This window comes from Dokdonia sp. LLG6352-1 (assembly GCF_045055815.1).
GTDB lineage: Bacteria > Bacteroidota > Bacteroidia > Flavobacteriales > Flavobacteriaceae > Dokdonia > Dokdonia donghaensis.
The window spans coordinates 1,535,757-1,593,427 of the sequence record NZ_CP159329.1 but is presented as its reverse complement, the minus strand read 5'-3'; the positions used below and the strand labels follow the sequence as shown (position 1 = coordinate 1,593,427).

General features: G+C 38.6%; 49 protein-coding genes and 1 tRNA gene (1 of these 50 only partly in view). 24 read left to right on the top strand and 26 right to left on the bottom strand.

Features of this window, described 5'->3' with window-relative positions:
* Nucleotides 1-69: the start of a winged helix-turn-helix transcriptional regulator gene (locus ABVM49_RS07110; protein ID WP_405203623.1), read on the bottom strand. The gene continues 258 nt to the left of window position 1, outside the view; only the first 69 of its 327 coding nucleotides appear in the window; it begins with the start codon at nt 67-69; its stop codon lies beyond the left edge, outside the window.
* A gap of 105 nt (nt 70-174) precedes the next feature.
* Between ABVM49_RS07110 and ABVM49_RS07105 the strand changes: the two genes are divergently transcribed.
* Complete coding sequence (locus tag ABVM49_RS07105; protein ID WP_405203621.1) at nt 175-774, top strand: nitroreductase family protein; 600 nt, start codon at nt 175-177, stop codon at nt 772-774.
* A gap of 74 nt (nt 775-848) precedes the next feature.
* Here the strand turns inward: ABVM49_RS07105 and ABVM49_RS07100 are convergent, their stop codons facing one another.
* The 3 genes from ABVM49_RS07100 to ABVM49_RS07090 all read right to left on the bottom strand — a co-directional run bounded on the left by ABVM49_RS07100 (nt 849) and on the right by ABVM49_RS07090 (nt 3,064).
* Complete coding sequence (locus tag ABVM49_RS07100) at nt 849-1,613, bottom strand: head GIN domain-containing protein (protein ID WP_405203620.1); 765 nt, start codon at nt 1,611-1,613, stop codon at nt 849-851.
* A 4-nt stretch (nt 1,614-1,617) separates the two neighbouring features.
* Complete coding sequence (locus tag ABVM49_RS07095; RefSeq protein ID WP_405203619.1) at nt 1,618-2,715, bottom strand: acyloxyacyl hydrolase; 1,098 nt, start codon at nt 2,713-2,715, stop codon at nt 1,618-1,620.
* Between the two features lie 193 nt (nt 2,716-2,908).
* Nucleotides 2,909-3,064, bottom strand: coding sequence for a YqaE/Pmp3 family membrane protein (locus tag ABVM49_RS07090; RefSeq protein WP_021778150.1), 156 nt, complete (start codon nt 3,062-3,064; stop codon nt 2,909-2,911).
* Between the two features lie 159 nt (nt 3,065-3,223).
* On the opposite strand from ABVM49_RS07090, the gene ABVM49_RS07085 reads away from it, so the two are divergent.
* A complete protein-coding gene (locus ABVM49_RS07085; protein ID WP_035325543.1) occupies nt 3,224-3,658 on the top strand; it encodes a hemerythrin domain-containing protein in 435 nt (144 codons plus the stop codon).
* On the opposite strand, the gene ABVM49_RS07080 is transcribed toward ABVM49_RS07085, so the two are convergent.
* The 5 genes from ABVM49_RS07080 to ABVM49_RS07060 form a co-directional block, all read right to left on the bottom strand.
* Entirely contained in the window at nt 3,659-4,915 is a 1,257-nt protein-coding gene (locus tag ABVM49_RS07080) for an outer membrane protein assembly factor (RefSeq protein ID WP_405203617.1), read from the bottom strand.
* A gap of 54 nt (nt 4,916-4,969) precedes the next feature.
* Entirely contained in the window at nt 4,970-6,229 is a 1,260-nt protein-coding gene (locus ABVM49_RS07075; RefSeq protein ID WP_405203616.1) for a POTRA domain-containing protein, read from the bottom strand.
* A 65-nt stretch (nt 6,230-6,294) separates the two neighbouring features.
* Nucleotides 6,295-7,305: a glycoside hydrolase family 113 gene (locus tag ABVM49_RS07070; protein ID WP_405203614.1), complete on the bottom strand. Its 1,011-nt coding sequence runs from the start codon at nt 7,303-7,305 to the stop codon at nt 6,295-6,297.
* 133 nt (nt 7,306-7,438) lie between these two features.
* Complete coding sequence (locus tag ABVM49_RS07065) at nt 7,439-8,341, bottom strand: hypothetical protein (protein ID WP_405203612.1); 903 nt, start codon at nt 8,339-8,341, stop codon at nt 7,439-7,441.
* A 187-nt stretch (nt 8,342-8,528) separates the two neighbouring features.
* Complete coding sequence (locus ABVM49_RS07060) at nt 8,529-9,239, bottom strand: DUF547 domain-containing protein (protein WP_405203611.1); 711 nt, start codon at nt 9,237-9,239, stop codon at nt 8,529-8,531.
* A 300-nt stretch (nt 9,240-9,539) separates the two neighbouring features.
* Here ABVM49_RS07060 and ABVM49_RS07055 point away from each other — a divergent pair, with 300 nt between their 5' ends.
* The 4 genes from ABVM49_RS07055 to ABVM49_RS07040 all read left to right on the top strand — a co-directional run bounded on the left by ABVM49_RS07055 (nt 9,540) and on the right by ABVM49_RS07040 (nt 15,236).
* Nucleotides 9,540-10,880 carry an NAD(P)/FAD-dependent oxidoreductase gene (locus ABVM49_RS07055; RefSeq protein WP_405203610.1) on the top strand — a complete coding sequence of 447 codons (1,341 nt, stop codon included), beginning with the start codon at nt 9,540-9,542 and terminating at the stop codon, nt 10,878-10,880.
* A 21-nt stretch (nt 10,881-10,901) separates the two neighbouring features.
* Nucleotides 10,902-12,533, top strand: a complete 1,632-nt coding sequence (locus ABVM49_RS07050) for a 4Fe-4S binding protein (RefSeq protein ID WP_405203608.1) — start codon at nt 10,902-10,904, stop codon at nt 12,531-12,533.
* Nucleotides 12,534-12,766: 233 nt separating this feature from the next.
* Complete coding sequence (locus tag ABVM49_RS07045) at nt 12,767-14,596, top strand: cystathionine beta-synthase (protein WP_405203607.1); 1,830 nt, start codon at nt 12,767-12,769, stop codon at nt 14,594-14,596.
* Between the two features lie 163 nt (nt 14,597-14,759).
* Nucleotides 14,760-15,236, top strand: a complete 477-nt coding sequence (locus tag ABVM49_RS07040; RefSeq protein ID WP_375253070.1) for a DinB family protein — start codon at nt 14,760-14,762, stop codon at nt 15,234-15,236.
* Nucleotides 15,237-15,290: 54 nt separating this feature from the next.
* Here ABVM49_RS07040 and accC read toward each other — a convergent pair whose 3' ends face one another.
* The 6 genes from accC to pdxA form a co-directional block, all read right to left on the bottom strand.
* Complete coding sequence (gene accC, locus ABVM49_RS07035) at nt 15,291-16,640, bottom strand: acetyl-CoA carboxylase biotin carboxylase subunit (protein ID WP_405203605.1); 1,350 nt, start codon at nt 16,638-16,640, stop codon at nt 15,291-15,293.
* 106 nt (nt 16,641-16,746) lie between these two features.
* Nucleotides 16,747-17,238: an acetyl-CoA carboxylase biotin carboxyl carrier protein gene (gene accB / locus ABVM49_RS07030; protein WP_405203604.1), complete on the bottom strand. Its 492-nt coding sequence runs from the start codon at nt 17,236-17,238 to the stop codon at nt 16,747-16,749.
* A gap of 27 nt (nt 17,239-17,265) precedes the next feature.
* Nucleotides 17,266-18,264, bottom strand: coding sequence for a beta-ketoacyl-ACP synthase III (locus tag ABVM49_RS07025; protein ID WP_021778138.1), 999 nt, complete (start codon nt 18,262-18,264; stop codon nt 17,266-17,268).
* A 161-nt stretch (nt 18,265-18,425) separates the two neighbouring features.
* Nucleotides 18,426-18,623: a 50S ribosomal protein L32 gene (gene rpmF, locus ABVM49_RS07020; protein WP_013750156.1), complete on the bottom strand. Its 198-nt coding sequence runs from the start codon at nt 18,621-18,623 to the stop codon at nt 18,426-18,428.
* A 9-nt stretch (nt 18,624-18,632) separates the two neighbouring features.
* Entirely contained in the window at nt 18,633-19,172 is a 540-nt protein-coding gene (locus ABVM49_RS07015; RefSeq protein ID WP_405203603.1) for a YceD family protein, read from the bottom strand.
* Between the two features lie 116 nt (nt 19,173-19,288).
* Nucleotides 19,289-20,371 carry a 4-hydroxythreonine-4-phosphate dehydrogenase PdxA gene (gene pdxA, locus ABVM49_RS07010; protein ID WP_405203602.1) on the bottom strand — a complete coding sequence of 361 codons (1,083 nt, stop codon included), beginning with the start codon at nt 20,369-20,371 and terminating at the stop codon, nt 19,289-19,291.
* Between the two features lie 59 nt (nt 20,372-20,430).
* Here pdxA and ABVM49_RS07005 point away from each other — a divergent pair, with 59 nt between their 5' ends.
* Nucleotides 20,431-21,018, top strand: coding sequence for a riboflavin synthase (locus ABVM49_RS07005; protein ID WP_405203601.1), 588 nt, complete (start codon nt 20,431-20,433; stop codon nt 21,016-21,018).
* Here the strand turns inward: ABVM49_RS07005 and ABVM49_RS07000 are convergent.
* The 3 genes from ABVM49_RS07000 to mce all read right to left on the bottom strand — a co-directional run bounded on the left by ABVM49_RS07000 (nt 21,002) and on the right by mce (nt 22,224).
* The gene (locus ABVM49_RS07000; RefSeq protein WP_152594948.1) at nt 21,002-21,226 is read right to left on the bottom strand and encodes a hypothetical protein; all 225 of its coding nucleotides are present in this window, start codon (nt 21,224-21,226) and stop codon (nt 21,002-21,004) included. The two genes, ABVM49_RS07005 and ABVM49_RS07000, sit on opposite strands and share 17 nt — an antisense overlap.
* A 432-nt stretch (nt 21,227-21,658) precedes the next feature.
* A tRNA-Ile gene (locus ABVM49_RS06995) sits at nt 21,659-21,732 on the bottom strand.
* An 87-nt stretch (nt 21,733-21,819) separates the two neighbouring features.
* The gene (mce, locus tag ABVM49_RS06990; RefSeq protein ID WP_405203600.1) at nt 21,820-22,224 is read right to left on the bottom strand and encodes a methylmalonyl-CoA epimerase; all 405 of its coding nucleotides are present in this window, start codon (nt 22,222-22,224) and stop codon (nt 21,820-21,822) included.
* 133 nt (nt 22,225-22,357) lie between these two features.
* On the opposite strand from mce, the gene rbfA reads away from it, so the two are divergent.
* Together rbfA and ABVM49_RS06980 are read left to right on the top strand one after the other, a co-directional pair.
* A complete protein-coding gene (gene rbfA, locus ABVM49_RS06985) occupies nt 22,358-22,750 on the top strand; it encodes a 30S ribosome-binding factor RbfA (RefSeq protein WP_021778132.1) in 393 nt (130 codons plus the stop codon).
* A complete protein-coding gene (locus tag ABVM49_RS06980) occupies nt 22,751-23,956 on the top strand; it encodes an FtsX-like permease family protein (RefSeq protein WP_405203599.1) in 1,206 nt (401 codons plus the stop codon).
* Here the strand turns inward: ABVM49_RS06980 and dusB are convergent.
* The 3 genes from dusB to ABVM49_RS06965 all read right to left on the bottom strand — a co-directional run bounded on the left by dusB (nt 23,953) and on the right by ABVM49_RS06965 (nt 28,557).
* Complete coding sequence (gene dusB / locus ABVM49_RS06975; protein ID WP_035328796.1) at nt 23,953-24,945, bottom strand: tRNA dihydrouridine synthase DusB; 993 nt, start codon at nt 24,943-24,945, stop codon at nt 23,953-23,955. The two genes, ABVM49_RS06980 and dusB, sit on opposite strands and share 4 nt — an antisense overlap.
* Before the next feature lie 86 nt (nt 24,946-25,031).
* Nucleotides 25,032-26,177, bottom strand: coding sequence for an acyltransferase family protein (locus tag ABVM49_RS06970; protein WP_405203597.1), 1,146 nt, complete (start codon nt 26,175-26,177; stop codon nt 25,032-25,034).
* A gap of 7 nt (nt 26,178-26,184) precedes the next feature.
* The gene (locus ABVM49_RS06965; protein ID WP_405203596.1) at nt 26,185-28,557 is read right to left on the bottom strand and encodes an outer membrane beta-barrel protein; all 2,373 of its coding nucleotides are present in this window, start codon (nt 28,555-28,557) and stop codon (nt 26,185-26,187) included.
* 174 nt (nt 28,558-28,731) lie between these two features.
* Between ABVM49_RS06965 and lepA the strand changes: the two genes are divergently transcribed.
* Complete coding sequence (lepA, locus tag ABVM49_RS06960) at nt 28,732-30,528, top strand: translation elongation factor 4 (protein ID WP_038597376.1); 1,797 nt, start codon at nt 28,732-28,734, stop codon at nt 30,526-30,528.
* A 54-nt stretch (nt 30,529-30,582) separates the two neighbouring features.
* On the opposite strand, the gene ABVM49_RS06955 is transcribed toward lepA, so the two are convergent.
* Together ABVM49_RS06955 and ABVM49_RS06950 are read right to left on the bottom strand one after the other, a co-directional pair.
* On the bottom strand, nt 30,583-31,494 hold the full coding sequence (locus tag ABVM49_RS06955; RefSeq protein ID WP_405203595.1) for an ABC transporter substrate-binding protein: 912 nt from the start codon (nt 31,492-31,494) through the stop codon (nt 30,583-30,585).
* Nucleotides 31,491-32,192: a copper homeostasis protein CutC gene (locus ABVM49_RS06950; protein ID WP_405203594.1), complete on the bottom strand. Its 702-nt coding sequence runs from the start codon at nt 32,190-32,192 to the stop codon at nt 31,491-31,493. The genes ABVM49_RS06955 and ABVM49_RS06950 overlap by 4 nt, the downstream gene beginning before the upstream one ends.
* Before the next feature lie 102 nt (nt 32,193-32,294).
* On the opposite strand from ABVM49_RS06950, the gene ABVM49_RS06945 reads away from it, so the two are divergent.
* The 4 genes from ABVM49_RS06945 to polA all read left to right on the top strand — a co-directional run bounded on the left by ABVM49_RS06945 (nt 32,295) and on the right by polA (nt 40,440).
* Complete coding sequence (locus ABVM49_RS06945; RefSeq protein WP_405203593.1) at nt 32,295-35,243, top strand: GH92 family glycosyl hydrolase; 2,949 nt, start codon at nt 32,295-32,297, stop codon at nt 35,241-35,243.
* A gap of 2 nt (nt 35,244-35,245) precedes the next feature.
* Nucleotides 35,246-36,046: a sulfurtransferase gene (locus tag ABVM49_RS06940; RefSeq protein ID WP_405203592.1), complete on the top strand. Its 801-nt coding sequence runs from the start codon at nt 35,246-35,248 to the stop codon at nt 36,044-36,046.
* Between the two features lie 41 nt (nt 36,047-36,087).
* On the top strand, nt 36,088-37,101 hold the full coding sequence (locus ABVM49_RS06935) for an isoaspartyl peptidase/L-asparaginase family protein (RefSeq protein WP_405203591.1): 1,014 nt from the start codon (nt 36,088-36,090) through the stop codon (nt 37,099-37,101).
* 489 nt (nt 37,102-37,590) lie between these two features.
* Nucleotides 37,591-40,440 carry a DNA polymerase I gene (gene polA / locus ABVM49_RS06930; RefSeq protein ID WP_405203590.1) on the top strand — a complete coding sequence of 950 codons (2,850 nt, stop codon included), beginning with the start codon at nt 37,591-37,593 and terminating at the stop codon, nt 40,438-40,440.
* Nucleotides 40,441-40,525: 85 nt separating this feature from the next.
* On the opposite strand, the gene ABVM49_RS06925 is transcribed toward polA, so the two are convergent.
* Complete coding sequence (locus tag ABVM49_RS06925; protein WP_375252881.1) at nt 40,526-41,026, bottom strand: hypothetical protein; 501 nt, start codon at nt 41,024-41,026, stop codon at nt 40,526-40,528.
* A 179-nt stretch (nt 41,027-41,205) separates the two neighbouring features.
* Complete coding sequence (locus ABVM49_RS06920) at nt 41,206-43,899, bottom strand: DUF5916 domain-containing protein (protein WP_405203589.1); 2,694 nt, start codon at nt 43,897-43,899, stop codon at nt 41,206-41,208.
* Nucleotides 43,900-44,193: 294 nt separating this feature from the next.
* Between ABVM49_RS06920 and rplM the strand changes: the two genes are divergently transcribed.
* From rplM to tsf, 4 genes are all read left to right on the top strand, one after another.
* Nucleotides 44,194-44,649 (top strand): 50S ribosomal protein L13, encoded by a 456-nt coding sequence (gene rplM / locus ABVM49_RS06915; RefSeq protein ID WP_021778118.1) that lies wholly within the window; start codon nt 44,194-44,196, stop codon nt 44,647-44,649.
* Nucleotides 44,650-45,036, top strand: a complete 387-nt coding sequence (rpsI, locus tag ABVM49_RS06910; protein WP_021778117.1) for a 30S ribosomal protein S9 — start codon at nt 44,650-44,652, stop codon at nt 45,034-45,036.
* Between the two features lie 209 nt (nt 45,037-45,245).
* Nucleotides 45,246-46,046 (top strand): 30S ribosomal protein S2, encoded by an 801-nt coding sequence (gene rpsB / locus ABVM49_RS06905; RefSeq protein ID WP_021778116.1) that lies wholly within the window; start codon nt 45,246-45,248, stop codon nt 46,044-46,046.
* 90 nt (nt 46,047-46,136) lie between these two features.
* Nucleotides 46,137-47,102 (top strand): translation elongation factor Ts, encoded by a 966-nt coding sequence (gene tsf, locus ABVM49_RS06900; RefSeq protein ID WP_405203588.1) that lies wholly within the window; start codon nt 46,137-46,139, stop codon nt 47,100-47,102.
* 76 nt (nt 47,103-47,178) lie between these two features.
* Here the strand turns inward: tsf and ABVM49_RS06895 are convergent, their stop codons facing one another.
* Nucleotides 47,179-47,877, bottom strand: coding sequence for a spondin domain-containing protein (locus ABVM49_RS06895; RefSeq protein ID WP_405203587.1), 699 nt, complete (start codon nt 47,875-47,877; stop codon nt 47,179-47,181).
* Between the two features lie 214 nt (nt 47,878-48,091).
* Here ABVM49_RS06895 and pyrH point away from each other — a divergent pair, with 214 nt between their 5' ends.
* The 6 genes from pyrH (at nt 48,092) to asnS (ending at nt 56,389) form a co-directional block, all read left to right on the top strand.
* Nucleotides 48,092-48,799, top strand: coding sequence for a UMP kinase (gene pyrH / locus ABVM49_RS06890; RefSeq protein ID WP_021778113.1), 708 nt, complete (start codon nt 48,092-48,094; stop codon nt 48,797-48,799).
* Nucleotides 48,800-48,854: 55 nt separating this feature from the next.
* Nucleotides 48,855-49,412: a ribosome recycling factor gene (gene frr, locus ABVM49_RS06885; protein ID WP_021778112.1), complete on the top strand. Its 558-nt coding sequence runs from the start codon at nt 48,855-48,857 to the stop codon at nt 49,410-49,412.
* Between the two features lie 79 nt (nt 49,413-49,491).
* Nucleotides 49,492-51,612 (top strand): DUF5686 family protein, encoded by a 2,121-nt coding sequence (locus tag ABVM49_RS06880; RefSeq protein WP_405203586.1) that lies wholly within the window; start codon nt 49,492-49,494, stop codon nt 51,610-51,612.
* Nucleotides 51,613-51,763: 151 nt separating this feature from the next.
* Nucleotides 51,764-54,181, top strand: a complete 2,418-nt coding sequence (locus ABVM49_RS06875; RefSeq protein WP_405203585.1) for an RND family transporter — start codon at nt 51,764-51,766, stop codon at nt 54,179-54,181.
* Nucleotides 54,182-54,257: 76 nt separating this feature from the next.
* On the top strand, nt 54,258-54,803 hold the full coding sequence (locus ABVM49_RS06870) for a pyridoxamine 5'-phosphate oxidase family protein (RefSeq protein WP_405203584.1): 546 nt from the start codon (nt 54,258-54,260) through the stop codon (nt 54,801-54,803).
* Between the two features lie 143 nt (nt 54,804-54,946).
* Nucleotides 54,947-56,389, top strand: a complete 1,443-nt coding sequence (gene asnS, locus ABVM49_RS06865; RefSeq protein WP_405203583.1) for an asparagine--tRNA ligase — start codon at nt 54,947-54,949, stop codon at nt 56,387-56,389.
* The last annotated feature ends 1,282 nt before the right edge of the window (nt 56,390-57,671 follow it).

Sequence of the window (57,671 nt, the reverse complement as noted above, 5' to 3'; positions counted from 1 at the left end):
CTTACCTCCTATCACTCCCATCGTAAGACTTGTACAGCAAGGGTATTCTTTTCCTTTAAATGTGTGCATCTCGGTGTGTTAAATTAAACCTATACTTTTTGACCGTTCTTGCAAAGGTATACAACTATATATACTTTTGCTACTATACTTAATATAGTAAAAAAAATAAATGTTATGAGTTTTATAAATGCAATGCAAGAGCGCTACACTACAAAGGTGTATGACCATACAAAAAAAATAGATCCTAAGCACATAGAGGAGCTTAAAGAAAGTTTACGCCTAAGTCCTTCTTCTATAAACAGCCAGCCTTGGAAATTTACTTTTGTTTCTGATCAAGACACAAAGGAGAAGCTCTCTAAAGTATCTTGGATAAATACTGAGAAAGTAACAAAGAGTGATACTGTAGTTGTTTTTAGTAGAGTAGATGATTTATCACTTTTTGAAGAGCAAATAAAGAGAGAATTACCACAAGGAATGGTAGATTATTATAATGAGAACTTAAAACCGCTACCTAAAGAACAGATTACTGCTTGGTTTGATAAGCAAGTATACCTCTCTGTAGGTGTATTACTAAGTGCTTGTGCGGTTATGGGCATAGATGCTACCCCTATGGAAGGAATAGAGCCTGCAAATTATGACAAGATTATAGGAAACGACGGCTATGCAACCCTAGTTGCCGTAGCTATAGGATATAGAGATGAAGAGGATTTTAACCAACCTAGTAAAAATCCAAAATCAAGAATCGCATTAGATAAAGTAGTAGAAACTATATAGTCTGAAATACTTCGATTTTATTATACAAAGCGCTCCATACTGGGGCGCTTTTTTTTTCGCTTTAAGCGAAAGAATTATTCATCAATAATAACTTCACCCGTAAAGAAGCTTTCTACCTCAACAACTGGTGGTGTGTTTTTTAAAATCAAATTACCCGTACTACGTAATTCTCCCACTATAGATAATTGTGGTGCTAGTATCACATCATTAGTCCCCCTGTGGAAGATGGAGACATTTTGAACATCAAGATCTTCTAAGGGTAATCTACTATCACCATCTAGTAAGTTTATGGTAAGATTTGTCACACTTCCGTTTATGAAGAAATTAGACAATCCGTTGCATTGTAATAGCACATTTTCTGCATCTAGTGAGAGATTAAAGTCTCCGTCTTTATGATAAAAGTCTTCTTCTATAAGATCATCACTTACTAACCTTAGAGTGTTCCAGGTCAAGACACCCTCTGCCTCTACGGTTTGCCCACTACTATTGCGTATTTGTTTTAAATCGGGATGACTCACATAAACCTTTGATGTATCATAATCACGTATAATATTACAAGAAGCTGTGTTCCTGATTTTGAGTGTGTTGTCCTCTACAAGAATTTCAAAATCTTCAAGTAAGTTTTCTCCAGTTTCTAACCTTACAGAAATATCTGGAGCGTCTGTCACTATGAGTTGGGCACGCTCAAAGATGGTAATACTATCAAAATCTGTAAGATCATACTCTTGTGTAATGATATCTCCTGTGGTTTTTAGACACGTAAGTGTGTCTTCTGTATCACAAGAAATGATGCTTACAATGATTACTATTATACTAGCTATATAAATGGAGTGTCTCATCTTATTAAAATCTATATCCTATACCAAACTCTACTGCCTCTGCTTTTGCACCGTGTGCCTTTACGACCATACTCCCTGCAAGGTGTTTTCCAAAGGTTCTTTTTAAACCTAACCTATTGTAAAATCTTCCTTCAAATTCATATGGATAATACACATAATATCCCAATTGGGATACAAAAGAAAGCTCATTAAAGTGCAGCTCGTGACCCACAAAAATCCCAAATCGCTTCCAGTCTTCCTCACCCGTGACATCACCATCTGGATATGCAATAGACTCATAACGTATGAGCTCTTTTAAAAAATTTGCAAAAAATGCGTCAACTCCCGCCGTGAAGCTAGATTTGTGATTAATACGCTTATCTACAAAGGCAGTAATGGTAACAAAACCATAGCGTGGTGAGTTGTTTATATCGCTTTGGTTTGCTCCACCGCGCAGTGTTAAGTTAAAATGTATAGGTTCTTTATAAGGTGTTTTTTCTCCCATAGGTATATACTCGGGAAACTCGGCCGCTTTTGGGAAGTAATTTAATCCTGCAGTAAACGCCCACGTATTTGTAGAATTATTTGGCGCCTTAAGATTTGCATTACTATAGTGTATAATAGTTACCCCTGCTTGAAAGCCTATATTTTTAAAAATATTATTTTTCTTATAACTTAACTTAAGCATCGTGCTACTCAAGACTGTAGTACCGTATGCATTATTTATAAAATTAGTCTCCCTGTCATAGGGTTTTGTAGCAATCGCGAGACCCTGCCCTATTCTAAACTGTAAGCGCCTCTTCCAGTAATAAAAGTTATAATGCGCATACGCACTATATAGTTCTCCCAGATACTCATTTTTCATATCTTGGTATACAAAGGTGTACCCCACATCTGGAAAGTTGTAACGACGCTCCCAGGGTTCAAAACCGTAAGTCTTTCTGTTATATGCCAGCATCACTCCCGTGGGGTGTTCTGTAATAAGGTGAGAAATATCTGGATTATGTTCTAAAATCGTTCCGCCAAAAAGGTCTGCCTCTACATCAAAGGGTCTTACTTTATCTTCTTGTGCAGTAGTGCAAATGCCATAGAGTAATACAAATACAAAAGTAATGATGCGCATAGATGAAGATTGTAATGATTTTTTAAACCTACGAAAAAATGTCTGCTATAGTTTGTCTAAAACCTACTATTTTTAAAAGGTTTTTTTACGCTTTCGCGAAAGCGTACCTATATCTATTAAACTCCTACAAATCTTTATAAAATAAAAAAGCCCGGTACTTATGTAGCGGGCGCTTGTAATATATGTGTTGCTCTTATTTGCTGTTTACGTAAAAGGCGTGAATCACTCCGGGAAGCCAGCCTAATAGTGTAAGTAAGATGTTTATGAGAAGGTCTTTTCCGGCTCCTTTTTCTAACGCAACTGCTAGTGGCGGAAATAGAATGCTGAGTATAATTGTAATTAATGACATTGGTTACTTTTTTTGGTTATTGTTTATACAAAGCTATAGATGAGACCATCTGTAAATTGCTAATTTTAAATTAATTGTATTGATTTTAACAAAAATCATAGCTTTTTTTTAAAAATTTACAGTGTCTTAAAATAACTAACCAATTAATCTTTTAGTACTATGAATATTTTTGAAGCAATTAGAAACGACCACGATATCCAGCGCGACTTATGCGATAGACTTACCTCAACCTCTGGTAAAAGCAGTGACAGAAAACAGCTCTGGAAAGCACTAAAAGAAGAATTAGAAATACACGCAGACGCAGAGGAAAGACATTTTTACAGCCCGCTTATACATAATGATATGATGCAGGAGCACGCTAGACACGGTATAGCAGAGCATCACGAGATGGATGAACTTATAGAAAAAATAGATGATACAGATATGGATTCTCCTGCCTGGCTTACTTATGCAAAACAGTTATGTGAAAAAGTCGAACATCATCTCGAAGACGAGGAGCATACCTTTTTTCAGCTAGCAGGTAAAGTACTCTCAGAAAATCAAAAGACAGATCTTGCTACTGCGTACCAAGATGCAATGAAAGAACGTAGATAATCAAAAATACTGACCTATACCAAAGACGATTCCGCTGGTGGCATCTTGTGTTATACCATATCCATAGTCTACCCTAAAGGTTGCATTAAATATCTTTTTATGTATAAAACGTAGACCTAAACCGGGGTAGACACGCAAATTTTGATCATCACCAAAATCGCCAAAATCTCCCCCGGGATTGCGCCAAGAGCCAGCATCTACAAAGCCCACTCCTTGTATCGTAAACCAATCTCGATCTGCCAGCGTTTGTCTATACTCTGCATTGAGTACTACCACGCCAGTACCTCTATCTATCGTATTACCTACACCCCGTATATTAAGATTGTTATCTACAGAAAAGGGGGCAAAAGGAGAATCTGCATTTGTAGCAAGACCTAGTCGCAATCGCGTTGCGATGTTTCCATCATAAACACCATCCTTATCTCGTATTCTAGCAAAATATCTAAAATCATTCCACCAGATTGTAAAATCTGGTAATGTTATCGCATTAGCCTGTACATATTGTACATTAAAAGTACTTTTAAAACCACTTACATACTGAAAGTCATACTTAAGAGCGTCATACTCATAAATAGCTTTAAGAAGAATTTTATCTACATTAAATGCCTGTGGCACGCTCACATCTGTGGCTCCATTGAGGTATAAATAATCTTCATTAAAGAAGTTAACACCTAACTCAACACGATGCTTAAAGTTAAAAGCATATAGACCTAAAATCTCTATGGATGTATTGTTATACTTATAGTCTGCCGTACCATTATCTAAGAACACAGGTTCTTGAGTAGTAAGACTCTGAAAGTTTATTGCAAGTCCTACATTGTTATTAAATAAAAAAGGCGCTCTAAAATTTATACCATACGAACTAAAAATATCTTTCTGATAAAACCCTCCAAAACCTATATTTCTTCCTAATAAATTATATTCATAAAGACCAAGCCTGTATGCAAACTCATCATCATTAGTCGTGTAAAGATTTACTTGTGGATTTATGGTAATATTTTCCTCTATGTTATAAAAAACATTATAGAAGTTATCGTGTGACTTAAAAACCTGAAAATAAGCGTGAGCAACTGCTGGAAGTCTTTTAAGGCGTATTATATCTTGATTTATCACTGCAGAGTCTAATGCAACTCCCGGTTTTATATCACTTATGAGTTTTATAAAACTAGGCTTAAGCCTTTTTGAGCCTTGTACTTTAAGGTCTAGCACTTTACCCTCTTGTCCAGCAAGCTGTACAGCGGTAATACAACATACCATTAAAATTAATACTCTCCGTAACACTTTACATCATTATAAAAGAATCTCTACCTCTTAAAAATACTGTCCTATCCCAAAGACAAGACCACTGTTTTGTGACGCTCCTAGGCCTACGCCATAGTCTAGTCGTATAACAGCATTAAATATACGTTTATGTATAAAACGCACTCCTACTCCAGAGTATATCTCAAGAGCATCACCACTTACAAGGTTATCTAGCGGTTGCATTGCCTCTCTTAAGGTCCCTCCATCTACAAAGGCATTACCTTGTAGTACAAACCAACCTCTCTCTAGCACCGTGTGGCGGTACTCTGTATTTATAAATATAAAACTCGTACCCCTCGCTATATCATTACCAGCCCCACGTAAATTAAACTGATTATCTACAGTAAATGGCGCAAATTCAGACTCATTAAAAGAAGCAAATCCTAATTGTAATCTACTTGCCCAGTTACCTTTACTTCCTATTCTTTTAAAATATTCGGTTGTATTAACTCCTATAAAAGAGTCGTCAAGTAAGCCCTCACCTCCATTAATATATCGTGCATCAAGTAAGTTTCTAAAACCAGAAACATACTGATAATCTATGTCTAAAAAATTTGTCTCATACTCTGCTCGCACAGCAATTTTTGAAGCCTCTAGATTGTTTGGAAAAGTAGCATCTATCTCAGTCTCGTTTGTAACATACTGCTCTTTAAAAATATTAATTCCTAGCTCTGCTTTGTTGTGAAAGTCAATTTCATAAAGTCCGTAAATCTCAGCCCCAGCTCTATCTTTTTTATAATTGAGAGTAGTTGTATCAAAGTAAATGGGCTCAAAGGTGACATCTTTAATATAATTTACACCTAGCCCTAACTTGTTTGTAAATAAAAATGGGGCCTCCCAGTAAGCTCCGTAAGAATTAAAAACATCACGCTGGTAAAAGCCACCCACAATCTGGCTCTGGCCTAAGAAGTTAAATTCAAATACACTTAGTCTAAAGGCAAAACTTCCATCATTTGCCTCAGAGATACGTATACCTGGTATAATTGTAAAATTTTCTACAATATCATAAGTGACTTCTATAGCACCATTACGTACCTCAGCTATAGTAGCGGTAGCTTTTGCAATGGCAGGAAGTCTATTAAATCGCTCTACATCTGTAGCTACTTTAAGCGAGTCGTAAGGAGATGCTACTTCTGTTTTTATTAGTCTTCTTAACAGTGACTCATCTACTTTTTTTAACCCTTTAAAGGTGATTCTTTCTACTTGTTGCTTTTGAGCGAAAACAAGGCACGGAAGTAAGAACAGACATAGATATATAATTTGTTTCATAGGCTTTTTTACGATACTATGAGTCTGTCGGTTCTTAATCGTAAACATTGCAGTAGCTATCGTATTTAATTTCTACCGTAGTATTCTTTTACAATATCTTGAGCTGGTTTGTTTTGAGGTGTAAACTGGCTATTTTCTGGTCCTCCTACACGGTCGTGATGTATAAACCATTTCCATAAAAAGCCTCCTGCCATCCACTCTTCATCCCAGACGGCTTCATAAAGTGCTTTTGTAACATTTGCCTGTGCATCCAGATTTACTTGGGTCATACTTCGGTCAGAGCGCCAGGGTTCTTTACCTGTATAGTCTACAGAGCGATAACCATACTCTGTAAATAATACTTTGCGTTGTTGCGCTTTCGCGAAAGCGGAAATCTCCTCTTTCCATTTTGTCCAGCCTTCTATAGCACAATCCACAGTAGGTGTCTGATCATCACATACTGGAAAGTAAGCATCTATACCTATATAATCCAGCTCTTGCCAGAAGGGTGTACGTTTATACTCATCCCAGTTTGCAGCATACGTAAGCTTACCTTTGTATACTTTTTTGATATCTTTTATGAGCTGTTGCCAGAAAGCTGGTCTATTTACTACAAATTGCTCCAGCTCTGTGCCTATGCAAAATATCGCTGCATTTTCCTCTTGAGCAAGTGTCGCATAATCCATTATAAAATCGCGATACGATTGCTCAAGTGCCAGCCACTCCTCTTCTGTATCCATCTTAAGGTAACCTGTAAACTCACCCCGACGTATCCATATCTGGGGTTTGAGCATCACATCTATACCTTTATCGTGAAGTTGTGCTACATAATTACGACCGCCTTCTCTAGTCTCACCATACCACTGTCTATCTGTATTGTATACAATTTGCGCTTTATCTAGTGCCGGCACAAAGCCAAAGGGCATAACCGCAGCATAGTTTGCGTTTATATCAAGTACGGGTGCCACGTGACTACTGTCTACTGGAGAGCGATTTGCTACAAAGCTTACTCCATTAATTTTTCCTTCTGGTGGAAGCTGGGCACTACAACCTTCTAGAAGTAAAACAAGCACAAGGCATTGTAATAGTATTTTCATAACAAATGTGATTCTATAAAATAAAGATAGCTTTCTATATCACAAACTAAAAAAACCTGACCACTTTTATAAGTGGTCAGGTCTAGCGATCTCTAGATTATAAAGTATACATCAAATCTAGTAGATGCTTATATTAAAAAACAACTCGTAGTCCCAAGTTAAAAGTCTCACCTAGTCCCGTATTATTACCTCTTACAAAGTTGGTATACAAAGCCTCGAGGTTGAGCTCATCTGTAAGTTGATATTTTGCGCCTCCACCTACTGCGGTAAAGTCTTGCTCAAAATCATTACCTAGATCTATGCGCTGTGAGTGCTGTACTAAGCCTAGCACAGTAAACTTAGCACTGGGGAAGTAACTTAAAAACACCCCTGGCGTAAGATTTAAACTATTATTTGCAAAGCTGCCGTCTACAGTGTCAAAGTTTTCATCTTGCTCTGCCTCTTTTCCAAAATTAAACTCAGAGTTAAGCTCTGCAAATACTTGCCAGTCACCACCTGCAAAGGTGTGATCAAAAAAGAAACGGTTTTGCCACGTAAATCCGTTTTGGTCAAGAAAAACTCCTTGCTCTGTCTCTTGATCTATAAGTGGTATAGATAGCGAACTTTGAATCGAAAAGTTATTTACAGATGCAAATGGAACAAACTTTACCGCAGGAGCGATAGAAGTAAGACCACTACGAGCGGTGCCACGCTCTCCGTCAAAACTAAAGACATCTAGCGCATCTCTACCGCCTATTACATTAGATCTCACTTCTAAAATTACACCTACGTTGAGCCTTCTATTTTCTGACACTCCAGTAAAAGCTTCTAGTGATGATGTAAAAAATGATTGCCTAGGCTCATCACCATCTGTAAATGTACTCTCTGTTTGCGTGTACAAATTATTAAACCACTTGATATCATATTGTCCTTTTGCAATAAGCTTAGATGGTGTAAGCGTCTGTATGACAGAGCCGCCTATCTCATTATCATCAATATCTTGTGCGTAAATAGTGGTAGCGATTAGGCATAGCGCGCCCATTAAAAAATGTTTCATTCTTTTAAATATTAGGTTGGAAATTTATAATTGTATTTTCTTAATTCAGCTACCGTGGAGTGAGAAAAGAAGTTGTAAAAGTTTTATGCATTAATGAAAGAACTGAGCCTGGTAAGGGTAACTGCTTTATAAACCCTTTGTATTATGAAAATTTCACATAAAGCAGCGCAGGCTCAGTATATACTCATTATTTTATATCATTAAGTGTCCAGTCATATGGATAGTATGAAAGTTTTGCAGTCTCGTCTATTTTGCTATCTCTGTATTTATTGATAAACTCCAGCACACTCCCACTTCCCGTAAAATCACCGTTATACCACTCAAAAATTTGCGAGATCTGCACCTTTTTACCTTTAACTCTTATAAACGATGGATTATTGAGCGCTAGTTTAGTTTGTCGCTGTAACTGAGCTTCAAGCTTACTAGGTGTGTATGCTCCATCTATAATAGGGGGACAGCCCAACCCTGCACATACAAGTACAAAGTGAAAACGAGCCTCATCTGGAAAAACAGCACGTAACTTCTTGTTTTCTATATCATTAAGGGTGATTAAGCTACCCCCTACAGCGTGTTTTTGTTTGTCAAAGAAGCCTTTTATACTGAGCGGTTGCTTTACGGGATACTTAGCCACAATCCCTTTTATTACAGAAAGATTGTAAGCATTGATCCAGAAAGCTTGATACGTTTTTGAATCTGTCTTACTCACTTTTATAGTTTGTGCAATCGCAAGGAGTTTATCTAAAGACTCTGGATTACTTTGTATAGCAGCATAATCTACTCTTCCATTTTTTATATATTCTTTAAAAAAAACATCTGCATCTGTAAAAAATGCATCTGTACGCTGCGCACTTATCGTGTTAATAACAAGTAGTGTAAAAAGGAAAGTAACGATTTTCATAATTGCTGTTTTATGTGCACTTGGGTCGGGTAAAAAACAATCGTCTTACACTTTTTCTTAAAATAAATTGATTTTGATCACCAGATAGCTTGCTGTCCTTAATGTATTTATAGCATTAATCTATAATTCATTTAGATATGTTCTAAATAAGCCTAGGTGCTGTTAAGTTTACTATCTTTAGTTCGACACAACCCTAGTAACTTGTGAAGAAAAAAGGTTTTACATACGCTTTCGCGAAAGCGTAATCACATACCACATTACTACAACCTCTTTTCAACTTACTTAAAAACACCAACCATTATGCAAGAACACATCGTCATTATAGGCAACGGGATTTCTGGCGTTACAACCGCCCGTCACATCCGCAAAGCTTCTGACAAAAAGATCACCATCATCTCTGCCGAAACAGATCACTTCTTTTCTCGCACAGCGCTTATGTATATCTATATGGGACATATGAAATATGAGCACACAAAACCGTATGAAGATTACTTCTGGAAGAAAAACCGTATTGATCTTAAACGCGCTTTTGTAGAGACAGTAGATCACGAGAATAAGCAATTACTACTCTCTGGTGGCGAAAAAATGAGTTATGATAAACTCGTGCTTGCTGTTGGGTCAAAACCTAATAAATTTGGCTGGCCAGGGCAAGATCTAGATGGTGTACAAGGGTTGTACTCAAAACAAGATCTAGATATGCTAGAGGCAAATGCTCCAGATAAAGAAACCTGTAAACGTGCTGTGGTAGTAGGTGGCGGTCTTATAGGTATTGAAATGGTAGAGATGCTGCTCACTCGTGATATACCGGTCACATTTTTAGTGCGAGAAAACAGTTTCTGGAATGGCGTTTTACCACAAGGAGAAAGCGAGATGATTAACAGACACATTAAATCTCACCACGTAGATTTACGTTTAGGCTATAATCTAGATAGTATTCTAGCAGATGATAATGGTAAAGTGCGCGCTGTAACTATAAAAGAGACAGGAGAAGAAATAGCTTGCAACGTGGTAGGGCTTACCGCTGGTGTGTCGCCTAATGTGGCTTTCTTAAAAGATAGCGGTATTGAGTTAGGCCGAGGTATCAAGGTAAACCCTATGCTGGAGACTAATATAAAAGATATTTATGCCATAGGTGATTGTGCAGAGCAACACGAGGGTATAAACGGTCGTAGACCCATTGAGGCTGTCTGGTATACGGGTAGAATGATGGGAGAAGCACTTGCTCAGACATTAACTGGCAATCCTACCGCATATAACCCTGGTCACTGGTTTAACAGTGCAAAATTTATGGATATAGAGTACCAGACGTATGGATGGGTGTTCTCAAAACCTAAAGAAGGCAATACACACTTCCACTGGATGCATAAGGATGATAACAAGTGTATCACTATAGAGATGCAAGAGGATAGTCGCAAGTTTGTGGGTATAAATAACTTTGGTATCAGGCTACGTCACGAGCTATTTGACCGCTGGCTTACTGAGGAACGCACAACAGATTATGTGCTAGAGCATCTTAAAGATGCAAACTTTGACCCTGAGTTTTATAGCCATTATGAGAAGGATATTCTCAATGCTTATAATGCTGCATACGGGACATCACTTAGTCCCAAAAAGAAAAGCTGGAAAAGAATTTTTGCATAACCAACCTAACGACTTACACTTATGAAAATTATTAAAAACCTAGGCTTGGTGATCTTTATTACTGGGCTTGCCATCTGGACAGCTTCCATCTTTATGGGAGACTTCACCTTACAACAAGAACAACTTGATTCCTTTATTTCTGAAAAAGGAATTAAAAGTGAGCTAGTAGCTCAAAAAATCTCAGATAACGTAGTGGGTAAAAAACTCGGTACATTTGCTTTTACTGGCGCCGTAAGGGATGCCCTTGCTCAAAATAATGACTACTATGATGCACAAATTGCAAAATATGATGCGGCAAAGGAATGGGATAAAAAAGGAGAACAATATCAGTACAGAATAAATGATAAAGACTTTCAAGCCTTTAGCTTCTCACTAGCCAAAAAAGCCGGAACAGGATTTATAGTAGAAAACAAGGGGCTTATGTGGTTCTTAACCTTTGGGTTAGGAATACTAGGAGCTCTTATGTTCATTTTTCCTAATCTCGTGTTGCTAGGTAAACCAGGTATCAAAAATGACCACGTATATCACGAGGCAGCAACCAATAGAGGATGGATTGCCTGGCTGGTGCTTGTGTACCTCGTTCTATTTTATCTCGTGCTTTATTTTAATGCAGACTATGTGGTAAACTGGACATTCATACTCGACCCTATAAGTAATGCGCTTAATGGTGGAGATGCCAGCCAGTGGTTTGTTTATGGCTTTTTATACTGTGTGATTATGGTAACGATGGCGGTGCGTATGTATATAAAATACCGTCACAATAAATACCAGATTGTACGTACTACCTCTGTACTATTCTTTCAGATTGTATTTGCCTTTCTTATCCCTGAGATTATGGCAAGTTTAGGAAAGCCTGGTTATGATTTTAAAAACGCATTCCCACTAGATTATGATTTCTTCTTTGAGTGGAATCTCGACACACTTACTCAGAGTGGTGGTTTAGGTATCTTCATCCTCGTATGGGGTGTTGTGCTTACATTAGTGATTGTGCCAGTAATGGTTTACTTTTTTGGAAAAAGATGGTACTGTAGTTGGGTTTGTGGTTGTGGAGGCCTTGCCGAAACTCTTGGTGATCCCTACCGCCAGCATTCTAATAAATCTATGAAAGCCTGGAAGCTTGAGCGCTGGCTCATACACTCGGTTCTCGTATTTTCACTAGTGATGACACTCGTCACATTATACTGTTACTTTACGGGTGCAGAAGCTTTTTTAGGCATTAACTCCCAGTGGATAAAAGACACCTATAGCTTCTTGATAGGCGCTTGGTTTGCAGGTGTAATCGGGACTGGTTTCTACCCTATTTTTGGTAACCGTGTATGGTGCCGTTTTGGATGCCCACTAGCAGCCTACTTAGGATTTGTACAACGTTTTAAATCTCGTTTTAGAATCACTACAAACGGAGGACAATGTATCTCTTGTGGTAACTGTTCTACCTACTGTGAGCAAGGAATTGATGTCCGTGCGTATGCTCAGAAAGGAGAAAACATCGTGCGTTCTAGTTGTGTAGGTTGCGGTATATGTAGCGCTGTATGTCCTCGTGGCGTACTTAAGTTAGAAAACGGACCAGAAGCAGGTCGTATCAACCCTACGCAAGTATTACTAGGTAATGATGTAGACCTTATGGATTATGTAAATAGCAAAGAGGCAAGCTAGAAGATTTTTTACGCTTTCGCGAAAGCGGAATACTAATTTATATAGCTCTTTGCATAGCATATCGCTAAAGCAAAATAAAAAACAACCACCTTAGTCATCTAGGGTGGTTTTTTAATACACTAAGTAATCGTTAAGACACATAAATCTCCCCTGTTTCTGTATACTTTCTCATAACTTTGCGACACATATAAAGCCTCACAGATTATGAGGTGATACCATAAAAACACAGCGCAATGCTAGCATATATAAAAGAAGTATTACAAGAAATGCCTCAAGACTGGTTACGTCTTACCACACATAGACTAGATATTTATGATGAGTCTCAAGCAAAAAGCCAGTTTCTTGATGAGTTTGAAAAACTATATAACAATAATGTTTCAGATCAAAAATCACTGAGCCAGTTACCTACGGCTTATGATTATATAAGACTGGGACACCCGCTATCAAGTATTTTAGAATGGGCAATAGCAAAAACATATGCCCTAAAGACAGAAAGCGTTATAAGCTTTCAGTCTAAGACTGTACCTGTGCTTGCTGTGCTTCGTAAAAATTTATTAGAAAATAAGAGCACACGCATTTTATATACTGGAGCGCTCTCTTCTCGTTTTGACACAACAGCCTTAAAAGAAGTGTACGGCTATAACTTTGAGCTTCAAAAGCTAGAAAGTGTTGATGATATCACACCTTTTAATGGAAGCACAGTACTACTATCTGAACAGCAAAAAATCGCTACTACAGCCTTACATAAAGAAGTAGACTTTTATGTAAATACGTATGGAGATCTAGGTAGTATTCTTATTATTAACGGAGAAAATAACAACCACTACGTAGCAGATATACAACACGTGCGCAGAAGGGAGACGGTGGCAATGACACCAGAAAACACACTTGTAGCACTAGAGTCTCTCGTAAACACAACCGATTTTACCGCTAAAAAAAGTACCAAAGAAGCAGATAAAACAAAGGTTCTAAGTACCATAAAAGAAATCACACAAGCAAACTCAAAAGCGCTTGTAGGTTCAAGTGGCCTATCTATACAATATGCCATAATGATGGGTCTTGTGGCAGAAGCTCAAGAACAACACCCTGGCAAAGCAATCAAGTTTGTAGTACCGCCTAACTGTTATGGAGGGACAAATGACCAAGCAAGACGTGTAGCTGCCTGCCTTGATAATGTAGAGGTTGTAGACCTACCGGTAGATGGTGATAATGATATGGTACAAAGTGTAGATCGTGTACTTACTACACTCGCAGAGCAAGACGCTATACCATACATCATTGCAGAAATTCCTACAAACCCAAGGGTAGAGGTGCCAGATCTTATAAAACTTAAAGAAGTGTTGAGCACTCCTCGTAAAACGCCTAGTGGAGACACAGCAATAGATCCGGTATTTATTCTAGATCAAACGTTTTGCCCTAATGTACACTTCTTAGGTGATGATGATTATCTATCTACTGTGAGAGCAATCTCATACGCCAGCGGATCAAAATTTCCGAGTGGCGGTAAAGTGACTGCTGGCTACTGTGTAGCAAACACAAAAGCAACTCCGCTCATCGCAAATATCGAGAAGCACTTAACCATATGCGATAATGAGGCTACCGCTTTGCAATATGAGCTACTTGCTCAACAACTGCCTTCTATGAACCAGCGCATTGCAGATGCTTATGTAAACACACGTAAGTTTGTAACTTTTATAAGCGAAGTGCTGCCAGATGCAAAAATCAATTTTGTTTCAGAAGAGCTCGCGCAGCAAGGATTTACTCCATCTGTGTTTTCGCTAGACTTACCTACTAAGGGTGATACTCCAGCCCAGCGTGAGACCTATAAAAGAGCGCTCAACCACAAACTTATAAACTTAATGATTACAAAAATTCCTAAGGAGAGCAAGTACTGTGTGAGTTATGGGCAACTTAAGGGTGTGTACTGGACTATACCTGCAACCTCCACCCAAGGAACAACTAAGGAGGGTGATAAAGATTACATCGCTCGTGTGTCGCTCTCACCAGATATGGATTTAGAACGTCACAAAGAGATTTTTAGAGAATTTGTAAGTGAGATGTAACCAGAATTTGTAGCAAAGTTTAGAGACGCTTGTAAAATCTGTTTTAGGTTTTGCAAGCGTTTTTTAGCTATGAGCATTATGGTTTTTATTACGCTTTCGCGAAAGCGTGATATCGCGTTTTAAAATTTAATTAGAAACATTATCTTGTAATTAAAATAATGTAATGACCACTTCTCAACATCTTGCAAAGCACCTCAGAGAGTTCATATCTGGACCTAACACGACGGGTTCTCATCTTAAAGAACATCTAGATGACATAACACTAGAAGAGGCAAATCAAGCTGTTTACGGCCTTAATACCATTGCAAAGCTTGTGTACCACATAAATTACTATATAGAAGCCGTAAGCGGCGTACTAGATGGTGAGCCACTTACTGCAAAAGATATATATAGCTACGATGCACCTATATTAAAAACTCAAGAGGCTTGGAAACTGAGACTCGATACATTGTATACAAATCTAGATAGATGTGCATCTCAGGCATCTAGGCTTACAGACCAAGAGCTAAAGAGTAATTTTGTATTAGAAAAGTACGGTACTTATGAGCGTAATCTGATGGGACTGCTGGAGCACTCTCATTATCATTTTGGGCAAATTGTAGTTCTCAAAAAAATAATTAGACAACAGCCTGTACAGTAAGATTTACCTTAAAATAAAAAACTCCCGATATTGCTATCGGGAGTTTTTAGTTATTTAGTCTTCTAGAGGCTTCATCTCAAAGTCTTCCATAAACTTAGTGGTATAGTTACCAGCTATATAGTCTGGGTGATCCATAAGTTGCCTGTGGAAAGGTATGGTAGTCTTTATACCTTCTATTACAAACTCATCAAGAGCACGTTTCATTTTGTTAATCGCCTCTTCTCTAGTCTGTGCTGTCGTAATTAACTTAGCAATCATAGAATCATAGTTAGGCGGTATCATATACCCACTATATACGTGTGTATCTATACGTACACCGTGTCCTCCTGGAGCGTGTAAATTTGTAATACGTCCTGGTGATGGTCTAAAATCGTTAAAAGGATCCTCAGCATTGATACGACACTCTATAGAGTGTAGTTGTGGATAGTAGTTTTTACCAGATACTGGTACACCTGCTGCCACAAGTATTTGCTCACGTATAAGATCATAGTCTACTACCTGCTCAGTAATAGGGTGCTCTACTTGTATACGTGTATTCATCTCCATAAAGTAGAAGTTGCGGTGCTTGTCTACAAGAAACTCAACCGTCCCTGCTCCTTCATAATTAATAAACTCTGCTGCTTTTACTGCTGCTTCACCCATACGCTCACGTAAGTCATCTGTCATAAATGGCGATGGTGTCTCTTCGGTAAGTTTTTGGTGACGTCTTTGTACAGAACAATCTCTTTCAGACAGGTGATAGGCTTTACCTGTGCTATCTCCTACAATTTGGATTTCGATATGGCGTGGCTCTTCTATGAGCTTTTCCATATACATACCGTCGTTTCCAAAGGCTGCAGCACTCTCTTGACGTGCACCTTCCCAAGCTTTAAGCAGGTCTTCTTCTTTCCATACGGCACGCATACCTTTACCTCCACCACCAGCGGTAGCTTTTAGCATTACAGGGTAACCCGTCTCTATGGCAAGTTTTTGACACTCTTCAAAATCTTTTATGATACCATCAGATCCTGGTACACAAGGTACGCCTGCGGCTTTCATAGTTTCTTTTGCAGTAGCTTTATCTCCCATTTTTGAAATCATCTCTGCAGATGCTCCAATAAATTTTATGTCGTGCTCCTCACATATTTTTGAAAACTTTGCGTTTTCAGAAAGGAATCCATATCCCGGGTGTATGGCGTCTGCATTTGTAATCTCTGCTGCTGCAATAACGTTAGACATTTTAAGGTAAGACTCGTTACTTGCTGCTGGGCCTATGCATACTGCCTCGTCTGCAAATTTTACGTGAAGACTCTCACGGTCTGCTGTAGAGTATACAGCTACCGTTTTAATCCCCATCTCTTTACACGTACGTATTACCCTAAGGGCAATCTCACCACGGTTTGCTATAAGTATCTTCTTAAACATACTGTTTATTTTTTATTGTGATTACTGCGTGTTTTTGTTTAGGTCTCGCTTTCGCGAAAGCGTAAAAAACCACAGTCTCCTCAATGATTAAAATACCCGCAAGGGATTATGATGGATCTACCAAGAATAATGGCTGATCAAACTCTACTGGAGAAGAATCGTCTACTAGTACTTTTACAATCGTACCTGACACTTCACTTTCGATCTCGTTAAAAAGTTTCATCGCTTCGATAACACAAAGCACATCACCTTCACCTATCGTTTTTCCTACTTCTACAAACATAGGCTTGTCTGGAGACGGTTTTCTATAGAAGGTTCCGATTATAGGAGACTTAATAGTTATGTATTTTGAATTATCTTCTGCTGGGGCCGCTGGTGCTGCAGGTGCTGCTACCTCTGCAACTGGTGCTGCCGGAGCCGCTGGTGCTGCAGGAGCCATTTGCATTGCTGGCATTTGCTGTAAGAAAGTAGTTGGTGCTTTCTCATCGTCTGCACCAGTTCTGATAGTGATTTTTACGTCATCCATCTCAAGTTTTACTTCGCTAGCGCCTGACTTTGCAACAAATTTAATCAGATTTTGAATTTCTTTTAAATCCATAAGTGTTTGAATTTAGTCTGTTTAGGTTTAATTAGAGTTATATGCCCATTTGAGGTAGATCGAACCCCAAGTGAATCCACCACCAAAAGCGGCAAATATGATATTATCTCCTTTTTTTAGTTTATTCTCATAGTCGCTCATCAACAGTGGTAAAGTGGCTGATGTGGTGTTACCATATTTATGAATATTAATGAGGACTTTATCCTCATCTAGCTCCATCCTTTTGGCAGTAGCGTCTATAATTCGTTTGTTAGCTTGATGTGCGATTAAAAAGTTAACGTCATCACCTGTAAGGTTATTACGTTTCATAATTTTATCACTTACATCTGCCATATTTGAAACAGCAAATTTAAATACGGTTTTTCCATCTTGAAAAACGGTATGCTGCTTATTATCTAAAGTTTCTTGTGAAGTGGGTAGTATACTCCCTCCTGCATCTATCTTAAGGTATTCTCTTCCTATTCCGTCAGATCTAAGATACTCATCTTGGAGTCCCATTCCTTCTTCATTAGGTTCAAATAGTACTGCACCACCACCATCTCCAAAGATGATGCACGTGGCTCTATCTGTGTAATCTATAATAGATGACATTTTATCTGCGCCTATGAGCAGTACTTTTTTATACCTACCAGACTCAATATAACTAGCTGCTGTAGACATCCCGTAAAGGAAGCTAGAGCAAGCAGCTGTGAGATCAAATGCAAATGCATTAGTCGCACCTATTTGAGAGGCTGTATATACTGCGGTTGAGGCTACTGGCATATCTGGTGTAGCAGTGGCTACGATTACCATATCTAACTCTTTGGGATCGAGTTGCTTTTTTTCAAGAAGATCTTGTGCTGCTTTGATGGCAAGAAACGAGGTTCCTTTGCCTTCTTCTTTAAGAATTCTACGTTCTTTAATACCTGTACGAGTGGTAATCCACTCATCATTGGTATCAACCATAGTTGCTAAAATATCGTTAGTCAACACATAGTCTGGAACATAAGCTCCTACAGCTGTAATTGCCGCTGAGATTTTACTCATTTGTTTCAGTTAGATTTTTCGTTTTTATTCAGTTAAGAACAAAACGATGAGAAAAATACTAAAAATTGATCAAAAATGGCCTACAATTAACTTTTTTTGACAATCCTACGCATAAAAAAAACTCTCACAATGTGAGAGTTCTATGTCTAGAAAATAGATGCTTATGCCTCTACTTCTTCAGTCTTATCAATAACTACCTGACCTCTATAGTATAATTTACCTTCAAACCAGTGTGCTCTGTGGTAAAGGTGCGCTTCTCCTGTTGTAGGGTCTACAGCTATTTGAGGTATAGCAGCTTTGTAATGCGTTCTTCTTTTATCTCTTCTTGTTTTTGAGATTTTTCTTTTAGGATGTGCCATTACGTACTCTTATTTATCTGTTAATAGTTTTTTTAACGAATCCCATCTAGGATCTGTCTCTTCTTTCTCTTCTTTTGCTCTTTGGTCTGGAATACTTAATTCTTCCAGCTTTTCTAAAATATCTGACTTTAATGTTCCATCTGCTATACCAGGGTGAACCCTTTTATTAGGCATAGACAGCACAATAAGTTCATAAATATACTGAGCGACATTTACTTCATACTCTCCAAATGGGAGTATAAGAACATCTTCAATATCATCATTAAACTCTTGACCAAACTTAACTACAAGCTCATAGCTTCCACTTACAGGCTGATTATAAGGCTCATTTGTCACATCACAATTTACATTGATTGTTCCTGAGATATTAAAATCAAACTCCATAAAGGTAGACTTCTTTGTTAAGAGAAGTGTAGCCTCAACGCTTGCATCGTTAAAGTCATCATAGTTAAAAAGATCAAAGAACGATTTTGTAATCGTGTACTCAAACGTATGCTCTCCTTCTTTTAAACCTACGTACTGTATAGTGTATAGTTTTAATTCTTTCATCACATCATCCGTTTGGAGCGTGCAAAGATACATAATTTTTTAAATCACAATAGCTAAGAATTAAAAAAATTAATCTAACAGCTATATGATTAATGCATTGCACAACTATATTACACTTACTTTCTTGCTGGGCCTCTACCTGCACGCTCTCTTCCTGCGCGTTTTGGCGACACCTTGAGTATATCTTTTGTTATCTCTTGGTATTCTTTTCTTTTATTATAAATATTAATAGCCGCATACACAGCTTCTCTAAAAGAACCAGGATCTGCTTCACCCTTACCAGCTATCTCATAAGCCGTACCGTGATCTGGAGATGTTCTCACCTTATCTAGCCCAGCTGTATAATTAACACCTTTACCAAATGATAAGGTTTTAAATGGTATCAAACCTTGATCGTGATATGCAGCAAGAATAGCATCAAAATTTTTATAGTTACCAGAACCAAAAAAACTATCTGCCGCATAAGGACCATAAACAAGCTGTCCTGTAGCTCTCATTTTTTCTAAGGTAGGGATAAGCACTTTATCATCATCATCACCTATTACACCATTATCCCCCACGTGAGGGTTAATACCTAGCAATGCTATTTTAGGCCTATCTACCCCAAAATCTTGTTGCAGGCATTTATATAGTGTATTTACTTTCTTTTTTATTACATCTGGTGTGATATTACTTGCCACATCTTTTACAGCTACGTGATCTGTAAGAAGCCCCACTTTTAATGTATCTGTCACCATAAGCATCATAGCATCACCAGTAAGCTCCTCAGCAAGATAATCTGTATGACCAGGAAAAGCAAAATCTTCTTTCTGGATATTTGCTTTGTTTATAGGTGCCGTCACCAGCACATCTATATCTCCATCTTTAAGCGCCTTTGTTGCTGCTGTAAATGACTTGAGTGCATAATCACCCGCAATATCTGTAGCCTCTCCCCAAGATATACTTACAGGCTCTTTCCACAGGTTAAAGACATTAATCTTATTATCTAACACTTTCGCGAAAGCGTCTATCCCATAAAACTCTGCTTGAAGCCCCAGTTCTTTCTTTATATATGAAAGCGTCTTTGCCGAAGCAAAAATTACAGGCGTACAAAAATCTAACATCATTGCCTCAGAAAACGTCTTGATTACAATCTCTGCGCCTATACCATTTAAATCTCCTATAGAAATCCCTACACGTACTTTTTGCTGTTTATTCATTTGATGCCTTTCGGGTTTTGTATTTTTGTAACACAAAAGTAACCAAATAAAAACCATTTATGTTTACAGGTATTATTGAAGATCTCGCCTCTATTGTATCAATCACTAAGGATCAAGAAAATATACACTACAAAGTAAAAAGTGCAATCACAAATGAGCTCAAAATAGACCAAAGTGTAGCACATAACGGCGTATGTCTTACAGTAGTAAGTATAGATGGAGACACTTATACGGTCACAGCCATACAAGAAACGCTAGATAAAACAAACCTCAACGATCTCGCTGTAAACGATATTGTAAACCTAGAGCGCGCGATGAAACTAGGCGCAAGACTAGACGGTCATATTGTACAAGGTCACGTAGACCAAGTAGGAACCTGCACAGCTATAAGTGAAGAAGATGGAAGCTGGAGATTCACCTTTACCTACGACACCTCACTAGGAAATGTCACGATAGAAAAAGGTTCTATTACTGTAAATGGCACTAGCCTCACTGTTGTAGACTCAAAAGAAGGAGCTTTTAGTGTAGCAATTATACCATATACTTACGAGCATACAGGCTTTAAAAACTTTAAAGTAGGTACGCGTGTCAACCTTGAGTTTGATGTTATAGGCAAGTATGTAAAAAGACTTACTGAGGGCTACTAGCCTTTTTCATTTTAATTTTATACATATAATACGCACCTAGTAGCAGACCTCCTATAAGTAATAACGGGAGGTGATCATCTATGGGCGCAATAAGCCCAGGTAGAGGGGTTCTACCTGGCGGAGGCGGTGCTTCTTTACCAGCAAACGCACTTATCCCCATTAATAAAAGGGGGGCTGTTGTAATGAAATTTCTGAGTTTGGGGCTCATAATAATTCAAATATAAAATGTTTTAAACTAGTTAAATTAATACTAATTTAATGAGGGTTAAGTAGGTTGTAATTGTGTATTACATCGGCAATAATACGTATTTTATCGATAAAATGAGTAATTACGTTAAAAAAAGTATAAATATTTAGAATTTTTTACCTCCTACAATATCAAAACCAACATAAATTTTAGTTAAAAAATTTTACAAAACACTGCAAATCAGTTAAATAAACCATAATATCTTAAATACTTAAGACAGATAATACATTTTAAGATATTTGAATAAAAATTGAGAATTTGTGCTTTTCGTCGGGTATACACATACTTTAATCTAGATAAATTACCAAAAAACACGTTTTACAGAGATTAGAACATCTCTCATTATAAAGCATAAAAAAACCTCACAAACTTATGTTTGCGAGGTTTACTAAGTGGTCCCACTTGGGCTCGAACCAAGGACCCTCTGATTATGAGTCAGATGCTCTAACCAACTGAGCTATGGGACCGTTGTTTTCTATGTTTTCTAATCTAATAGAAGTTGAAAACGGGTGCAAATTTATAATAAATCTTTACCCTAACAAAGCTTTTCTTTGCTAATTATTAATTTCTTGACATAACTCTATAAGAACACCACCCGCTGTTTTAGGATGCACAAACGCAACTAGCTTATTATCTGCACCTTTCTTAGGCTTTTCGTTAAGAATAATAAACCCTTCTTTTTTTAATCTTTCCATCTCCTCTACAATATTTTCTACCGCAAAGGCTATGTGATGTATTCCTTCTCCCTTTTTTTCTATAAACTTAGCGATTGCACTATCATCGTTTGTCGCCTCTAGAAGCTCTATTTTATTAGGACCTGTTTTAAAAAAAGATGTACGCACCCCTTCAGAGGCAACTTCCTCAATCTTATAATGTGGTACGCCCAGTAGTTTTTCATAAAGCGAGTTGCCCGCCTCAAGATTTTTAACAGCTATACCTATGTGTTCTATCTTATTCATATCTTATTTTCTGAACTATAAATGTTTGAATTACGCTTTCGCGAAAGCGTAAAAACCATAATACAACGTTAAATACCGCATATCAAGGCTTGACAAAAGTAATACATATCAAAAAAACGTATTTTTGCAGTCTATGGAATCAAACAGACAGAAAAAAGTAGCAGGTGTTCTTCAAAAAGATCTTGCAGAAGTGCTTCAAAACGCACTTAGAGACAGCGGTCAAGGAGGCATTATTGTGTCTGTAACTAAGGTTAAGGTACCTACAGACTTATCTATTGCAAAAGTATACTTGAGCATCTTTCCTAATGATAAGGCTACTGAGATACTTAAAGAGGTAAATCAAGTAAAACCTATCATACGTCATAACATATCACAGCGCACACGTCACCAACTGCGACGTATGCCAGAACTTCAATTCTATATAGATGACACGCTAGAGTACCTAGATGGTATAGAGCGCTCTCTTAAAGGTGGTGACAACCCACTAGAAGATCCAAGTTTACTCGCTCGTAGAAAGAAAATATAAATGCAGTTTGCCCGCTATATAGCGCAACGTTACCTTGTATCAAAAAGTGGTACAAATGCTGTAAACATAATTACCTACATATCTATAGGGAGTATCATTTTAGGCACGATGGTTCTTTTTATTGTGCTCTCTGCTTTTTCTGGGCTTAAGGAGTTTAATCTCTCTATTACGTCTATTATAGACCCAGACATTAAAGTACTACCCACTACTGGCAAAACAATCACCCTCACTCCTACTCAAGAAAAGGAGCTCGCCTCATTTACAGAGATACAAGCATACTCAAAAGTAATAGAAGAACGTGCATACCTCGAGCACGAGGGTAAAACCTCACTGGGCTTTATAAAAGGAGTAGATGAAAATTACCTCAACGTTACTCAAATAGATAGCACCATCTTTGCTGGAAACTGGCCTACTCTAGGTGAGCCAGCAGTAGCTATGGGCTATCTTGTAAGAAGAAGGCTCTCTGTTAACCTCACAGACTATAGCAGCCTGCTCTCTATAATGACACCAAAACCTGGTACGGGACAAATCACAGACCCTACACAAGCTTTTAACTCATCAAAGGCAGTGGTGAGTGGAGTTTTTCAAGCCGGCGAGACACTTGACAATGATCATATTTTTGCAAATATTGACTTTGTAGGCGCACTACTGGGTTACCCAGAAGATAAGATAAGTACACTTGAGATTAAATTATCTCCAGAAACAGACGAAGACCGCTTACGCGAAAAGATAAGCTCGTTACTCAATAACAACGTGATCATAAAAAACAGAATCGAGCTTAATGATGCCCTCTACAAGATGCTCAATACTGAAAACCTCGCACTCTATTTTATATGTACGCTCGTACTCATAATAGCTCTTTTTAGTTTTATAGGGAGTCTTATTATGATTATAGTAGATAAGCGCAAGCACATTAAAACACTAAGCGATCTAGGCGCATCTCTAGCATCTATACGTATGATTATATTTACGCAAGGCGCACTGATGATTCTTCTAGGTGGCGCTGTAGGGATTATACTTGGTGCAATTCTAATTTTAATACAGCAGCAGTTTGGCTTTATACCAATTACAGAGAGTTTACCCTACCCAGTAAAATTTGAACTAGTAAATATCGTAATCGTATATGCAACAATAGTGATACTAGGCTTTTTAAGCGCTAGACTTGCAGCCTCAAGAGTAAATAAGAAATTTATAAGCTCAAACTAGACAAACTCGTAACCTGCAAACTTCTCTTCAATAAGGTTTAATGCAGCAAAGACATCCTCACTTTTATCTGAAGTTACTAGCTTCATACGGTATTCCTTAAAATGTGGAATCCCTCTAAAGTAGTTTGTATAATGCCTTCTTGTTTCAAACACGCCAAGTATCTCTCCTTTCCAGGCTATAGACATCTCTAGGTGACGTCGTGCAGCTTCAACGCGCTCTACTAGGGTAGGTGGCTTTTTATGCTCTCCTGTTTTCATAAAGTGCTTTACTTCATTAAAAAACCACGGGTAGCCTATACTTGCACGACCTATCATCGCTCCATCAAGACCATACTCATCGCGCATCTCCACAGCACGCTCTGGAGAGTTTACATCTCCGTTGCCAAACACTGGGATGTGCATTCTTTGATTATTCTTTACTGCAGCAATAGGTTTCCAGTCTGCATCACCTTTATACATTTGTGCACGTGTACGACCGTGTATAGATATTGCAGCACAACCTACATCTTGTAAACGCTCTGCAACCTCAACAATCTTTATACTGTCGTGATCCCAACCTAAGCGGGTTTTTACAGTAACAGGCAGCTTGGTATGCTCTACCATAGACTTGGTTAACTTAACCATAAGGTCTATATCTTTTAAAATACCAGCACCAGCTCCTTTTGACACAACTTTCTTGACTGGACAACCAAAATTAATATCAATAATATCTGGCCCACTCGCTTCTACAATCTCAACACTGCGCAACATAGACTCCTCTACTGCTCCAAAAATCTGAATACCTACAGGACGTTCTTTTTCATAAATATCCAGTTTCATCACACTCTTTGCAGCGTCACGTATCAACCCTTCACTAGATATAAACTCTGTATATACAACATCTGCCCCCTGTTCTTTACATAACGCTCTAAATGGTGGATCACTTACATCCTCCATTGGTGCTAGTAATAGCGGAAAATCTCCTACATCTATATCTCCTATTTTTGCCATACTTAATTTCCTTGCCTTATTCCCTTAATACGTATCACGCACAAAAGAACTCAAATAATTTAATCTGGCACAAAGGTAACTTCTTTTTAGTGTTTATACCTACTCGTTATAAAATGCTTGTCTCGTAGGTCTGTCATAGGTTTTTCATAAAGACGATACCACAACCCTGATATTATAAATAAAAGTATAAAGTATATCGCTGCATAACCCACTCTCTCATTAAAACTTAACAACTCTATAGGCCAAACCCATCGCATACCCTGCAACAATAACCCATAATGCAAGAGGTAAACCGCATATGAGGTTATACTCACATAACGTATGGGCACAGCTATAAATCTAGGCGCTTGTTGCCAAGAAGAAAGTACTGGCAAGGTAAGAGCGATAGCAATCGAAGTAAGAGGCAAATAAATCACGTCCCAAATAAATGATGCAGCCACGGGATCTAAACTGTATTTTCCTAAAACAAACTGAAACCCAAAAAACAATATTACCCCTAAAGCAAATAATAACTGTTTGTGCTTAAGCCAGTGTTTTGGGTATTTATGAGATAGATATGCTGCCAGCACACCATAATAAATCGCATCTATTCGGTAGATGACTACTGCCTTTAGATTTATGTTCCACTGTTGTGCATCAAGTGTTGGTGTGGTAAAATGGTAGAGTAATTTAGTTATAAGAAACACGATTATGACTGCTACTGTGCTGCGCAGGAATAAGGTTTCTTTTTTTGCTTTCGCGAAAGCGTAAACCACAACATATAATAACAATGGCCCTATAATATATGCCACCTCCTCTACTGGCAAGCTCCACGACTCTGTAAAAAACACCTCCATCCCTGAAGAGAAATTCTGAAGGAAAAGAAAGTAGTAAGGTATATTTTCTGGAAGCTGTCTACCTATCGCAATAACTAGCAAAATATTGAGAACTAAAGCGAGGTAATAACTAGGCAACGTACGGAACCACCTGCGTATTAAAAAATACTTAACATCGCTCATCCCAAAATCTTCTTTTACAAATAGCCTAAGCAATATAGACCCTATTAAATAGCCGCTCAGCACAAAAAAGATCTCTACACCCATCACTCCCCCTAATTGTAGTAGCGGGATGACACCTCCATATTGCTCGGGAAAAATATATAAAATGTGAGATCCTAAAACGGCAAGAATCGCGATTGCTCGCATTAAGTCAAGCCCAAAAACACGCTGCTTAGATGAAGGGCTACTACTCAAAAGATGATTATTCTTTAAGTCGTTCTAACTCATCAATCTCAAGAGCTCTATTATTATCTTGCAATTTGAAATTACCAAACTTATAGGTAAAGCCTACTTGCAAGTTTTGTGTCTCTGGAACAGCGAAATAAGCATTGTCTTGGTTAAGATATTGAGAGGTAAGCAAAGCATTTGCCTCCCCTAGTATGTCATTTACAGTTACTTTAAGTATCGCTCTGTTTTTCCAAAACTTCTTTTGTACACCGGCATTTAATGTAATCACCCGGTCTTGAATATAGCTTGCAGCTAGAAATTTAGAAATATACTCTGCGCTCACCTCTGCTGTCCAACTTCTATCTTTACTAAGTGTGAGGTAATTACCAATGTATGCATACACTCCATCTACCTTATTATCTTGAGCAACATTGCCACTCTCTTGCGCAAGGAAAGTAACCTCCTCGTGAAAGGCACTTAGGTAAGTGTATAAATAATACCAGTTTGAAACACTTCTACCGTGTGTGAAGTCGAGACCCCAAGATTTACTACCTAATGCATTTTGATTTGAGGTACGCAATACTTGTGCATCGTTATTTTGAAAAGGAAGCCTTAATATCTCATTTCCATTATCACGATAATAGAGATCAAAAGAGTAAGCACTTTTTAAGGTATAATTAAAATTAAATCGATGACTAAAAGCTGGAGTTAACTGTGCATTACCTTGATCAAAATTATTTTCATTTAAGAAGTAGGCAAATGGGTTTAAATCTTGATACCTAGGCCTATCTACTCTTCTTGAGTAGTCCAAGCTAAAACTATGATTCTCAACAGGAGCATACTGCACATATGCAGTTGGAAAAAATTCTAGATAATCCAAATCGTTAATCTCGTTAAGCGCAAGCGAAGTTCCCTTTGAGTTAGTTTGCTCTGCGCGCAACCCAGCTTTTAAACTCCATTTATCCCAATCTTTTGCCACAGAAACATAACCCGCAACAATATCTTCATCATATAGAAAATCATCATCTTGTGCTTCTTGCAAGCCTGACGCACCACTATCTACAATAGTTGGAAATTTAATCACAGATCTAGAATCTATAATAGACGTTCTTGCACCCAGTTCTAAAGCAACAGTCCCTAAAGTCGTTGCATAGTCTATTTGCCCTGTATAAATCTCAATATCTTGAAAAGAGTCACTCGTAAAACGCACATTTCTAAACTGCTCTCCAGTAGCATCTATATATCGAGAATTTAAAGATTGATCACGCTTTCGCGAAAAATTAGTATGATGCACATTCATACTCAATGATCCATTGTTAAGCGTCTTGGTATACTTTGCATCTAGCGCAATATTAGTGCGCTCTCCATTTAATCCGCTAGAGGTTCTAATCGTGTACGGATCTTCTATAGATGAAGTAACATCTGTTATAGATCTTGAGTAATCATAAATACCTGGTGAATATAAACCCACAGCCGAAAAACTTAACTGCGAAGTCTCATTAAGCTTATAATCCATAATAAGATTTGCGTTATGAGCATTTGACCAGTTTTTACGTTCAAAATCTTGAAGCCAGTTTATACGTTCATCTGCAGTTCTATAGTTTATAAAATTGTCACTCATAAAAGAGGACTTCTGCGGGTTGAAACTATAATTAAAAAATAGATTCAATTTCTCATTTTTATAGTACTGTGACGTCCCAAAAGAATGTTTTGGAAAAATGCCGTAAGTTCCTCTAGCAAAAACAGTTCCTTTATAGCCTAAAGACACTACCTTTGAAGTAATAATATTAAGTACGGGACCTCCTTCTGCCTCATATCTAGCTGGTGGATTTGCAATTACCTCTACAGATTGTATAGCATCACCAGAGAGACTACTTAAAAGATCTTGAATTTCTTCTGCGCTCAATTGCACTCTCTTATCATTGAGATACACAGTAACTCCTTCATTTCTAATTGTAATCTCTTCTTGATTTACAACTACTCCCGGAGTTCTTTTTAAAATATCCATCGTATTACCTGATGATAGTATGGTATTTTCCACATTAAAAACAAGTCTATCTGCTTTGCGTACAACAGTTGGTTTTTTTGAAGTAAGCACAACTTCATCTAGACTTTCTTGACTTGCGTTAAGCACTATGGGTCTTAAAGTTGTGTCTTTCTCTAGTAGTATACTTTCAATTTTTTGGTCGTCATAACCTACAAAACTAACTGTAAGGTGGTATGTGCCTGTATTGAGATTTTCTAGACTAAAGGAACCGTCCTCTTCTGTGATAGTACCTTTTACCAGCTTTTGCTCCTCGTCAAGTAGTACAACATTTGCAAAGGCAATGGGGCTGTTTTGAGAAGTGTTTACAACTCCTTGTATACGTATGTTTTGGGCGATGATTGATGAGATGCAAAAAAACATCAACAGTATGATAACAGGTCGGATAATGCTAATTTTTAGAGCTTTAAAAGTAACACCTCTTTCAAAAACATTTCACATAATTTTAAGAATTTTCGACCAAATACACAAAATCTATTTTACTGAGAAATAAATAGCTCTTAATAGCCGTATATTTGCACCCTATTTGCTATGACTATGAAGAATATTAGAAATTTTTGCATTATTGCGCACATTGACCACGGTAAGAGTACACTAGCAGACCGTCTCCTTGATGAGACCGCTACAGTTACAAAACGTGAAGCTCAGGCGCAATTACTAGATAGTATGGATTTGGAACGTGAGCGCGGTATTACCATTAAGTCCCACGCTATCCAGATGGAGTATAAATACAAAGGCGAAGATTACATTCTAAATCTCATAGATACACCCGGTCACGTAGATTTCTCATATGAAGTATCGCGTAGTATAGCCGCTTGTGAAGGAGCGCTTCTAGTAGTAGATGCAGCACAAAGTATACAGGCACAAACTATCTCAAACCTTTATCTAGCACTAGAGAATGATCTAGAGATCATACCGGTACTTAATAAAGTTGATTTACCTAGTGCAAATCCAGAAGAGGTAACAGATGATATTGTAGACCTACTAGGTTGTGATGCAGAAGAAGTAATTCCAGCATCTGCAAAAACAGGTATAGGTATTGAAGAAATTCTTGCCGCAGTAATAGAGCGCATACCTGCTCCAAAGGGGAATCCAGATGAGCCACTACAAGCGCTTATTTTTGATAGTGTTTACAACCCTTTTAGAGGAGTAGAAACATACTTTAGAGTAATAAATGGCTCTATTAGAAAAAACCAACAAATAAAATTTGTCGCTACTGGAAACACGTATGGTGCAGATGAGGTAGGAACATTAAAACTCACACAAGCACCTAAGCAAGAAATAAAAGCGGGTGACGTAGGATACCTTATCACAGGTATAAAAGATGCCCGTGAGGTAAAAGTAGGTGATACTATTACAGACGCAAAGAACCCTACACAAAACGCCATTGCAGGTTTTGAAGACGTAAAGCCTATGGTATTTGCAGGTATTTATCCTGTAGACACGGAGGACTATGAGGAGCTACGCAACTCAATGGAAAAACTACAGCTTAATGATGCCTCTCTAGTATTTGAGCCAGAAAGTTCGGCGGCATTAGGTTTTGGATTTAGATGTGGATTCTTAGGGATGTTACACCTCGAGATTATACAAGAAAGATTAGAACGTGAGTTTGATATGACTGTTATCACAACAGTACCTAACGTATCTTATCACGCGTTTACAAATAAACATCCAGATGATATTATTTTAGTAAATAATCCATCAGACCTTCCAGATCCATCTAGTATGAATCGTGTTGAAGAGCCTTTTATTAAAGCAACCATTATTACAAAGTCTGACTTTGTAGGACCTGTAATGTCATTATGTATAGAAAAAAGAGGTCAAATAGCTAGCCAGACATACTTAACAACAGAGCGTGTTGAGCTTACTTTTGATATGCCACTTGCAGAGATTGTTTTTGATTTTTATGATCGTCTTAAAACAGTTTCAAAGGGATATGCGAGTTTTGACTACTCTCCTATAGGTATGAGGGCTTCAAAACTGGTTAAGGTAGATGTACTTCTTAACGGGCAGCCGGTAGATGCACTATCTGCACTCTTACACCAAGACAATGCTTATGATATAGGTAAGCGTATGTGTGAGAAATTAAGAGAACTTATCCCACGCCAGCAGTTTGATATTCCTATACAGGCTGCGATAGGTGCAAAAATCATCTCTCGTGAGACGGTAAAAGCACTACGTAAAGATGTAACGGCTAAGTGTTATGGTGGTGATATTTCGCGAAAGCGTAAACTTCTAGAAAAACAGAAAAAAGGTAAGAAACGTATGCGTGCTGTGGGTAATGTAGAGATACCACAAGAAGCGTTTATGGCGGTTCTTAAACTTAACGATTAAGCATATATAAAGTATAAAAAAGCTGCAAATATGATATTTGCAGCTTTTTTACTTTTACAGCAACTCGTTTGTAAAAATGGCTTTGGCCTCTATGGGTTTTGTCTCAAGACCTTTGTCATATAACCACTCTAAAAAAGTGGTTATAACTCCCTGATCCATTTTACCCCAAGAATCTCCAGTGCCAAATGCTTTTAAAGACATCTGTAATGACTTTTTAAGATCTATCTCTTTATCCTTTTCGGGCACAAGTGTAGCGAGTATAGCAACAGCCTCCTCAGGTTGCTCCTTACAATATAGATAGCCTCGAGCAGTAGCTTTAAGGAAGGCCTGGTAAGCTTCCTTACGTGCCACTATTTTATTTTCATCTGCAACTATTACTGGTGAGTATGAGTATGGCACCTTGTAATCTGCCATTTTAAAATAGGTGAAGTCATCACCCCTCTCTTGCACCTGCACGCCTTCCCAATTTAAAAACACCCAGGTAGCATCATAAGTTCCTGCAATGAGCGCATCCCAAATACCCAGCTTATCTGGATACTCGAGTTCTAGCACTCCCTCACCACCATCATTACGTATCATTTGTTTTACGATCTCATCTTCATATCGTGCTTTGTAAGATGCATAAGTTTTATGATCTAAAGAACTAGGAGATGCGATACCACTATCACGTTTAACCACAATAGCACTAGCATCTTCTTGCAAGATAGCAGCAACCGCTTTAAGCGGAAAAGGGCTTGCCTTTGTACGGTAGCTAAACAAGCTCTCCGTAGGGCACAATGCCATATCTACTAGACCGAGCTCTACCTTCTTTGCTGGGGTGAGTTCATAATTATCTGCAGCGGGATTTTCTATAGCCACTTCAAGTCCTTCTTCTTTGTAAAAGCCCTGTGCTTGCGCCACAAAAAACCCTATATGATTTATATTAGGCGTCCAATCTAGTGCTATTTTAATATGATTTGATTTCATTTTTTGATGAGTTTGATGAGTTGTTTTATAGTCTGTTGATTTGTATGTTTTTCTTTCTTTATGCGTTGTTGATGTGAAGAGTTTTCTATTGCGCTTTCGCGAAAGCTGCCGTGCACTTCTTTAAAACCAGCATCTAAAAATTTTTCAACATTTGTAATTGAAACTCCGCCTCCTGGCAGAATAACAATGCGCTCCTTAGCTTGCTCGCGTAATGATTTCAAAACATCAAACCCCTCAATAACATCTGGTTTTTGACCCGAAGTAAGAATGCGATCTACGCCTAGCTCTATAAGCTCCTCTAGACCTTTTACAGGATCAAGCACTTGATCAAACGCACGATGAAAAGTGAAAGACATTCCCTCACTAGCCTTTACAAGCTGTGATGTTCTTTTAATGTCTATTGTATGATCACTGAGCAGCACGCCAGAAACAATACCTTGCACACCCATAGACTTTGCAAAAGCAATATCACGCAGCATCGTTTTAAACTCGCTATTTGAGTATATAAAATTACCAGCGCGTGGTCGTATAAGCACAAAAGATGTTATTGATAGTTCTTGCATCACCTTCTCAATAAGTGAGTGACTAGGTGTTACACCTCCTATGTTAAGCTGCTCGCATAACTCAATACGATGTGCACCTCCATCTTGCGCCGCTAGAGCACTCTCAAATGAATTTGCACAGACCTCAATTTTCATATACTAAAGGTACTAAACCTAAAACCACTGTCAAATTTTGCGAGAGCTATCTCGTATAGCTTTAGGGCTTTTATTATCTTAGACACAAACCAATCCTTGCAAATGCGTCACCTACTTACCTTATTAATTGCAGCAATATTTATTACCTCGTGTAAACACGTTACTGAGACCACTCCTGCACAAAAGGACCAAGCGCTTATAAATTATGTAAATCCATTTATAGGCACAGGTGGTCACGGGCATACATACCCTGGTGCGACAATGCCCTTTGGAATGATGCAATTAAGTCCAGATACAAGACTAGACGGCTGGGATGGCTGCTCCGGTTATCACTATGATGATGAGTACATCTATGGTTTTAGCCATACACACTTAAGCGGGACCGGCGTTTCAGACTACGGTGATATTTTACTTATGCCGTCTAACACCATACTTTTTAATAACGGCGCAAATGGTAAAAAAGGATATCGTGATCACTTCTCTCACGATAATGAAATTGCCCAACCGGGATATTATAAAGTACACCTAGATAGTACTAATATAGACGTGGAGCTTACGGTTTCTCAACGTAGTGGTATTCATAAATACGCTTTCGCGAAAGCGGACTCCCTCAACAACTACCTCATCATAGATCTTGATCACAGAGACGAAGTGCTAAGCGCCTCTTGGGAAGTCATTAAAGAAAATGACGACCAGAAACTATATACGGAAATTCAAGGCCATCGTCACAGTAAGGCGTGGGCCTCAAAACAATTACTTTATTACTATCTCAAAACCTCACACCCTTTTAAATACATTAAAGACTCACAGTCTAAAAGCAACAAAGTGGCTCTTAAGTTTGAGAATCCTAGCAATGAGCCTGTGATCATAAAAATAGGAATCTCTGCAGTAGATGAGAAGGGTGCAAAACAAAACTTAGAAACTGAGATAGGTAACAAAACCTTTGAGCAAGTAAAGGCAACTGCTCAAAGTACCTGGAAAAAACAACTAGAAAAAATTATCGTTGAGACAGACAACAAAACATATAAAACTAACTTTTACACCTCGCTCTATCACACGATGCTTGCGCCTAATATTTATCAAGATATAGACGGTCGCTACCGAGGTATGGATCTAGAGATTCATCAAACTACAGATTTTGATTACTATAGTGTTTTCTCACTTTGGGATACATATCGCGCGGCACACCCGCTGTACACCATTATAGAAGAACAGCGCACAAATGATTTTATAAACACCTTTATTGCAAAATATGATGAGGGTGGCATAATGCCTATATGGGATCTTTCTGGTAATTACACAGGCTGTATGATAGGCTATCACGCCGTGCCAGTTATAGCAGATGCGTATATGAAAGGCATAAGAGACTACGATACAGATCGTGCCTTTGAGGCGATGCTACATAGCGCATCACAAGATAAACTAGGTCTAGACTCCTATAAAAAATATGGATTTATACCCACAGAAATGGAAGCAGAGTCTGTTTCAAAAACGTTAGAATATGCCTATGATGACTGGACTATAGCCATAATGGCTCAAGAAAGAGGTGACGAAGAAAGCTATAAAACGTATATCCAAAGAGCACAAAACTATAAGAATGTATATGACTCAAAATCAGGATTTATGCGAGGTAGAATGCGCAATAGCTGGTTCTCGCCATTTGACCCCTACGAGGTAAACTTTAATTACACAGAGGCAAACTCTTGGCAATACAGCTTTTATGTACCCCAAGACGTAAGTGGCTTTATAGATCTTGTGGGTGGCAAAAAAGCGATGGATAAAAAGCTAGATGCACTTTTTACAGCCCAGCAAGAAACTTCTGGAAGGCACCAGCAAGACATCACAGGCTTGATAGGACAGTATGCACACGGTAATGAGCCTAGTCATCATATGGCGTATCTCTATAACTATATTCATAAACCGTGGAAAACTCAAAAGCGTGTGCACGAGATTCTTACTACTATGTATAAAGACACTCCAGACGGTATCTCTGGTAATGAAGATTGTGGCCAGATGAGTGCTTGGTATGTACTTAGCTCGCTAGGGTTTTACCCAGTGACACCAGGAAGCAACACATATGCCATAGGCACACCTCTTTTTGACAAAGCCACGATTTATCTAGAAAATGGCAATAATTTTACCATAGAGGCCAGCAATGTATCTGACACTAATATCCATATAAAAAATGCTTCTATTAATGGTAAGGCACACCCCTACTCTTACATAAACCATAAAGATATTATGGCTGGTGGTCTTTTGCAATTTGATATGTCTAGCACTCCTGGTAGATGGGGTAAGCATCCAGCGCACAGCCCAAAAACTGCCATAACAGAACATCTCATTGTAGCTGCACCGTTTATTGCAAGTGGCAATATTACTTTTACAAAAAATACAACCGTCGCATTACAGTCTACAGATAAAGATGCAGAGATATACTTTGCTCTTAAAGAAGACGGCGAGACCTTTAAACGTTACAGAAAACCTATTACCATAACATCAGATACAGAGTTACGTACTTATGCCATTTCAAGACACGGCAAAAGTGCTACAATCGCCACCCCTTTTCATAAAATAAATAATGCTTATAAAGTGACCCTCGAGACTACTTATGCAAATGAATACAGTGCAGGTGGAGAGAATGCCTTAATAGATGGCATAAGAGGTTCAAAAGAATACAGATCTGGCACCTGGCAAGGATATAATAATCAAGATGTAATTGCTACACTAGATCTAGGAGAAGTAAAAAATATAAACGCAATTGCCACCTCATTTTTACAAGACCAACGCAGCTGGATTTTTTACCCTACTGAGGTTAGCTTTTTTACCTCTATAGATGGCACCACTTTTACACCCTACTATAGCCAAGATATAGATGCAACTATGGAAAGTGAAGAGACTTTAATTAAAACGGTAGCAGCATCTCAAGATGAGCAAGCAGCTAGATACGTAAAAGTTATAGCAAAGACGGTAGGAGATTTACCTAGCTGGCACTTAGGTCACACGTATGATGGCAAAAGCTGGATATTTATAGATGAACTTATAGTTAAGTAGTAATGACAACACCCTTAGCAACCATACACTGGCTCAAAGAGCATAGAGAAGACAAAAACCTTATACTACTAGACGCAAGTCAAGAGTATGATGAGGGCAATACTATAAAAGGAGCAGTTCATTTTGACATTAAAAATACCTTTAGCAATACTAAAAGTCCATATCCTAACACATTCCCTAGTGAAAAACAGTTTGAAGAGGAGTGTAGAAAACTTGGTATCACCAGAGATTCACAAATCGTTGTTTTTGACAGCAAAGGAATATTCACCAGCCCTAGAGTGTGGTGGATGTTTACCGTAATGGGTCATAAGACTGTAGCCGTACTTGATGGAGGTCTACCAGCCTGGAATGGAGCAGGATTTGAATCATTAGAAGTTCACCAACCTAAAGAACTTGCTACTTCCTTTAAAGCACATAAAAACGAAGCAGCCATATACCATTATGAGCAAATAGTAGATAATTGTAATTCACAAGAGTACCAGCTCATAGATGCAAGATCACAAGGGCGTTTTAATGGTACAGCTCCAGAGCCACGAGCTCACTTACAAAGCGGTCATATAAAAAACGCATTTAACCTCCCCTACACCCAAGTGTTATCTAATGGATATTATAAGCCAAAAGAGGAACTAGAAAAACTATTTCAGGACCTACATCTAGACAAACGTCCTATTATTTTTAGTTGTGGCTCTGGCATAACGGCTTGCATTATTCTACTCGCCTTTAACCTAGTTTCAGATCAAGAGTCTTACGTTTATGATGGTTCTTGGACAGAGTGGGCAGAGCGCAATAAACTTTATACCTGAGTATAAGAACACAACTTTTTAAGATGTAAGATGCACCTATTATGAATAGAAGAAAATTTATAAACCGTTCGGCGGTAGCTGGGGCGGGTATTGCTACAGGAACAAGTATACTTGGTTGTGATGATAATGTCAAAAACAGCAAGGATACTAATTCCGCTTTCGCGAAAGCGCAACAAAAACCAGCACCCATCGCTATCTGTACTTGGGGGTTTTCTGGCGCTACAGAAAAAGCTGGGGAATTACTCACCAAAGGTTCTTCTGCTCTAGATGCAATCATTGCCGGTGTTGCCGTCGAAGAAGAAAATATAGAAAACACCACAGTAGGTATAGGCGCAACTCCAGACAGAGAGGGCAATGTGACCCTAGATGCCTGTGTTATGAATCCAGAGGGTGACTGTGGCGCCGTGCTTGCCGTAGAAAATATTGTAAACGTAGCTGCCCTGGCCCGCAAAGTGATGGAAGACACGCCACACGTAATACTTGCAGGTAAAGGTGCTGAGGAGTTTGCATACCAGCAGGGATTTAAAAAAGAAAATCTACTCACAGAAGAGCGTAAAATTGCCTGGCAAGAATGGCTCAAAACTAGTGACTATAAACCAGAGATTAACATAGAAAACCACGATACTATAGGAATGCTCGCTATAGATAAAGACGGTGATATTGCTGGTGTATGCACAACCTCAGGTTTAGGCTATAAGATGAAGGGTCGCGTGGGAGATTCTCCTATTATAGGCTCTGGATTATTTATAGACAACGAGGTGGGCGGTGCCGTGGCTACAGGTATGGGTGAAGAGGTTTTAAAAACGGTAGGAAGCTTCTTGATAGTTGAGTTGATGCGCGGTGGAATGAGCCCCCAAAAAGCCTGCGAAGAAGCCATTACAAGAATTACAAAAAAGGGACCTAGATATAAAGATTTTCAAATAGCCTACATCGCCATAAATAAATCTGGTGAGGTAGGAAGCCACTGTATACATAAAGGTTTTACAATGATGAAATATCAAAATGGTGAGAATAAAAATATAACTTCTAGCTACTACAATAGTGACAAAAGCTGAATCTACAACCAAAATTATCTTAATAAATAGACGTGAAGCATATTTTTGACGACCAACTACTCATTTAAAGATTTATGGATTTTTAACAATGTAGTCACTATAAAAATCTACTATCTTTAACCCTTGAAATTCAACTATATAATTAACATTCTTGTTAATCCTTTTAAAAAGGAACAATAAACAAATCAAAGAATTGTTATATATTTGTATATGCCTTAGGGCGAAAAATATTTAAGACTGTTGTAATTGACTTTTAATAATCAATTATGATTTGGGGTGAAAGCCAAGCATTTTTGCTTGGCTTTCTTTATTCCCAAATGTTAGGTTTTTTCTACTTCGTTTTAATGACGCTAGTTCATTGTATTTAAAAATGATTTTTTTCTTAGCCTCGTATAATTTATTAACAGTGCCCGCTATTCCGGATGCATCTTCTTACATTTGAGTTTATCGCACTACGCTTTCGCGAAAGCGTAATAAAACCCATCTCAAGTGACTAATACTGCCGAAAATACTCAAAAACGACTTTTTTTACTAGATGCATACGCATTGATTTTTAGAGGATATTATGCTCTTATTAAAAACCCGCGTATCACAAGTTCTGGTATGGATGTGAGTGCTATAATGGGATTTACAAATAGCCTCTTTGATGTTATAAAACGAGAGCGACCAGACCACCTAGCTGTTGCTTTTGACAAGGGCGGAAGCTCTGCTCGTGTTGAAGCTTATGCAGATTATAAGGCAAATCGTGACGAAACTCCAGAAGCGATACGCATAGCGGTACCTCATATACAAGAAATACTTAAGGCTATGCACATTCCCATTATTGAGCGTGAAGGTGTAGAGGCAGATGACCTAATAGGCACCCTTGCAAAACAGGCCGAAAAGGAAGACTTTAAAGTCTTTATGGTTACACCAGATAAGGATTATGCACAGCTAGTCTCAGAAAACATATTTATGTACAAGCCCGCTCGTATGGGTAATGGTATTGAGATATGGGGAATCCCAGAGGTGCAAAAGCGTTTTGAAGTAGAGCGTCCAGAGCAAGTTATAGATTACCTAGGGATGATGGGGGATGCGTCAGACAACATACCGGGACTTCCAGGTGTAGGTGATAAAACGGCAAAGAAATTTATAGCAGCATACGGCTCTATGGAAGGGCTTCTTGAAAATACAGATAAGCTCAAGGGCAAGATGAAAGAAAAGGTTATTGCAAATGCAGAGCTAGGACTTCTTTCTAAACAACTAGCAACTATAATGCTAGATTGTGATGTACAGTTTGACGCAAAAGATTATGAACTCTCAGAGCCAGATGCAGAGGCGGTCACAAAGAAGTTTGACGAGCTGGAGTTTAGACGTATGAAAGATCAGTTTGTAAAAATCTTTTCTGGTGAGGCAGAGCAAGGCACGCAGGTATCTTCTACCCCATCTGCAAAGAAGCAAGCAGCTACTGCGGCAGGTGCTGGACAGTTTTCACTTTTTGGTGGAGATGGTGGCGCTACCGCAGCAACAGTTGCAGATGCCTCTACACGTAAGACTATAAACGATACACAGCACTTTTACCAGACAATAGATAGCCCGCTTGCGCGAAAACTATTTATACAAAACCTACTCAAACAAACTTCTGTGTGTTTTGACACAGAAACTACAGGGCTCGACCCACTTGTGGCAGATCTTGTAGGAGTCGCTTTTTCTTGGGAAGCCGGTAAGGGATATTACATACCGTTTCCAGAAAGTAAAGATGAAGCACAAGCACTTATAGAAGAATTAAGGTCATTTTTTGAGCATACGGGGATTGAAAAAATAGGTCAAAACCTCAAATACGACATTAAGGTCCTTGCAAAGTATGATGTAAAAGTTAAGGGTAAACTTTTTGACACAATGCTTGCACACTATCTCATTAACCCAGATATGCGTCATAATATGGACGTACTGGCAGAGACCTACCTTAACTACACACCTGTATCTATCACAGAGCTGATAGGAAAAAAGGGGAAAAACCAAAAGTCTATGCGCGACGTGCCACTAGACCAGCAAACGGAGTATGCCGTAGAAGATGCAGATATTACCTTGCAGCTCAAACAGCACTTTGAAAAAGAACTTGATGAAGCGGGCACGCGTAAACTATTTGATGACATTGAGATCCCACTACTTAGAGTACTTGCGGCAATGGAGGTAGAAGGAATCAACCTAGACGTAAACTTCTTAGAAAGCTTATCTGGTGATCTTAATGCAGATATAGAACGTCTTACTTCTGAGATTTATGAAGAAGCTGGAGAAGAGTTTAAAATATCTTCACCTAAGCAACTAGGCGAAATTCTTTTTGACAAAATGAAGCTTGTAGACAAGCCTAAAAAGACAAAAACAGGACAATACTCAACCGCAGAAGATGTACTATCATACCTTGCAAAAGATCACGATATCATCCAGAAAGTACTAGACTACCGCGGGCTATCTAAGTTAAAGTCTACATATGTAGATGCATTGCCAGAGCAAGTTGCTCAAGATGGTCGTGTACATACAGACTATATGCAAACCGTAGCAGCGACGGGAAGGTTAAGTTCTAACAATCCTAACCTACAAAACATCCCTATACGCACAGAACGCGGCCGCCAGGTACGTAAAGCATTTGTCCCTAGAGATGAAAACCACACACTGCTCGCAGCAGATTATTCTCAAATTGAGCTACGTATTATAGCAGCTCTAAGCGAGGAAGAAAATATGATACAAGCCTTTACAAATGGTGAAGACATTCACGCTAGTACAGCGGCAAAAGTTTTTAATGTACCACTAGAAGAGGTAACAAGAGAGCAACGCAGTAATGCAAAGACAGTAAACTTTGGCATTATATACGGCGTCTCTGCCTTTGGACTTTCTAACCAGACAGACCTATCCCGAGGAGAAGCAAAAGAACTTATAGACAACTATTATAAATCGTACCCAAAACTGCGCAACTATATGAGTGAGCTTGTAGACTTCGCTAGAGAAAATGGGTATGTAAAAACAGTACTAGATAGGCGTCGCTACCTTAATGGTATTAACTCAAGCAACGGTGTTGTGCGTGGTGCTGCAGAGCGTAATGCTGTAAACGCACCTATACAAGGGAGCGCAGCAGATATTATTAAAATTGCAATGATTAATATTTTTGAGAAGCTAGAAAACAGTGATTACAAAACAAAAATGCTACTCCAAGTGCACGATGAACTTGTTTTTGACGTTCCAAACACTGAGCTTGATGACATCAAAAACCTCATCAAAACCGAAATGGAAAGTGCCTTTAAAATGGCAGTACCTCTAGATGTAGAAGTAGGAGTAGGTCAAAACTGGCTAGAGGCACACTAAAAAATAAAGCTATCTCATATTAAAAAAGCCAAATGAAAATAACTTCTCATTTGGCTTTTTAATTTTACATATATGTCATCTCATACTATTTCCTCACATATGTTGAGACTGCGGCAAGATTATTAAAATCTCCGTGAGGATAATTATTGAGATGATCTCTATTAAGAAACTCTTGAAACCTTAAGGTGTCAAGATCTTGTGACAATTCTCCTATTAGACCCGTTTCTATAACAACCGTATTACCATTAATTGTGTAACTGGGTGCTTGTATGTAATTTTCAACCACTATGCATACAAATTCCATAAGGTGATCACCGTTCTCGGTCACGCAAGTTGTAATTGCATAAGGCGGTATGACAGTATTTTTTGCTGTAAAGGTTATTTCTTGAGGATTGAGTACCTGCTCATTTTCTTCAAGTAAATCTGTAGAGGCAACGCCATCATTGTTTAAGTCTATGGCCGTCTCTACAGTGTAAGAAATTTGTCTATAAGTCGCCTCTGCAATAGGAGACTTTTCTTTAGACTCATCTGTACCACAACTTATAAAAGCAAGTAGTAATAGTGAGTGATATAGACTTTGTTTCATTTATTTTTTTTAACTCGACAAAGATATAACGTATTAATCGTAGTTAAGGATATACCGTTAAAAATTATTTTTCTCGCACATCACTTAATGTAAATATGAGATGTTACGCTTTCGCGAAAGCGTAAAAAACCCCAAAACCTACATACAAGTTTTGGGGTGCATTTGGGGCGTAATTTTTATTACAGCACAAATCTATACGTCCATTTTACTAAAAATGTATTCCTGATTTGCTGCCCAAGTATCTGACTATCTGCTGCGTCAAAGAGGCTATCTTCTGTAGAGGCACCACCTTCGATACCTTGTGACCAGACTAAAAATAATTCAGAGCCTGGCTTATATTCCCATCTCGCAACGAGGTTAGATCTAAATTGAACGAAGTTAAAATCTGGATCTCCAAAGGCATAATCTACACTTCCATCCTCATCTTCATCTACAGCATAACCACCATCTACAGTACTTATTTGGTTTTGATTAAATAAGGTTACTCGCTTGTTAAGATCTTCGTTTTCACTATCTGCTACATAGTTAAAATTAGTATAGGTTCCTTTTGCTATAAACGGCTGCGCATAATACTGTATGGTAAAATTAGGGTTGATGTTATAATTAACACGTAGTGTCGCACTCAACGTTTCTTGATTAATCGCTCCTGTTATATACCTCGTATTATATTGAGCAGGCTCGTAAGCTTGTTGAGATACATACTGCGTTCTGTTTGGGTTTTTCTCATAGACTGTAGAGAGTGACAAACTTAATGCATCTAGCGGCTGGTAGTTAAGTCTAAGCTCGTACTGATTAAATGAGAAGTTATTTTGCTTTGCTTGCGAGTTTACATAAATAGCAACTGCGCTTAACTTTTTACGCTGGTCTGTACCAGCAGCCACAAAGTAAAAGTTTTCTTCATTAAACCTCCAGCGTGGTCCTCCTCTCAAAAATGAGTTTATAAATATGCGAGGTTTGTGCGCACCACCTACTTCTGTAAACCAGTTGTTTTTCCAGTTTATCTCTGCTCTACCTTCATACTGAATACGATTAAAGTTACCTTGAAAATCATACTGTGTAGTTTGCTCCACACCTACATTTGCTCGTCTATACCAAGAGGTAGAGTTGTTCCAGAAGCGTCTTACACTTGCAAATTGTACAATACGGTCTGCACGACGCAAGAAGCCTATATCGTTAAGCTCTAGACCTGGAGACCTCCAGTTACCCCCTAGCTCATAGCGCCATTTACCACTACCTCTACCTATGGCAAGATTTCCTCCTGTACCGGAGAGGCTTGTAGCATTTGGGTCTACCGCTACGTGGTCTGCATCTACACGTTGATATAAATGTGTAAGTGAGGTTTGTGTATTGAGTATAGCCTGAGGATCTCCGTTAACACGACTTATAATCCCTCTACCAGTTATGTAGTACTTACGATCTTTCCAGTTATGGTTAAAATCTATACCGCCGGAGTAGGCTTGTGTATGTAAGAAGTCTAAGCTACGCTCCATATTACGTGTTGTGTTTGTAAATATGGCTCCTATAAAAGAGTTACGATCATTAAAATCTTTTTGAACTCTACCCACAAAGTAGTTTGTAAGAGGCTCTACCAGTTCTTCTCTTTTTGTACCTAGCTCATCGCTAAGCTCGAGTTGTGTTGTGATTTCTTCCCTATTATCTAGCTCTATCTCTGCAAACTCTTTTGCTGTGACACTTTCTAGTACACCTATAGTCCAACCGTTTTTAGTTTTTCCGCTAAACTTTGCTGCACCTAGTATAGTCGTGTTAATAGGGAAATCTTCATACTCTCCCTTACTTGGGTCTGAGGTAGTAAATCCTTGTGGAGTCCTCCCTATACGTCTCGGGAAGAAAACATTATCTGCACCACCACCTACTCTAAAATCAAAGACACTTTTATTTTCGACAAAGAAAGGTCGACGCTCTTGAAAGAAAATCTCAAATCCATCTAGCGCTATAGCTCCAGGGTCTGCATCTACTTGCCCAAAATCTGGATTTACCGTAAGATCGAGTGTAAGATCATTTGTGATACCAATTTTTGCATCAAGACCTACATTGCCACTAAAGTCATCCCCATCTCTAAAGGGATTACCCGCCTCTTCTTCAAAAGTATCGTACTGCCCCAGTACAAAGGGTTGTATTTCTAATTGCTTTTGAGGTTTTATTCCTTTTATACCTCGCAGCTCTCCAAACTCACTTACCCACCCAGGAGGATTTGCCGGCAGAGGTTGCCAGGTAGAACGCTCTTCATTTGCAAAGTAGCGTCTTGTAGACTGTATACCCCACACCTGCTCATCATCTGCACTAAAACGCAACTGACTTAAAGGAATACGCATCTCTGCCGTCCAGCCTTCTTCATCTTCTGAGGTGGCGAGATACCAGATAGGATTCCAGCTGCTATCAAAGTTTCCGTTATTTGATATAAACTCATCACCTTTTACTCCAGAGGCAGAGGCTGTAAATGAGAAACCTGTACGATCGTCATTATAACTATCTATATTAATTTCTACCCAATCACCAGGAAAGTCATCACGGCGGCCTAATCTTTTTTCTAGTTTTGACATATCACTCTCTAAACAGTGAAAGGCTACATACAGATTTTTTGCATCATAGGTGATTTTCATCTTAGTTTGCCGTGTAGGCGGTGTGCCTACATCTGGCTCAAATTGTAAATAATCTGTAGACCACGGCACGCTAGCCCAGGCACCGTCAGATAGGTTTCCATCTATTTTAGGCGCATCACCGGTAAAGGTATTTGTGGTATAGACTTTTCTTGCTATGGCTATTTTGGTAGAGTCTACTTGAGCAAGTAAAGACAAGGAACTTAGAAAGAAAAGAATGATTACTGCTCGTAGGCTATTGACTGTAAGGTACATTAGGTTGTTTTTGGTTGATGATATTAGAAAGACTTACAAAAACAAGCGTTGTGACAACCTAAACAGTTTTTTAAGATTTTATTAACTTTTGTGGGGTAAAATACCGCTTTCGCGAAAGCGTAAATATCACCTATTATATAGACCGAAAAAGTATTGTAAATGATAGATTATATTATTGAAAAAAAATGCTTACAAAATATAGTGATACAGAGGTTTGTGTGATAAATAATTTTATGTACTTTTGCAAACCCGTTTTTAGACGGGAAATGGAATGTTTAATTAAAATTAATTAGTGTGGACGCATTAAGTTACAAAACAGTATCTGCAAACAAAGCTACCGTAAACAAGGAGTGGGTTTTGATAGATGCAGAAGGACAGACGCTAGGACGTATGTCTTCTATCGTAGCTAAGTTTTTACGCGGTAAGTACAAGCCTAGTTTTACACCTCACGTAGATTGTGGAGATAACGTTGTTATCATAAACGCTGCAAAGGTGCAATTATCTGGAAACAAGTGGACGGAAAAATCATACATCCGTCACACTGGATACCCAGGAGGGCAACGTAGTCTTACAGCTAGAGAACTCTACGATAAAGATCCAACACGTGTAGTAGAAGCTGCCGTAAAAGGGATGTTACCTAAAAACAAATTGGGGAGTGCAATCTTCCGCAACCTTAAAGTGTATGCAGGAGCAGAGCACGATCAGGAAGCGCAGAAGCCTCGTGCCATTAACCTAAACGAAATCAAGTAAATGGAGACTTTACACAAAATCGGTCGTCGTAAGACCGCAGTAGCTCGTGTTTATCTTACTGAAGGAGAAGGTAAAATCACTGTAAACAAAAAAGAACTGAACAACTACTTCCCTACTGGAACATTACAGTACAAAGTAAACCAGCCACTTGTTTTAACAAACAACGAAGGTAACTTTGACATTAATGTAAACGTATATGGTGGTGGTATCACTGGTCAGGCAGAGGCTATCAGACTTGCTCTTTCTAGAGCGATGTGTGAGCTAGACGAAGAAAATCGTCTTATCCTTAAGCCAGAAGGTCTTCTTACTCGTGACCCAAGAATGGTTGAGCGTAAGAAATTTGGTCAGAAGAAAGCACGTAAGAAGTTCCAATTCTCAAAGCGTTAATATATCGCTTCACTTGCAAGTGGCTCAGGCTATATGGCAAGCGAGATTTAGAATTACTTATTTTTTAAAAATTTAAATTAATTGAAATGTTGTCGTTGCTTATTATGCTTTCGCGAAAGCGGAATCTTAATAAGGTTAGTTTAGCATCTAAACTTCGTAACACGGAGTTGCTAATTTTAATGTCCAACGGAACGTAAACTATTACAAAAATGGCAAACAACATCGAAATAAAAGAATTGCTTGATGCAGGTGTACACTTTGGACACCTCACAAGAAGATGGGATCCAAATATGGCACCGTATATCTATATGGAGCGTAACGGGATACACATCATCAATCTTTATAAAACTGCAGCAAAAATTGAAGAGACTTGCGAGGCTCTACAAAAGATTGCTGCTTCTGGTAGAAAAATACTCTTTGTAGCTACCAAAAAACAAGCTAAAGATATCGTAGCAGAAAAAGCTCGTAACGCAAATATGCCGTACATCACAGAAAGATGGCCTGGTGGAATGCTTACTAACTTTGTTACTATACGTAAAGCAGTTAAGAAAATGCAGACAATTGACCGTATGAAACAAGATGGTCGTTTTGATACACTTTCTAAGAAAGAAAAACTACAGATGAACCGTCTTCGTGAGAAGCTTGAGAAAAACCTTGGTTCTATATCAGATATGACACGTCTTCCTGGCGCTCTATTTGTTGTAGATATTAAGAGAGAGCACATCGCGATTAAAGAAGCTCAAAAATTAAACATTCCAATTTTTGCAATGGTAGATACTAACTCTGATCCAAGAGAGGTAGATTATCTTATCCCTGCAAATGACGATGCTTCTAAATCTATCGACAAGATCGTAGGTTTTGTTTCTGACGCTGTTAGCGCTGGTCTTGCAGACCGCAAAGCTGGAAAAGATGCTCAAAAAGAAGGTGCAGATGCTCCTAAAAAAGAAGCAAAAGCTCCTAAAGCTAAGCCTGCAAAAGCTGCCGTAGCTGCAAGTGAAGAAGAAGAGTAAATAACATTAAGTTAATACTAAAAGGTCGTTTAATTCTTTTCTTTGCGGAAAACGATTAGACGACTTTTTTCAATTTTAAAACATATACAAATGGCAAACATAACAGCCGCAGACGTAAAAAAATTAAGAGAAGCTACTGGTGCTGGAATGATGGACTGTAAAAAGGCCCTCGTTGAAGCAGAAGGTGATTTTGATAACGCAGTAACTGTACTTCGTAAGAAAGGACAAAAAGTTGCCGAAAAGAGAGCAGACAGAGACTCTTCTGAAGGTGTTGTTGTTGCAAAGATTAACGATGCAAACACTCGCGGAGTTGTAGTATCACTTAACTGTGAGACTGACTTTGTTACTAAGAACGATACATTTGTTGAACTTGCTAACAAAATGGGAGATATCGCTCTTTCTGTAAATTCTAAAGATGAGATGCTTGCTGCAGACTTTGATGGAATGACAGTTGCAGAAAAGCTTATCGAGCAAACTGGTGTTATAGGTGAAAAAATTGAAATAGGTGGTTACGAGACATTAGAAGCTCCTTTTGTAGGTTCTTATGTACACGGTAACAAAATAGGTGCTCTAGTAGGACTTACTGCTGCTACAGATAATGCTGCAGAGGTTGCAAAGAGTGTATCTATGCAAGTTGCATCTATGGGTGCGACTACACTTTCTTACAAAGATTTTGATCCAGCATATGTTGCATCAGAAACTGAAGCAAGAATCGCAGCTATCGAAAAAGATAACATCGAGCTTGGACGTCTTGGTAAGACTTTAAAGAATGTACCTCAGTACATCTCTATGTCGCAACTTACTCCTGAAGTACTTGCAAAGGCAGAAGCAGATATCAAAGAGCAGTTAAAAGCAGAAGGAAAGCCTGAGCAAATCTGGGACAAAATTGTACCTGGTAAAGTTGAGCGTTTTGTAGCAGATAACACTACTCTAGATCACGAGCAGGCACTACTTGACCAACGTTTTATTATGGACGACAGCCAGAACGTAGCAGAATTTGTTGCTTCAAAAGGTGATGCATCTGTACAAGGATTTAAAAGAGTTTCTTTAACTTAAAAGTTTTAGAACTTATCCATAAAAAAAGCCTCCACATTGTGGGGGCTTTTTTAGTTTATAGAATGCTTGAATTCTATTAATTTCTCGTGATAGTGAGATTTCCTAAACTCTCTACAAAAGGACCATCACCAGCATATGGGGCATCTACACAAATTCCTATTGTGTTATTTTCTGAAACAGAAGATGACTCATAAGTTTCTCCTGCCTTAGTACCAGCATCAAGCAATACAAGACCTGTTTGAATCTCTTCCTTAAGAGTATTACCATCTACAATATCTAGTGATGCGGCTCCTACAAACCAATCTGGACTAGGGTTGAGCTTTGCTAGAAAAGTCACTCTTGTTCTAGTTGGTGTAAAAGTAATATCAAAAGACGATGTTCCTACAGCACTAGCATTACTAGCTGTTTGAATTAAAAACAAACCTTCACTTTGACCTTGCTGACTTTCTAAAGCAGTAGCTAGCGCATCTACATCTCCAGACTCTGCATACGCAGCAAGTCCATCATTTGCGACACTTCCAGTTTGGAAAACATCTATATTAGGAGAATGTATGATTGCGACCACTGGACCAAAGCTAGGGTTACTTGGATATTCTTCGGGAAACATTTCTTCACTAAATGATGTTTCAAAACTAAGTGTATACTCTGCTGTTGCATTTCCTTCAAAATCAGTCCCGCTATCTGGTTCTCCGGCAGGACTACCATCGTCATCACCACAACTAAGTATTACCAGACTAAGCACTATTACAAAAGCATATTTAAATTTAAATTTCATTTCCTTGTTTTGAGTTTGTTAATATTTATTTTCAGGCGTGAGTTCTAACTCACCTATAAGGAAACTAAAGATACTAAAGAATAGTAGATGCGGGGTAAGCTTTTATAAAATCTAACCCCTAATCATCACTTCACTATTTAAATAATGCTGGTTTCTTACATTATGTGATTTTAAAAAAAGGTTTAAACATTATATTTGCATAATCTTAGATATTATGAAATACAAAAGAATTTTACTTAAGCTTTCTGGTGAAGCATTAATGGGAGAACGTCAATATGGTATTGACCCAAAGCGTCTAGCAGAATATGCAGAAGATATCAAAGCAGTAACAGAAAAAGGTGTTGAAGTTGCTATTGTTATAGGTGGTGGTAACATCTTTAGAGGTGTAGCCGGAGCAAGCAAGGGTATGGATCGTGTACAAAGTGATCATATGGGAATGCTCGCAACGGTTATAAACGGCCTAGCATTACAAGATGCGCTTGAAGCCGCAGATGTAAAAACAAGACTTCAGACTGCTATAAAAATAAATGAAGTAGCAGAACCTTTTATAAGACGTAAGGCTATGAGCCACCTTAGAAAAGGGCGTGTAGTAATCTTTGGCGGAGGTACTGGTAACCCTTACTTTACCACAGACTCTGCAGCTGTGCTTAGAGCAATAGAGGTTGAAGCAGATGTAATTTTAAAAGGAACTCGTGTAGATGGTATTTATACAGCAGATCCAGAAAAGAATACTGACGCTGTGAAGTATGATCATATATCATTTGATGATGTACTAAGTAAAGGGCTCAAAGTAATGGACACAACTGCATTTACCCTAAGCCAAGAAAATGAATTACCTATCATTGTTTTTGATATGAATACACGAGGCAACTTAATGAAAGTTGTTTCTGGAGATGATTCTATAGGTACTACTGTAAACTAAGAACACAGAATATTGGCTCAATTTTTGTAAACTTGTTATCACAATTAATATTACGATGAACGAAGATTTAAAATTTATAATAGATAGTGCAAAAGAAGCGATGGATAATGCTATCACACACTTAGGAAAACGCTTACTCACCATTAGAGCTGGAAAAGCTAGTCCTGCAATGCTTCAAGGTTTAATGGTAGATTACTACGGGAGTCCAACGCCTCTTAGTCAGGTAGCAAATGTAGTTGCACCAGATGGTCGTACAATATCTATCCAACCTTGGGAGAAGTCTATTATTCAAGAAATAGAAAAAGCCATTATAAATGGTAATTTAGGCTTCAACCCTATGAATAACGGTGAGAGTGTTATAATAAATGTACCACCACTTACTGAGGAGCGTCGTAAAGAGCTTGTAAAGCAAGCGAAAGCTGAAGCAGAAGATGCAAAAGTAGGTGTGCGTAATGATCGTAAAAACGCAAATAACGATATCAAAAAAGTAGACAGCGCCTCTGAAGATGAGAAAGCAAATGCCGAAGTAGATATTCAAAAACTTACTGATATTCATATCAAAAAGATAGAAGAAGTTCTGGCTAATAAAGAAACAGAGATAATGACTGTGTAATTACTTACAGTAGTTAAACAATTACAAAAAGCGACCTCTTGGGTCGCTTTTTTGATACATTTACGTTACAACAATTTATATGCGTATAATTTTCGTATTCCTTTCGTTTATCTGCAGTGCTACACTAAGCGCCCAAACCACACTTACAGCAGATGCTATAGTGCAAAAGGCAATTGATAACAAATCACAAAATGACCCTCGAGAAGCGCTAGAGTCATTCTCGCTACACGCATATGAGAAAACGATTATCACAGACAGCCTCAACGGGAGCTCACACAACTTCTTTTCTGAAAAGGCTAGTCTAGTACAATATGACCGTGAGAGCGACTTTACAGAGGAGGTTATGGGCTACCAGTTGGCTGGTTTTAAAAACCCTAGGTATGAAGTCTTTGCAGTAAACATACAGTCTCGCTCGTTTTATGACAGTGATTTTGTCATATTTAATAATAGATATGCCGGCATCCTTTCAAAAAGAGGCGTACGCAATTACAACTATACACTTCAAGAAACCGCTCCTGGAGAAGATTACATTATTTCATTTACCCCAAAAGCACCTAAGCGCATCCCGGGGCTAACAGGAACTATGGTACTCGACAGGGAAACCCTTGCTATAAAAGATGTCAAAGTACGTATAAACGATAAGCTCAATATCGTATTGAACCAAGAATACACATACCTAGAAGATAATGAGATTTACTTCCCAGTGCGTAGGGAGTTATTTTTAGACAAAGGAGAAGAAGATAGAAAACTTTCTTTTTTTAAAGGTCGTATCTCAATAGGCACTATTGAAAATGAGGTTGTAGAAAATATTGTGAGCCGTAAGTTTCTCGTATCGACTACCACAATGAGTGATTTTAAGATTAATGAAGGTATAGATAAAGAACTCTCAAAATATGCCATCACCTTTGACAAAGAGGCAAACAATAGACCAGAGGATTTCTGGAAAAAATATCGTTCAGAAAACCTCACTACCAAAGACAAGCGAAGCTTTTCTGAAATAGAAAAAATAGTAAATGCCGAAAATATTGAACGTAGACTTGGCACTACAAACAACTTTAGCATAGGCTATTTTAGTTTCAAAGCTTTCGATTTTGATCTTACCTACCCTGTAAAGTTTAATAACTATGAGGGATTACGACTAGGCATAGGCGGCGTTACAAATGAGTCTTTTTCAAAACGCTTTAGGCTAGAAGGCTACACAGCATACGGTTTTAAGGATAAAGACCTTAAATATGGTATAGGGGGAGGCTACTTACTCAACCCAGATAAAGGCGCTTGGATCTCTGCGACATATAATAGTGACCTTGAGGAAGTAGGTAACTATGCATATCTCACAGACCGTAGGGTGTACTCACTCTTTGAGCCTCGCCTTGTAAATATTACACAGTTTTACAAACACCGCACAACGCGCATTAATCTAGAGTACAGACTTACCCCACAAATATTATCTGAATTTCAAATTGCCCATAGACGCTTAGATCAGACCACACCCTACCGCTACAATAAAGATGGTGAGATTATACGTGATTATGATGTAACAGAGGCAACAGCATCTTTTAGATGGAGCCCGTCTAATAAATATTTAAAAACAGATAGCGATGTGCTTCCAGTTTATGAGGGTCACCCCATCATCTCTGGTCAAATCTCTCAAGCAGTAGACGGCCTAGGTGGCGATCTTGCTTTTACAAAACTGGCTGCAAAAATGTTTTATCGTGTAGACAGACTCAATAAAACGGCAACCGAAGTTCTTCTTGAGGGTAATATTGCCTTTGGAGACTTACCCATTACCCACCTCTTTCACGCATTTCCAAATGCGCCTACTAAGGAAACCATACTACAGCGATTCTCTGTAGCAGGAGTTAATAGTTTTGAGACAATGTATTTTGGCGAGTTCTTTTCAGATAGATTATTTACTGCTCAAATAAAGCATAGACTCGCACCTTTTAATATCTCAAAGCGCTTTAAACCAGAGATGGTCTTTATAAGTCGTTTTGCGCTAGGCGACATACGCAATCCAGAAGACCACCTTGATATAGACGCTTTTGGTTCATTAAGTAAAGGATATACTGAGACGGGTTTTGAACTCAATAAGCTTCTTTTCGGCTTTGGTACGAGTTTGACATACCGTTATGGGGCCTACCACTTACCTAACTGGGAAGATAACATTGCTTTTAAGTTTACCTTCAACCTAAAACTTTAATCAATAGGCCTAGCTGTTTATATTTTTATGAACCTAGGTTAATTTTTTTACGCTTTCGCGAAAGCGGTCTACACATTACCCACAAGCCGCTCGCATTTTCTCCAAGTATCTGCTCTCAAAAGAATATCTTTGCACGGCTTAAAACAAGGCAATGGCAAAATTTCTAAGTAAGGGTTTCTGGGAATCGGTAGCGAGTATTATACTACGCAACCGTCCGTTAATAATCATTCTTGTCTTAGCGTTTACTGTATTTTTAGGATTTCAGTGGCGTCATATGAGATTTACATATACGGAGGCAAATCTTCTGCCAGATGACCACGAGGTAAATCTAGAGTATCAAAATTTTAAAGATAAATTTGGCGAGGAGGGTAACCTCATCGTGCTAGGTATACAAGACGAGCGGCTTTTTACACCAGAGATACTTACCGCTTGGAATGAGCTCTCTGCTAGAATTGCTCAGGCAGATGCGGTTGCACTTTCTTTATCACTTAAGGATTTAAAAATACTAGACAAGCAAGAGGAGCCACAGCGTTTTGACCTTGTGCCTTTTATGACAGACAGTACGCTCACCGCAGAAAGTGCTGCTAGTTATAGAAAGTTACTCTTTGACGATTTACCGTTTTACGAAAATCTTATTTATAATAAAGAGACCGGTACCGTACGCTCTGCGGTATATCTCAAAAAAGATTTAATAAATACACCAGCCCGTAGGGACTTTGTGGTGAACGATCTCATCCCTGCCATTGCAGATTTTGAAGCGGCACACGATATTAAAGTTCGCACTAGTGGTATGCCTTACATACGCACACTTAATGCTCAAAACATTATAGATGAGATAGGCATCTTTGTGGGTGCAGCATTACTGGTGACTTCATTTATATTTTTCTTCTTCTTTAGATCTTACAGAGCCACTTTTATCTCTATGGTAACGGTGATAATAGGTGTGATGTGGGCTTTTGGGTTTTTAGGATTACTAGGGTATGAAATCACTGTACTTACAGCTATCATCCCGCCGCTTATTATTGTGATAGGGATTCCTAACTGTATTTTCTTAATAAATAAATACCAGCAAGAGTATAAAAATCACGGTAACCAAGTAAAAGCACTCCAGCGAGTGATTACTAAAGTGGGTAACGCCACCTTAATGACTAACATTACTACGGCCTCTGGTTTTGGAACTTTTATCTTAACGGAGAGTTCGCTACTTAGTGAGTTTGGTGTCGTGGCGAGTATAAATATCATTGCGATATTTTTATTATGCCTTCTCATCATTCCTATTTTATATAGTTATATGTCTCCTCCTAAGGAGAAACACCTCAAGCACCTAGGTAAAAACTGGATAGAAGGTTTTGTAGACTGGATGGAACGTATGGTGCGCAACAGGCGTACAACCATTTATGCATCAAGTGTATTATTACTTGCATTAAGTATTATAGGGATCTATCAAATACGTATCTCTGGCTCGCTTATAGAAGATATGCCTAAAAAGGCTGGCTTCTACAAAGACATCAAGTTCTTTGAAGAAGAGTTTGATGGGATTATGCCGCTTGAGATTCTTATAGATACCAAGAAAAAACAAGGTGTAATGAAGCTCTCTACCCTCAAGAGAATGGAAGAGCTAAGCACTACAATAGAAGAGCAACCAGAGCTCTCTGCTCCTATCTCTATTGTAAATCTTGTAAAGTATGCAAAGCAAGCTTACTTTAATGGCAACCCTAAGTATTACCAACTCCCTACCAGCAACGAGCGCAACTTTATACTGCCGTATGCAAAGAGTTTTGATAATAACGAGAACCTTATGGGAGCCTATGTAGACAGTACTGGGCAATATGCTAGAATCACTACATTTATGAAAGATGTAGGCACAGACAAGATGGAGCGTGCCGAAGAAAATATACAGCTCAAAATCGATAAACTCTTTCCAGAAGAGCGCTATGAGGTGACAATGACGGGTACAGCTCTCGTTTTTCAAAAAGGAACAGACTACCTCGTGATGAACCTCGTGATAAGCTTATCACTAGCCATATTACTCATTGCTTTATTTATGGCGTGGATGTTTAAATCACTACGTATGATTATTGTATCCCTTATCCCTAACCTACTACCACTACTTGTTACAGCAGGTATGATGGGCTTTATAGGCATCCCTATCAAGCCATCTACGATTCTTGTTTTTAGTATTGCCTTTGGGATCTCTGTAGATGATACAATACACTTTCTTGCCAAATACAGACAAGAACTTAAAGCAAACAAGTGGAAGATTAAAAAATCTGTGTATGCCTCGCTACGTGAGACGGGAGTAAGTATGTTCTACACTTCTATTGTGCTTTTCTTTGGCTTCTCGGTATTTATGATAAGTAGTTTTGGCGGTACAGTAGCACTAGGCGGTCTTGTGAGTGCAACGCTATTATTTGCAATGCTTGCAAACCTTTTGTTATTACCATCACTCCTACTCTCTCTTGAGTCTGAAATTGCAAATAAAGATGTCTTTAAAGAACCTGCACTTCAAATTGTAGATCGTGAAGGTGATGAAGATCCGGCTGGCACTAAAACTAAAGACAAGCAATAAGCTTGTAAACACATACTAGTGACTATTGCACTTTTATAAAGCTAAGCGCTAGCGCGTATCTTTGTAAAAAAAGGCAATGCTAGATCAATATTTTGACGAGGTAAAAAAGGAACTCTCCCTAGGTATTAATAAGAAAGGGCATCCTTTTAGATACGTTACTTTAGGCACGGTAGATGCAGGTGGTATCCCGCAGCTACGCACCGTAGTACTAAGGCAAGTACAAGACGACCTCTCGCTACGTATCTATACAGATAGCAGGTCTTCAAAAATCGCTCAGCTGTTACATAACCCTACGGCTAGTTTACTTTTTTATCACCCTAAAAAGTTACTTCAGGTCAAGGTGACCGCTACGGCAAGTATTATTACAGACCCAACAGAGCTTGCCAAATACTACACAGGTGTGCAACCTAATTCAAAAAAAGATTATACCACCGCACAGCCTCCTGGAGCTACCCTTTCAAACCCAGATGAAGTCTCTTATCTAGAAGCAACTCATTTTTTTACCATTATAGCATTTGCTCCTACACAGATAGAATACCTTCAGCTTAAGAGGCCTAACCACATACGAGCATTGTTTACAAAGACTAATGATGAGTGGGAAGGACGCTTTATAAATCCTTAAAATTACGCTTTCGCGAAAGCGTACTAAAAACCCACATTACCACCGCGCACAGCTAGCTCAAGTTAGGGTGTTTTACCTTACGCCCTACGGCAAAAAACTTTTATATTTGCCCACTGTCAAGCAAACCCGAAAAAATAACACATATGACACATACACCTATAGTAGAATTACTGAGTAGTGATTCTATTCATCAAGAATTTACCGTAAAAGGGTGGGTACGATCTTTTCGTGCAAACCAGTTTGTAGCTCTTAATGATGGCTCTACGATAAATAACCTACAGTGTGTGGTTGATTTTGAAAATACAGATCCTGCGTTACTTAAACGTATTACCGTAGGTGCTGCAGTGGCTATTACGGGTACCCTAGAAGAAAGTCAGGGTGGAGGACAACGCGTTGAGATTAAAGTAAAAGAAGTAGCAATAGAAGGTGATGCAGATCCAGAGGAGCTTAAAAAAACCATCTTATCGCCTAAGCGTCACACGCTAGAAAAGCTACGTGAGCAAGCACACCTAAGAGTACGTACAAATACCTTTGGGGCAATTATGCGTTTACGCTCTAAGCTCTCTTTTGCAATACACGAGTACTTTAACAAAAACGGATACTACCACGCACACACACCTATCATAACTGGTAGTGATGCAGAGGGTGCTGGTGAGATGTTTCGCGTAAGCGCACTAGATCCAGAAAACCCGCCACGTAAGGAAGATGGGACTATAGATTATAGCAAAGACTTTTTTGGCAAAGAGACTAATCTTACGGTATCTGGACAGCTAGAAGGAGAGACCTACGCACTAGGTCTAGGTAAGATTTACACCTTTGGACCTACCTTTAGAGCAGAAAATAGTAACACCTCGCGTCACCTTGCAGAGTTCTGGATGGTAGAACCAGAGATGGCTTTTTGTGACCTTGATGGCAATATGGACCTCGCCGAAGATTTTATCAAATATGTGATAAACTACGCGCTAGAAAACTGCCAAGACGATCTTGCCTTTCTAGAAGAGAGACAGACTAAAGAAGACCAGTCTAAGCCTGCGGCAGAGCGTGCTGCAATGCCACTACGTGAGAAGCTTCACTTTATAGTAGATAACAACTTTAAACGTGTGAGCTACACAGAGGCGATAGACATCTTACGTAATAGTAAGCCTAACAAGAAAAAGAAATTTAAATACCCTATAAACGAGTGGGGCGCAGATTTACAGTCTGAGCACGAGCGTTTTCTGGTAGAGAAGCACTTTAAGTGCCCTGTTATCTTATTTGACTACCCGGCAAATATCAAAGCTTTCTATATGCGTCTTAACGAAGATGGTAAGACCGTACGAGCGATGGATGTACTCTTCCCAGGTATAGGTGAGATGGTAGGAGGATCACAACGTGAGGAACGTCTGGATGTACTTAAAGAAAAAATGGCAGCCTTAGACATCTCTGAGGAGGAGCTTTCTTGGTACCTAGACACGCGTAAGTTTGGAACGTGTACACATAGTGGTTTTGGTCTTGGTTTTGAGCGCCTTGTACTCTTTGTGACTGGAATGACAAACATACGCGACGTGATACCTTACCCACGTTTTCCAGGTCACGCAAAGTTTTAGAAAAAAGTTTTTTAGTACGCTTTCGCGAAAGCATACACACCGCATAAAATCCAATGTACTTAGGTATATTGGATTTTTTTGTGAAATAGATCGCTTACTTGGTTGAAACATCCTCCCTAGCCCTCCTTCGAATGAGGGAACTTTTATAACGTCCGGTTCAATTTCGGTTTCAATTTCGGTTTCGATTTCAAGTTCAAGTTCAAGTTCAATTTCAACTTTTCTTAATTGGTTCGTGCTTACTCGTGTGAAACATCCTCCCTAGCCCTACTTCGAAGGAGGGGACTTTAGTTGAGATTTAGAAACAAATTCGGCTTGTCATCTCGACGAAAGGAGAGATCTCATTATCTAGCTCAGGGAGGTTGCTTACTCGTCGTTCTTATTCGGACTTGCTTACTCATATGCGATTTCTCCACAAGGTCGAAATGACGAAGGGTTCAAGTTCAAGTTCAGGTTCAAGTTCGATTTCAAGTTCAAGTTCAAGTTCAACTCTTCTTAATTGGTTCGTGCTTACTCGTGTGAAACATCCTCCCTAGCCCTCCTTCGAATGAGGGGACTTTAGTTGAGATTTAGAAACAAATTCGGCTTTGTCATCTCGACTTAAGGAGAGATCTCATTATCTAGCTCAGGGAGGTTGCTTACTCGGACTTGCTTACTCATATGCGATTTCTCCGCAAGGTCGAAATGACAATGGGTTCAAGTTCAAGTTCAAGTTCAGGTTCGATTTCAAATTCAAGTTCAAGTTCAGTTTCAAGTTCAATTTCAATTTCAACTTTTCTTAATGGATGCGTGCTTACTCGTGTGAAACATCCTCCCTAGCCCTCCTTCAAAGGAGGGGACTTTAGTTGAGATTTAGAAACAAATTCGGCTTGTCATCTCGACGAAAGGAGAGATCTCATTATCTAGCTCAGGGAGGTTGCTTACTCATCGTTCTTACTCGGACTTGCTTACTCGTCGTTCTTACTCAATCGTGCTTACTCATATGCGATTTCTCCGCAAGGTCGAAATGACGATGGGTACAAGTTCAAGTTCAGGTTCGATTTCAAATTCAAGTTCAGCTTCAAGTTCAGCTTCAAGTTCGATTTCAAATTCAAGTTCAAAACCACTTTTCAAAATAAAATTTCTTTTTGATAAGCTTGAAAACGTAGTCATTACAATGATAAGTTGTATTTTGGTGATGAATAATAATCCAAATTAATTATCTAAAATCAAATTATTAATACGTCTTCTTTCTTTTACCCAGTAGGTGCTTCACTTTAACCCGTGATAAGCCTACAATAAATCC

Excerpts from the sequence above, each read along its gene's own strand:
- ABVM49_RS07105 (WP_405203621.1), top strand. The coding sequence starts at position 175 with ATGAGTTTTATAAATGCAATGCAAGAGCGCTACACTACAAAGGTGTAT.
- ABVM49_RS07100 (WP_405203620.1), bottom strand. The coding sequence starts at position 1,613 with ATGAGACACTCCATTTATATAGCTAGTATAATAGTAATCATTGTAAGC.
- ABVM49_RS07095 (WP_405203619.1), bottom strand. The coding sequence starts at position 2,715 with ATGCGCATCATTACTTTTGTATTTGTATTACTCTATGGCATTTGCACT.
- ABVM49_RS07090 (WP_021778150.1), bottom strand. The coding sequence starts at position 3,064 with ATGTCATTAATTACAATTATACTCAGCATTCTATTTCCGCCACTAGCA.
- ABVM49_RS07085 (WP_035325543.1), top strand. The coding sequence starts at position 3,224 with ATGAATATTTTTGAAGCAATTAGAAACGACCACGATATCCAGCGCGAC.
- ABVM49_RS07080 (WP_405203617.1), bottom strand. The coding sequence starts at position 4,915 with ATGGTATGTTGTATTACCGCTGTACAGCTTGCTGGACAAGAGGGTAAA.
- ABVM49_RS07075 (WP_405203616.1), bottom strand. The coding sequence starts at position 6,229 with ATGAAACAAATTATATATCTATGTCTGTTCTTACTTCCGTGCCTTGTT.
- ABVM49_RS07070 (WP_405203614.1), bottom strand. The coding sequence starts at position 7,305 with ATGAAAATACTATTACAATGCCTTGTGCTTGTTTTACTTCTAGAAGGT.
- ABVM49_RS07065 (WP_405203612.1), bottom strand. The coding sequence starts at position 8,341 with ATGAAACATTTTTTAATGGGCGCGCTATGCCTAATCGCTACCACTATT.
- ABVM49_RS07060 (WP_405203611.1), bottom strand. The coding sequence starts at position 9,239 with ATGAAAATCGTTACTTTCCTTTTTACACTACTTGTTATTAACACGATA.
- ABVM49_RS07055 (WP_405203610.1), top strand. The coding sequence starts at position 9,540 with ATGCAAGAACACATCGTCATTATAGGCAACGGGATTTCTGGCGTTACA.
- ABVM49_RS07050 (WP_405203608.1), top strand. The coding sequence starts at position 10,902 with ATGAAAATTATTAAAAACCTAGGCTTGGTGATCTTTATTACTGGGCTT.
- ABVM49_RS07045 (WP_405203607.1), top strand. The coding sequence starts at position 12,767 with ATGCTAGCATATATAAAAGAAGTATTACAAGAAATGCCTCAAGACTGG.
- ABVM49_RS07040 (WP_375253070.1), top strand. The coding sequence starts at position 14,760 with ATGACCACTTCTCAACATCTTGCAAAGCACCTCAGAGAGTTCATATCT.
- accC (WP_405203605.1), bottom strand. The coding sequence starts at position 16,640 with ATGTTTAAGAAGATACTTATAGCAAACCGTGGTGAGATTGCCCTTAGG.
- accB (WP_405203604.1), bottom strand. The coding sequence starts at position 17,238 with ATGGATTTAAAAGAAATTCAAAATCTGATTAAATTTGTTGCAAAGTCA.
- ABVM49_RS07025 (WP_021778138.1), bottom strand. The coding sequence starts at position 18,264 with ATGAGTAAAATCTCAGCGGCAATTACAGCTGTAGGAGCTTATGTTCCA.
- rpmF (WP_013750156.1), bottom strand. The coding sequence starts at position 18,623 with ATGGCACATCCTAAAAGAAAAATCTCAAAAACAAGAAGAGATAAAAGA.
- ABVM49_RS07015 (WP_405203603.1), bottom strand. The coding sequence starts at position 19,172 with ATGAAAGAATTAAAACTATACACTATACAGTACGTAGGTTTAAAAGAA.
- pdxA (WP_405203602.1), bottom strand. The coding sequence starts at position 20,371 with ATGAATAAACAGCAAAAAGTACGTGTAGGGATTTCTATAGGAGATTTA.
- ABVM49_RS07005 (WP_405203601.1), top strand. The coding sequence starts at position 20,431 with ATGTTTACAGGTATTATTGAAGATCTCGCCTCTATTGTATCAATCACT.
- ABVM49_RS07000 (WP_152594948.1), bottom strand. The coding sequence starts at position 21,226 with ATGAGCCCCAAACTCAGAAATTTCATTACAACAGCCCCCCTTTTATTA.
- mce (WP_405203600.1), bottom strand. The coding sequence starts at position 22,224 with ATGAATAAGATAGAACACATAGGTATAGCTGTTAAAAATCTTGAGGCG.
- rbfA (WP_021778132.1), top strand. The coding sequence starts at position 22,358 with ATGGAATCAAACAGACAGAAAAAAGTAGCAGGTGTTCTTCAAAAAGAT.
- ABVM49_RS06980 (WP_405203599.1), top strand. The coding sequence starts at position 22,751 with ATGCAGTTTGCCCGCTATATAGCGCAACGTTACCTTGTATCAAAAAGT.
- dusB (WP_035328796.1), bottom strand. The coding sequence starts at position 24,945 with ATGGCAAAAATAGGAGATATAGATGTAGGAGATTTTCCGCTATTACTA.
- ABVM49_RS06965 (WP_405203596.1), bottom strand. The coding sequence starts at position 28,557 with ATGTTTTTTTGCATCTCATCAATCATCGCCCAAAACATACGTATACAA.
- lepA (WP_038597376.1), top strand. The coding sequence starts at position 28,732 with ATGAAGAATATTAGAAATTTTTGCATTATTGCGCACATTGACCACGGT.
- ABVM49_RS06955 (WP_405203595.1), bottom strand. The coding sequence starts at position 31,494 with ATGAAATCAAATCATATTAAAATAGCACTAGATTGGACGCCTAATATA.
- ABVM49_RS06950 (WP_405203594.1), bottom strand. The coding sequence starts at position 32,192 with ATGAAAATTGAGGTCTGTGCAAATTCATTTGAGAGTGCTCTAGCGGCG.
- ABVM49_RS06945 (WP_405203593.1), top strand. The coding sequence starts at position 32,295 with ATGCGTCACCTACTTACCTTATTAATTGCAGCAATATTTATTACCTCG.
- ABVM49_RS06940 (WP_405203592.1), top strand. The coding sequence starts at position 35,246 with ATGACAACACCCTTAGCAACCATACACTGGCTCAAAGAGCATAGAGAA.
- ABVM49_RS06935 (WP_405203591.1), top strand. The coding sequence starts at position 36,088 with ATGAATAGAAGAAAATTTATAAACCGTTCGGCGGTAGCTGGGGCGGGT.
- ABVM49_RS06925 (WP_375252881.1), bottom strand. The coding sequence starts at position 41,026 with ATGAAACAAAGTCTATATCACTCACTATTACTACTTGCTTTTATAAGT.
- ABVM49_RS06920 (WP_405203589.1), bottom strand. The coding sequence starts at position 43,899 with ATGTACCTTACAGTCAATAGCCTACGAGCAGTAATCATTCTTTTCTTT.
- rpsI (WP_021778117.1), top strand. The coding sequence starts at position 44,650 with ATGGAGACTTTACACAAAATCGGTCGTCGTAAGACCGCAGTAGCTCGT.
- rpsB (WP_021778116.1), top strand. The coding sequence starts at position 45,246 with ATGGCAAACAACATCGAAATAAAAGAATTGCTTGATGCAGGTGTACAC.
- tsf (WP_405203588.1), top strand. The coding sequence starts at position 46,137 with ATGGCAAACATAACAGCCGCAGACGTAAAAAAATTAAGAGAAGCTACT.
- ABVM49_RS06895 (WP_405203587.1), bottom strand. The coding sequence starts at position 47,877 with ATGAAATTTAAATTTAAATATGCTTTTGTAATAGTGCTTAGTCTGGTA.
- pyrH (WP_021778113.1), top strand. The coding sequence starts at position 48,092 with ATGAAATACAAAAGAATTTTACTTAAGCTTTCTGGTGAAGCATTAATG.
- frr (WP_021778112.1), top strand. The coding sequence starts at position 48,855 with ATGAACGAAGATTTAAAATTTATAATAGATAGTGCAAAAGAAGCGATG.
- ABVM49_RS06880 (WP_405203586.1), top strand. The coding sequence starts at position 49,492 with ATGCGTATAATTTTCGTATTCCTTTCGTTTATCTGCAGTGCTACACTA.
- ABVM49_RS06875 (WP_405203585.1), top strand. The coding sequence starts at position 51,764 with ATGGCAAAATTTCTAAGTAAGGGTTTCTGGGAATCGGTAGCGAGTATT.
- ABVM49_RS06870 (WP_405203584.1), top strand. The coding sequence starts at position 54,258 with ATGCTAGATCAATATTTTGACGAGGTAAAAAAGGAACTCTCCCTAGGT.
- asnS (WP_405203583.1), top strand. The coding sequence starts at position 54,947 with ATGACACATACACCTATAGTAGAATTACTGAGTAGTGATTCTATTCAT.